The following is a 57671-nucleotide window of genomic DNA, read 5'->3' as shown; positions in this document are numbered from 1 at the left end:
GCTTTACTGTAACGCTTCATAAAAGGCATATCTAAAGCCCAGCACGCCATACCTAGAAAGGGCACTTTTTTTAGAGATTCTTTTAGAAAAAATTTTGGTTCTGGTGTGTGTTGGCGCGCTAATTCTGCAATAACTAAAATATCTAACCAACTCTGATGATTTGCCAGCATTAAATACCAAGCATCTTTACTTAAATGCTCCGCACCAATAACTTCCCATTGAACAGGATTAACCAGCTTGATTATTAATGTGTTGTTGTATGCCCAAAGACGATAAAAGGTATGCATAGGGCGATAAAGCATATGGTGAAATGCTTTAATAGGAATTAAAAATTTTAATAAACCGCCTAGAAATACAAAGGTTCCACTAAATGCCAAATTAAAGCAAAACAAAATAAAAGCGAATGGCATTAGAATAAAACTTGGTAAACCCGATAGCATTAAATTTCTATCCTTTTCCTGAGCAGTTGTTAACTAAATATAGCGAGTATTTTATCGTCATTTTTGTGCAAACAATACTATTATGTTTGTCACAAGTGTACGCTGAAACTAGTGATACCTATAAATAAGTTTAATGGTTACAGTTAGATAGAGGCCAGTTTTGTTAACCGTCGGAAATAAAAAAACCTGCGCTAGGCAGGTTTTTATTAATAACAATGTAGGGTTATGCTGCGTGTTCTTGTTTGTTACTCACTTGTTCAACCAATGCTTTATTAGCTGCTAAGTCCATTGGATCGAAGTCATCGACATCAATAACCGCTTTACGACCTGTTTCGGTACGACGAAGTAAATCAGCTTCTTCTTCTGTAATAGCGTTTATAGCAAGGCCTTGTTCAGCCACTTCATTTAGTCGATAAAATGGTAATTTCTTACCTACAGCGCGGCATACTTTGTCGAAAATAGGCTCTGCTGCCAAAATATCATCTAATGTTTGCTCTAACATACCTAAAGTGTTTTCAGATTCTCTCGTTAAGTACTGGCCTTGGCCGATACGATTACGAGCTTCACTTGGTGTTTGTAAAATGCGAGATACTTTATGGTCTAGTTTATCTGACGGTTTTGTTAACCAACAACCAAATGGCAAGATAATCGCACGAAGAGCTATTGCTACAGCTTTGTTAGGAAAGTTAGAAATTAACTCGTCAATTGCTACTTGTGTTTTGTATAGACTATCTTCTACCGCCCACTGCATGATTGGTAAATCTTCAGCTTGACGACCTTCATCATTAAAGCGTTTAAGTGTTGCTGAGGCTAAGTATAAGTAACTTAAAACATCACCTAAACGCGCAGAAATGCGCTCACGACGTTTTAAGTCACCGCCTAAGGTCAACATAGCAATGTCAGACAACATGGCTAAGTTAGAGCTAAAGCGAGTCATTAATTGATAGTATCGCTTAGTGTTGTCGTTATAAGGTGCATTTACAAAGCGTGAGCCTGATAATGAAGTCCAAAGACTACGGAAGATATTACTTGTAGCAAAGCCAATATGACCGAATAAGGCATGATCAAAATCATCAAGAGCTTGAGTGAAGTTATCATTTCCTGCGGCTTCTAACTCTGCCAAAACGTAAGGATGGCATCGAATCGCACCTTGCCCGTAAATGATCATATTACGTGTTAAGATATTCGCACCTTCAACGGTAATTGCTACTGGTGCACCTTGGTAACCACGAGCTAAATAGTTAGCTGGCCCCATACACACACCTTTACCACCATGAATATCCATTGCATCCGTTATTGACGAACGCATTTTCTCCGTTAAGTGGTATTTGGCAATTGCCGAAATTACTGATGGTTTTTCACCTAAGTCGATAGCTCCAGTTGACATAGTGGTCACTGCATCCATTAGGTAGGCATTACCCCCAATACGCGCTAATGCTTCTTCAATACCTTCCATTTTACCAATGGGTAATTTGAATTGGCGACGAATACGGCTATAAGCACCTGTAGCCATTGCTATTGATTTTATGCCACCCGCACTGTTTGACGGAAGCGTTATTGCACGTCCAACTGATAGACATTCAACTAGCATTCTCCAACCTTGGCCAGCCATTTTCGGGCCACCAATAATATAATCTAGTGGTACAAATACTTCATTTCCTTGCGTCGGGCCATTCTGGAATGGCACATTTAAAGGAAAGTGACGACGACCAGTTATAACACCTTCTAAATCTGTAGGGATAAGTGCACAGGTTATACCTAGGTCTTTTTCTTCACCTAATAGGCCATCAGGATCGTACATTTTAAATGCTAAACCTAACACCGTTGCGATAGGTGCTAATGTGATATAGCGTTTGTCCCAGGTAAGTTTCATACCTAATACTTCTTCGCCTTTAAACTCTCCTTTACAAACAATACCAAAGTCAGGAATTGCACCAGCATCGGAGCCAGCTTCTGGACTAGTTAAAGCGAAACACGGTATTTCTTCACCTTTAACTAGGCGAGGTAAGTAGTAATCTTGTTGCTCTTTCGTGCCATAGTGTTGTAACAATTCACCAGGACCTAAAGAGTTTGGTACACCAACTGTGCTTGAAAGTACGCCGCTAACACTTGTTAATTTTTGTAATACACGAGATTGAGCGTATGCACTAAATTCTAATCCACCATATTCTTTCTTGATGATCATGGCAAAAAACTTGTTATCTTTTAAGTATTGCCAAACTTCAGGGGATAAATCGGCACGATCATGTGTCGTGTCCCAGTCATCACACATGCGACAAACCTCTTCAACAGGGCCGTCTAAGAAAGCCTGTTCTTCTGCCGATAAGCGTGGTTTAGGAAAGTTATGTAATTTAGCCCAATCTGGATTGCCTCGGAAAAGATCCGCCTCAAACCAAGTAGTACCAGCATCAATCGCTTCTTTTTCTGTACGAGACATTTCGGGCATTATGCCCTTAAACATTTTTAATAACGGCTTACTGATGTATTCTTTTCTAAAGCTCGTAATATTAAGCGGTAGGGCGATTGCTGCAAATATTAGCCAACCAATAAAAGATACGACATTAAAAACAGAGCCAACGATCATTAGAATACCGAAGACTAATGTATAAGTTGTAAGAGCGGCTCTGGTATAAGCCATAAACCAGCTAAGAATTATAGCGCTGGTAAACCAAATTAAAGATTCCACTTGCATTCCTTACTTGTAAGAGGTCAGACCACATAGATTAGATCGATACAAGAACAATTTCAAATATTATTTGATGATCAAAATAGATAAACTTGATGATCAAAGGAGAAAAAACAGTTAGTTTTAGCTTGTATTAAGTATAGCTCTTAACGAGGAGAATAAATTAACGCTATGTGTGAGTTGTTAGCTATGAGTGCTAATGTCCCTACGGATATTTGCTTTAGTTTTACTGGGTTGATGCAGCGAGGAGGCAATACTGGTCCCCATAAGGATGGCTGGGGGATTACCTTTTATGAAGGGAAAGGCTGTAGAAGCTTTAAAGATCCACAACCAAGTGCTGAGTCGAAAATTGCTAAGCTAGTAACAGAGTACCCCATAAAAAGTGAGTCTGTTATTTGCCATATTAGACAAGCAAATTCCGGTGCAGTATGTTTAGAAAATACCCATCCATTTGTCAGGCAAATGTGGGGTAAGAACTGGACCTATGCCCACAATGGTCAGTTGAAAGACTTTAAAGCTCATTTACCAGTTAAAGCGCATGTACCGGTCGGTTCTACAGACAGCGAACATGCTTTTTGTTGGTTACTCGATAGATTGCATTACCAATTCGGTGAACACCAACCTAGCGCTCAAGACTTATTTCAATATATCGCCCGGAAAGCCGATGAAATAAATCAATTAGGCGTTTTTAATTTAATCCTATCCGACGGAGATTATTTATTTGCTTATTGCTCAAATAATTTACATTGGATAACGCGAAAAGCACCATTTGGTGAAGCCAAGCTTATTGATGCTGAGGTGGAAGTAGACTTTCAGCAGGAGACTACCGATAACGATATAGTGACGGTAATTGCTACTCAACCGCTAACTAATAATGAAGATTGGCATAAAATGACCGCTAAATCGTGGCATTTATTTAAACAAGGTATGTCGGTACTCGCTGGTTAGCGCGTTAAAAATTGAGTAGTAATTAGGTTAACTGATGTTTACTCAGTTGCTAGGTCGGTAAGTTGGGCTTCAAATTGCTCAACGCCACCTTTAATTTGATAAAGTTTAACGAGTAAATAATTTAATTCTGGAGCAAACCAAGCATATGTCACTCGTTTCTTATCAACAACTTCGCGTTTTAATCGAATTGTTTTTACTAAACCATAAGGAAGCATTAGTTCTTCTTCACCATCGTACTGGTATACGTAGTTCTTAATTTTACCTGACGTACTAATAACAGGGTAAACGAAATGCTGTTGTTTAGGATTGTTTATCAGGTTTAATCGATTTTGAAAGTGGTAACTTAGCTTATCTTGAATATTTTCTGGAAATTCAATGCTTTTTACACGCTTCTTTTTAATATCTTTGGCTGTTTTGCTATCAACGTCGTATTGCCACTCATAATACTTATCTTTACCTGTCCCTTCTCGTTTAAAAGTATAATGAGTAGGAGTTACCTTAGCACCGTCAACATTTACAATGGTGGTTTCAGAGCGCGTATCTGAAAAAATTAGCCATTCGATATTGGTATGATAGCTATACTTGGCAAGGCCACTGTCTAAATAAGAAAGTTCTCGAGTGCCCGTTCCAACAGGTTTGGATTTATGCAACACATTATATTTAGCGGAAAATGATTTGATTAAAGGAGGTGTTGAAGTGGTTTCTGCTGCAGCAATTGGAACTATTAACGCTAAAGACAAACACAAACATTTAAACATCAACACATTACCTTTACTAATTAATTATTCGCTAGCATAACCGCTATCGGGAAGAGTATTCCCATCCATGACAGCTTGTTCATGTTGCATTGTTAGCCGACCTTCACATAGCCACTTCACGACTAATGGGTAAATCTTATGCTCTTGCTCATGAACTCGTGCAGCTAGCTCGTCAGCACTATCATTTTTAAATATTGGCACTTTTGCTTGTAAAATAACAGGGCCGCCATCCAACTCTTCCGTAACAAAATGTACACTAACGCCGTGTTCTTCGTCACCTGCATCAATTGCTCTTTGATGCGTATTTAGGCCTTGGTATTTTGGCAATAACGATGGATGAATGTTAACCAGTCGTCCGAGATAGTGTTGAACAAATGCTGGTGTTAGTATTCTCATGAAGCCAGCTAGGACTACTATATCTGGCTGATAAGTATCAATGGCATCTATTAAAGCTAAATCATAGTCCTCTCGAGAATCAAATGATTTATGGGAAAGTGCTTGATGGGCAATATTAGCCTGTTCGGCTCTGGTTAAGCCATAAGCGTCTACTTTATTCGATATAACGCCAACAACTTCACCAGGGTATTCTGCACTATTGCAGGCGTCAATTATTGCCTGCAAATTAGTACCACTGCCAGATATTAAAACTACAATACGGCTAGACATCGAAAGCTATTCCTTTTCGATGATTACTTGCTCTTCACCTTCAGCTTTAGACTTTATTTCGCCTATATGCCATGCATTCTCACCGTTTGCTTTTAAAATGTCCAAACTTTGCTCTAATGCATTAGCAGGAACTGCGATAATCATTCCAACTCCACAGTTAAATGTACGATACATCTCGTGAGTAGTAATGTTACCGTTGTCTTGTAGCCAGTTAAAAATTTCAGGCCATTGCCAGCTGTTTCCATTGATAACTGCCTGTGCATTTTCAGGTAATACACGCGGGATATTTTCCCAGAAACCGCCACCAGTAATATGAGAAAGTGCATGGGCTTTAACTTCTTTAAGCATTGCTAAAGTCGACTTCACATAAATTTTTGTCGGCTCTAATAAGTGCTCAGCAATTGACTTATCACCTAGCATTTCTGATGTGTCAGTATTGTTTACTTCTAACACTTTGCGAATCAAAGAGAAACCATTTGAGTGCGGGCCAGAAGAGGCTAATGCAATTAACTGATCGCCAGCAGCTACTTTTGAACCATCAATTAACTCAGATTTTTCGGCAACGCCCGTACAAAAACCCGCGATGTCGTAATCACCTGCATGATACATACCTGGCATTTCTGCTGTTTCACCACCAACTAGCGCACAACCTGATTGCACACAACCTTCAGCGATACCTTTAACTACGTCTGAAGCAACGTCTACATCTAATTTACCCGTTGCGTAATAGTCTAAGAAGTAAAGTGGTTCTGCACCTAATACAAGTAGATCGTTTACACACATTGCTACCAAATCAATACCAACGGTGTCATGCTTTTTAAGATCAATGGCAAGACGTAATTTTGTCCCTACGCCATCTGTGCCAGATATTAATACTGGCTCTTTGTAGCCTGTAGGCAATTGACAAACTGCGCCAAATCCACCTAAGCCGCCCATAACTTCTGGGCGAGTTGTGCGTTTAACTGCCCCCTTAATGTTTTCAACTAAATCATTACCAGCATCAATATCAACACCAGCATCTTTATAGCTAAGGGACTGTTTTTGTTCGCTCACGTGCAACCTCAAAGTGTTCAAAGGAATTTTGAAAACGCATATTCTACCAGCGCAACGGCTTGGATAAAATCTTTATCAGAAATTATTTTTAATAATGAAAAAATTTGTGCTTATTGTGTTAGGATCTGTCTATGAATTTGATTCAATTACACAAAATGTTGAAGTTAATTACATTTTTGACGGCTTTATTGCTCCCAAGCCTTGTTTTTGCCGTTGAAGTTACCGATTTATATCAAGCAAAGGTCGCTGTTGATTCTCAAGCGAGCAATGCCCGAAACGTTGCCATTAAGCAAGCAATGGCTTCTGTTATGATAAAGGTAGGGGGAGACGAAAGCGTACTTTCCAATAATACCGTTAAGCAGCAATTAAAACGCTACAACCAATATTTAACGCAATATCGATATGAAAGAGATCAAAAACAACTGTTTTTGGTAGCGTTATTTGATGAAAATAAAATCAATGTCTTATTTCAGCAAGCCAACTTACCATTATGGGGGAGTTTAAGACCCCAGATATTGGTATGGCTACTTGAGGAAAATAAGCTTGAGCGAAATATTTTGTCAGAATCTGGCGTCTCTGAATTACCGCAACAAATTCGCGAATTTTCTCAACAACGCGGCTTGCCACTATTACTTCCATTAATGGATTTAGAAGATAGTTTATCAATAAATATCACCGATTTATGGGGACGTTTTGCAAGTGAAGCACAACAACAATCGTCACGCTATTTTGTTGATGCAACATTAATCATAAGAATATCAAACAGTAGCTTGTTATCAGAGCCTCCAGCTGATAACGAATGTGAAGGTGTTTTATGCCAAGAGCAAGTAAGGTATGCATTAGATTGGAGCTTGATTTCAGAACAGCAGCAATTTGGTCAGTTACTGGAAGGAACGTCGACTAAAGCACTGCTGAATAAAGCGCTGATTGATGTAGCACAAGTTATCTATCAAGGTTATGCCTCTTCCACTGATTTAAGTAATGAATTGGTGATCGATGTAGCGAATGTAACTTCCTTAAAAACGTATGTGGAAATTAGTCGATTTCTAAATGAGCTTTCAGCGGTAGAAGAAGTGACATTGGTTAGTGCTCAACAACAAGTTCGTCGGTTTAAATTAAAATTGTTAGGTTCTAAAAAAGCACTGCTGGCATCTTTAAAATTAAATGATCAATTACAGCAATATATTGACCCTTTGGTTGGCGAAGAGCCTGATGCAAACCCTGTTTTTTATTGGAGGCCCTAGTGAAGCAAGATGCCCAGCTAGCGCTTGCCGTTCAGCTTCCCGACGACGAAACATTTAATAGCTATATTGGTAAAACTAACGAAACGGTAGTCACCATTTTATCTGATTTTGTCGCCAAAGCTGGCGATAAAAGCGATATCAATAGTTTTTATCTTTTTGGTGGCGTAGGGGTAGGCAAATCGCATTTACTACACGCCGCAAGCAATTTAGCTGATGAACTTGGAAAAACATCGTTATGTATTTCGATGTCAGATCATTCTCTATTGTCTGTTGAGGCGCTTGATGGCCTAGAGCAAATAGACTTGATTTGTATCGATGATATACAACACATTGCAGGCAACCTGGTTTGGCAACAAGCAATTTTTGATTTATTTAATCGAGTTAAAGAGCAAGGTAGGCAACTAATTATTTCTGGTGAAACCACAATAAATGAGTTGGGAATCGAGTTACCAGATTTAAGGTCTCGCTTAAGTTGGGGATTCATTGAACAGTTAAAGTCTCTCAGTGAAGAAGAGAAAATGGCAGCAGTAGAGTTTCGTGCAGTTAAAAGAGGCTTATCTATTCAGCCAGAGGTTATTAAATATCTCTTTACCCACTATAGCCGAGATATGGCTAAGCTGATTCAATATTTAGATACGCTTGATAAATTGTCGATTAGAGAACAGCGAAAAATAACTATTCCCTTTGTTAAAGAAGCGCTTAATCACGAAGTTTAGCATCTAATTTATCTCGAAGCGTTCCCTATAACGTAAACAAAATTAGTGTTTAGGTAATGGCTTTGAATAATAAATATAAGGTTGTGGAACTTCTTTGTTTTGATTGATTTTATGATCTGCACTTGTTCGTTTTGATTTGCTATTTAGTAACAGGTTGTTGCTCCAGCTTAACCCCTTTATCATAGCTAAGCTCGCAGGTAACTGTTCGATTGCATGATTTACGTCAAATTCGGGCAATACATTTTCACTTGCAAACCTTAAACGATCAATGATTTGAGGTTCGGCTAATCTACCACGCTGCCCCCAATCAACAATATAGTCATTAATTTGATCTTCTTGATGCGCAGGGTTATTTGTTACGGCGACATCTCGGTATATACCAAAGCGAAATTGCATCATTAATTCTTCAAACAACATTGCATAGTCTTCTCGCTCCGTTCTAAAGCTGTAAAAGTGGACTCCGCCATCTGGCGCAAATAATAAGCTAATATCTTCAGGTAAATAAGACTTTTCAAGTGAAGTCGCTTCTGTACCAGCATATCTAACTTGTGCAAGGTCTTTTAAAATCTGACTATTAAGTGGGTGAATAATGCTCAGTTGCTCTGATATTGGTGCTTGTCTAAAGGCGGCATCTAAAATTCTGTCATTTTCATCAACATCAGCCCAATACTGTTGAGGAAAAAAGTCGTTTGCATGCGCCAGTTCATGATAAAGCAAATACCCTAATGGATAGGTGATAGCAGATAGAGGGCGCGTTTGTCGTTGATTAATTTCATAATAATCGAAAGCGTAATCATTGTTTCGTACATAACGCCAAGGAATAGTAAACCTTAAGTCTTTTCCAAAAGCACTGCGATAATCTGCTTCTTCATTGATCGAGTCACGTTGATGTGGCGTTAACCAAAAATTATTCGCGTCAAGGTATATAGCGCCAGTTGCTGCCCAATAAAAAGAGGGCCTAATATCGTATGAAATCACAACAGCGGTAGTCGCTCTTAATAGGCGTTTAAAGTCGTCGTGATTATCATGATTGATTAGAAATGCTTTAAAGTTGTCTCCCATCCAACGATGAGAAACAACGACTCGATTCATGATGTCGTCAACAGTTGGATTTAAGGTTTCGCTAGCAAGTAAAGGCAGTTGGCTTATTTTACAAGAGCTTGACAGTGTATTGCTATATACACAGTGGACTAAATCACTAGCATGAGGACTATCAGCGTTATATGGAAATACTTTTGCTACACGTTCATCGAAGTAGGCATTGTCAGGTATTTGTGTTGCGGATTCGACCAAAAGCGTAACGGTGTCTGTTGTTGTTTGGCCATTTGTTTTAGCGGTTGCTTCAAAGGTGACTACAGTGTCTTGATTTCTAACAACTGGGGCGTCAAATATTAGTAACGCTTGGTCAGTATTTTCAATACTAATGGTAGGACCGCTAGTTTGAGTCCATTCAATGCTCTCAATGCTACCACTAATCGCGTACGCTCTTAATGATACTTTACTTTCACTTAACACTGATTGACCATTAGGTATTGTAAAAAGAGCGTTTTCATCTGAAATGGTAACGCTGGCAGCTAGCTGTTGCGTATTGCCATTATCATTGAACGAAACCGAGAAAGTATAATCTCCTGCTTCATCAGCAATAACACTCAAAACTTTGTTAGCCGGGCTTGTTATTTCTAACGGTAGACCGTCTGTTTGCTGCCAGCTAATGTTGGTTATATTGGCAGATGGCGCATATAAAACTAATTCGATACTTTTACCAATCTTCAGGTGCTGATCATTAATAACAATACTATAAGCTTGGTCATCATCCGGTATATTTGAGTCATCTGAAGCGCCAGACGAGCCTCCACAAGCTTGTAATAAAGAAATTAACAATAATGTTGTTGAAAGCTTATGAAGATTGTTCATATTTTAATGCTCAAAGTTGATGAATGTTCTACTTATTTTTCTGTCTCTGCTTTGGGCTTTCTTATACTAAGACCCAATTCTTGTCCTCGGTATTTAGCATAATAACTTGCACCAAAAAACATCAAGCTTGCTAGCAATAGCTCGATTGTTGGATACACTTTATCAGAAGATACCCAGAGACTTGTTAGGCTATGAAGAAAATAAAGCATGACGATAAAATTTGACCAAGCATAGGTATAAGGGTTGCCTTTAATTAACCCTTTGAGTGGAAAAATTAGTGGTAAAATAAAAATAATAATTACTAGCCAAGGGCCAAGGCTACTAGGCTCCAGCAAAAGTAACCAAATAGGCATAAATGCTAACAGGCCAAAATAGCCCGTTAATGCTAGTTTCTTGTATGTGTTAGTTGCGATAGATTTCATGGCTATAGCAGAGAGTTCACATTTTCTGGTGGTCTACCGATAACAGCTTTTTCATTGTTTACTACAATAGGTCGCTCCATAAGTTTTGGCGTCGCTGCCATCGCGGCAAATAATGTATCTTCACTGGCACCTTTTAAATTTTGTTCTTTAAATTCCACTTCTTTTGTTCGCATCATCTCAATTGCATCAACACCTAGTTTTTGTGCTAGTTCACGAAGTGCCGACTCATCTAAAGGTGTTTTTAAATATTCAACGACGTTGCACTCAGCATTTGCTTGTTCAATTAACGCTAAGGTTTGTCTGCTCTTTGAGCATCGAGGGTTGTGGTAAATCGTTAACATAATACTCTCTGTTATAATCGTTTAAGTTTTTCTTGTTGATCTTCAAATTGAATAATTCGAGCTTTGATACGCTTGCGAATAAGTGGCTTATCGTCAGCAAAATTATAACCAGTTTGAAGTTCATCTATTGCTTTTGGATACGCACCTAATAACGCATATACTTCAGCTTTAGAAGTATGCATTAACGCTGTCTTTCCAGATTTTCTATAAACTTGATTAAGTAAGTCGTAAGCAATCAAGTGACCAGGCTTTACCAATAAAAAATCTTGTAGAACTTCTTCTGCTTTTGCGTACTTTTCAGCTTGTTGAAGTGCATTTGCATAATTTAACGCTACTACTTGGTTATTTGGCATTAAAAGGTTTAATTCACTTAACATTGTAATCGCGTTATCAAACAATTTTAACTCTAAATAAACATCAGTTAATGCGTCGACATAGAAAAGATTCTTAGTGTCGCTTTTTAATAGCGACTCCAAAATTCCTTTTGCTTTGGTTGTTTGCTTATTTGCAAAATAAGAGAGTGCCAAACCATATTCTGCCGCTGGTTTTAATACATATTGTTGTTTGTTTATCAAGTTCTGGTAATAGGTGACATTATCCTTGGCGTTGCTTTGATAGCGCGCCTTAATTCGAGATTTTGTTAATTCAAAGGCCAAACTAGGCGGTAATTGAATTCTTGGGTAATTTTGAGCGCGTAGCCTAGCATCAGAGATACGAGAATCTGGCAAAGGGTGAGTGAGTAACATTGCAGGGGGCTTAGATTTATAACGATATTTCTCCGACATTTTAACGAAGAAGCTAGGTGCGCCCATTGGGTCAAAATTACTATTAACTAAAAGTGCGATACCAACCCGGTCTGCTTCTTTTTCGTTACCTCGGGTGTAGTTAATGCCAGCTTGTTGGCTTGCAGCAATAGTCGTACTCAATGCAGCCATACCTACAGTAGGATTCACTAACGTTAATAAAACGCTACCAAGCATACCAGCCATTGTAATTGGTTGGCTTTTTGATTGCGCTTCTAATCGTCTTGCTAGGTGGCGTTGTGTAACGTGAGAAACTTCGTGCGCTAACACTGAGGCCAGTTCACTCTCATTATCTGCAGTAGTTATCAAGCCTGAATGAACACCAACATGACCACCAAAAAAAGCAAATGCATTTAATTCACTATTATTAATAATAAAAAATCGGAATTTATAATTAACATCTTGTGCGTTATTTACTAAGCGGTTACCTAAGTCGTTAATGTATTCATTCATGACAGGGTCGTTTAGCAGAGGTTGCGTAGCCCTTAATTGGCGCATCATAGCGTCGCCAACGACTCGCTCTTTATCTATAGAGAGGATACTAGAGCCTGCTGCACCAATCTCGGGTAACTCATTTTTATTATGTTGTTGGGCAGATGCATTTGCTGTAGTAAGCGTAAAGCTCAACGCCGCACTTACTAAAAAGGGTTTTACTTTTATCAAAAGTTATTCCGTCTCATTGTTCAATTGTGCAATTTCGATATTGCCATCTAATTCATCTTTTCGCTTATATGCTTCTTGATAGAATTCGGCAATGGTATATCCTCTGACATCAATCACATCAAAAGATTCAGCAAGTAGTTTAATTAACTCTTCGACTCTAAAGTATATGTGTTTTATTAGTGCTAAATCAGCTTCATCACCATTTTGAACTATGTACATTATAAAGTTTGATAAGGTATTTACTCTAAATAATCTGCGCATTGTTTCTGGAATCCATTGTTTAAATGGACAATGTGCATAGTCAATCATATTGCGATTAACCCTCTCACCATTAACGTTTGGATAGCAATGCAGTTCGTAACCCATTTCACTGTGAACATGTCTTAATGAAATCTTCGGTTTGTATTGCACGGTGATAACACCATTTTCGTCTTTATGGCCACCTAATTTAGGCAAATTCCAATTTTCTTTATTTAATAAATTTTTATAACCACTTTCAAAACCATGGGTTAAAATGCCGTCTAGATCGCCAGCAGAAGTTGCAACCATGTGATAAATTGCTGGTACTTCACCCCAGTTAAGCTTTTTTTTGTGCGAATTAATTTCTTTTAAACCGGGCATCTGAGAAGGTTCTGACATAGAGTTACTTACAATTTATAAACATTAAGTACGACAAATATTGTATTCGATTGTCGCAAATTAGATAATCAAACAAAAGAGTTTAAAGACAATTTATGGTGAATTATCAATATGACGCGACAAAAGAAGCTTGTCCGCTGCCTTTGGTGAAACTTCGAGTCATGCTTAAAAAAATGAAAACAGGGGAGAGTTGTCGATTGTTATTAAAGGATACGGGTTCTAAAAGTGATATCCCCAGATTACTCGATAAGCTCGGTCATAGTTATACGTCACAAGTAGGTGACGACAGCATTCAAGAATTTATTATTACAATTAGGTAGTTTATTTTTATGGTTAGATTTTTTAAGGAATGGTATCAACGTAAGTTTTCTGATCCACATGCAGTTACACTGGTCGTAATATTATTTACTGCATTTTTAGCTATCTATTTTCTTAGCGGATTATTAATGCCGGTATTCGTAGCGATTGCCATTGCTTTTTTACTAGATTTACCGGTAAACCGTTTAAAAAGTGTCGGTGTGGGTCATGGTTGGTCAGTTACTTTTGTTGTTTCTGCATTTGTTGGACTCTCTTTAGTAACCATATTGGGACTAATGCCTGTCGTTTGGCAACAAGGTACAAACTTATTGCAAGAAGTACCGCATATGTTCACTGAAGTAAAAAGCTACTTAATGACGCTGCCAGAGAAATATCCAGATATAGTTCAAGCTGAGCAAATTGAACATATTATTGGTTTAACAAATGATAAGTTACTTGAGTGGGGGCAAGTAGCGATTGAAGCCACGTTAAACTCTTTGTCAGACATGGTGGCATTAATAATTTATTTGATACTTGTACCGATAATGATTTTCTTTTTCTTAAAAGATAAACAGGAGTTAGTTGCCGGGTTCTCTCGATTCTTACCTAAAGAGCGAAGAATGGCATCGCAGGTAGGTAAAGAGATGAATCAGCAAATTCTTAATTATATCAGAGGTAAGCTGATTGAAATTTTAATTATAGGTGCAGCTAGCACTATTACCTTTATATTCTTAGATTTACGTTATTCAGTGTTACTGGGGGTATTAGTCGGTTTATCAGTGCTGGTGCCTTATGTTGGAGCAACGTTGGTAACGTTCCCAGTGTTGTTAGTGGCGTTATTTCAATTTGGCGTAAGCCCTGAACTTGGTTATGTCATGCTGGCCTACGGCATTATTCAAGCTCTTGACGGAAATTTATTGGTGCCACTATTGTTTTCTGAAGCCGTTAACTTACATCCTGTCACTATTATTATTGCGGTCATTTTATTTGGCGGTTTATGGGGCTTTTGGGGAGTTTTCTTTGCAATACCATTAGCAACATTGGTAAAGGCGGTAGTTAACGCATGGCCAACTACTCAAGATGAACAAACGGTTACCGCTACTTAATACAAAAAAGCGCTTTATAATTTATAAAGCGCTTTTCAATAGTTAAGAGGAAGTTTGGTATTATTTAGCTGAGTTTAAAACTTCTAAAACAACTTCATGATGGTTTTTCGTTTTAAATTTATTAAATACATGGCTAATTTTGCCATCTAGGCCGACCAAAAAGCTCAATCTGTGAATACCATCGTATTCTCTTCCCATAAACTTTTTAAGTCCCCATACGCCAAACTCATCAGCTACTTTGTGGTCTACATCAGAAAGTAGGGTGAAATTTAATTCGTCTCGTTGACAAAATTTATCAAGACGTTTGCTTTCATCAGGACTAATACCAAAGACAACTGTGTTTAACACTTCAAGCTCACTTTTAATGTCTCTGAGGTTTTGCGCTTGAACCGTACAACCTGGTGTCATCGCTTTTGGATAAAAGTATACAAGCACTTGTTTTTTACCTACGTAGTCAGCTAACGAAACTGGTTTGCTATTTTGATCAGGTAAAGTAAACAGTGGGGCTTGGTCGCCAACTTGAAGCGTATTCATTAATATTTCCTATGATTTATTGTTTTGTAATGCAACCTTGAACATCTATTTGCTGACAAAGTTGAATGAAGTCGTTTTCAATATCTTCTATGTTAGCATCGTTATTCACCGTAAATAATACATTAGCGCTCATATTATTTGTTATCGGGTCAATATCTGACTTCAGTGAAGAGATGTCGATGTTGCGGTGTGCAAAAAATGCAGTCACAGACTTCAAAATACCTGGTTGGTCTATGCCTGTATATTCAGCAAGGTATTCTTGCTGCCCTTCAATAGTTGTATAACCTGATGTGCGTTTCATCATGGTAATTAATTCGAGTTCAACTGCAATTTTCGGTAATTTAGCTTCTATCGAGTTTATAGCGCGAGCTTCGCCTTGCAAAAGCATAATAAAGGTGAATTCTTTACCGAAAATAGCCATTCTGCTATCTAAGATGTTACACCCGCACTCACTTGCTAAATTAGTTAGTTCACTAACGCAGCCCGTTCTGTCTGAGCCCATTGCTGTTAGTACTAAGTATTGAGACATTCTGCTGGAATTCCAGTGAAATAAAAAGCGCGCATTGTACCGTAAATGTAGGTTAAATTTTAGCTTAATTAATTAAAATTGAAATTTGTGTTCTTTATCTAGCTCAGTTGCTTGTGTTTAACCCATAGGGTAAGTACCATGTGGCGCAATTTTAATAGTGAATAAATACTGATGATTAAAGGTAGTTCGGTTGCGTTGGTAACACCTTTTACGATTAATGAAAGCATAGATTATTCAGCAGTAGCACAATTAATTGATTGGCATGTTGAACAAGGTACTAAAGCAATTGTAGTTGCTGGTACAACAGGAGAAAGTGCAACATTAGCTAAAGAAGAGGTTATTGAATTAGCAACGTTTTCTGCAAAGCACAGTAATGGTCGCATAAAAATCATTGCAGGTAATGGCACTAACTGCACTAAAAGTGCAGTAGCGCTAACACAGGCATTAAATAATACAGGTATCGATGGTTTACTAACGGTAACGCCTTATTATAATAAGCCCACTGAACAAGGGTTATATGATCACTATAAAGCTATTCACGATGCGAGTCGTTTGCCTATTACCCTATATAATGTGCCTAGTAGAACGGCATGTGATATGTCTGTTGAATTAGTTGCTAGATTATCGGAACTTAAGCAGGTCGTTGCCATCAAAGATGCAACAGGGGAGCTTAAGCGAGTGAGAGAACTTCGTGATAATTGCCCTGAAGATTTTATATTGCTTAGTGGTGATGATGTTTCAGGCACTGAGTTTTGTAAACTTGGCGGGGACGGTGTAATATCAGTGACCGCAAATGTTGTGCCCAAGCAAATGGCACAAATTCAAAAATTAATTAATAAAAAAGAATTTCAGCAAGCACAATTATTAGATGAAACGCTTGCTCAGTTACATAAAGATTTATTTGTTGAGTCTAATCCTATACCGGTAAAGTGGGCTTTGAAGTACGTAAAGCGCATTAGTAATGCGAAGTTACGGTTACCATTAACCGAACTATCAAGTGTAGGACAAAGTAAAATAACAAAAGCCTTAAATGACTTAACACACAATTTCCAGGAGTATTAATGAGTCGTCGTAGTTTATATTTATCGATTTTAGCACTTTCAATAGTAGGGTGTAGTAGTGGGAAAAATAATCGAGCATCGGGCGATTTTGAGTACACAGAGGTTAAAGAGCAATCCGCGTTAAGCGTTCCTGACAACCTTTCAAAGCCTGTACAAAGTGATGATTTTTCGGTTGTTGCTGAGGATAAGGTACAAGGGCCAATTGGTGCTAAAGTTGACGTGAGAGCGCCGTCATTAGTATTACCTGTAGCTGCATCTTCAAGAGTTATACCTGAAAGTAGTGAAGCAATAATTTGGTTCGATAAAGTATTAGAGGATAGGGATTTACTTACTTTTATAAAAACTGCTGTAAAAGATCAGTTAATTGAAAGTGAAGTCGCTATTCGAAATGAAGACGCGAACGGTTTATCAATTGAGTCTGATTGGTTTCATAGTGAGAAGGAATCGGGTGTTGTATTTAAGGATACTGACGTAGCAGAAAGTAAAAGATTCAGGTTTGATTTTACTGCAAAACCTCATGGACGTAGCGTATCACTGCAAGTTACTTTAGTTGATTACATGAAAACTGATCAGTCTGGGAGTACTAAAAAAGCGGATATTATTGATAAACATCGCTCTGAGATGGCGTTGCTTAATGAAATTACTTCTACAGTTGATTATAAGTATCGATTACAACAAAGAGAAAATCGTTTAATGAGAGCTAATCAGAAGCTCGTAACGATTGGTGAGAATCCTGTGGGAGAACCGGCTTATATTGTTGAAATGGAAGCAGATTTACTTTGGTCAAACTTACCTATCTTTTTCGAAAATTATGGGTTTGATATTGCAGACTTAAATGAAAGTAAAAAGATTTATTATGTCGACTTTACTAAGCCTAGCATAAGTTTATGGGATAAAATTTGGGGTGACGATGTCCCTGTTATTGAATTAGGTGACGAACGTTATCAATTTGTCTTAGCTGATATTGAAGATAGTACGGCATTAACTATTTATAATAGCGAAGGTAAACCTGTAACTGCTGAAGTGTTAGAAGCAATTTTCCCTGTTATGGAACCTGCACTTTCATTTAGAGATTTCTAATACTAAGACTTAGTGTTGAAAATTTATCAAAAAAAGCTCCTTTAATCGGAGCTTTTTTCTTTATCAGCAATAAATGAATTGGCCGTTTTAGTGTAGCTTTGGTGATTTTTTCTCGATTCGTTTTTGTCTTTACGAGGTAGCGTCTCTTTTAAATCATTGAGCCCTTTTTTACGAAGCGGCTTATTTGAGGTTTTATGAACTGTGCTAAAGTTTCCAATAATAAATAGTATCACTGAAATTATTATTAATAATACCAACCACTTGTCATCCATGCTCAAAAGCTCCTATGTTAATAATGTACTGTTTATATAACTCAGGCAACATTCTCAAAATTGTTTTTTTTCCTTCAATATCAGTGTTGTTTAGTGTTTGTTCTAACACGTCTAAGGTAAATGATTTTTGGTACTGATTTGCAGTAGGGGCAAATGATATATGCCATGGTTCTATTGATACTCCATCTCGATAAGTATCATAAGGCCTGAAGAATCCATACCGACCAGCGTTTAGCTGTAACCAAGTACTTAATTTAGCCATGGGCCCTTGGTCTTGATATTCCCATACTTGTAATTGCAGTTCTTGACCTTCTTTAAGTAGGTTCGGGGCATAGACATCGATATCTGTCCCCCAATGATGACGACTTGCACCAGGAAGTGCAGAAAAAAGCATTATTGCTTTTACTTTATTGCTTTCTGACAGCTGAGTGATATCGACTACTTGCTCGTTTATGTCAAAGACAGGTAGTTGGCCTGTGAATTTTCTGTTCCATATACTAAGCTGACGCTCAAAAGAGCGAAAACTACTTGCTAACGCTAAGCTTAGCCCGTCTGATTGGGCATCTTGTTGCATTTTTTGCCATGCACTGGTAACCGTGGTGTGAAGCTTATGTTGACTTGATAATGATATTAAATGCTTTTCAGTATGCCCTGTTAGGACTTCAGCATCGATTGTTAGTGGTGAAGTTATTTGCACAATACATTAACCAATGTTTGATAATATATCTCTGCCAAATCAATTAGATCGTCGCAAGATACACATTCATTCACTTGATGGATAGTCGCATTACATGGACCTAACTCAATTACTTCAGCACCTGTTGGCGCGATGAATCGGCCATCAGAAGTCCCACCTGACGTTGATAGTATAGTCTTTCTTTCAGTAACCTTTTCAATCGCTAATTTTACACTATCGAGTAAAACACCAGGCTCGGTAATAAATGGTTTCCCATTGTAGGTCCATTTTATTTCGTAATCTAACTCGTGTTTGTTCAATATTTCAGTTACTTTGCTTACGATACATTGATCCGTTAATTCGGTGCTATATCGTAAATTAAAAAAGGCCGTTAAATTAGGTGGCACAACATTGGTGGCTCCTGTACCTGAATGTATATTAGTCAGTTGAAAACTTGTTTCTGGGAAGTACTGATTACCATTATCCCAATGTAATTGTGACAATTCAGACAAGGCTGGAGCTGCTAGGTGAATAGGGTTACTCACATGCTCAGGGTAGGCTACATGGCCTTGTTTACCTTTTATTAATAACTCACCTGAAATAGAACCACGACGACCATTTTTAACTACGTCACCAATAAGGTGAGAGCTTGATGGCTCTCCGACAATACAGTGATCTATTTTTTCATTTCTTGCTTCTAGGGTATCGATAACACGCGTTGTGCCATTGATAAATGGACCTTCTTCGTCGCTAGTAATTAAGTAGGCGATAGAGCCACTATGTTGTGGGTGATTAGTGACAAATTTTTCTGTAGCAACAAGCATTGCTGCTAGGGAGCCTTTCATGTCTGCAGCGCCACGACCATATAGCATACCGTTATGGATTACCGGTTCAAATGGCGGCGTATTCCAATGGCTTACATCGCCGGGTGGAACAACATCAGTGTGGCCAGCAAAGCAAAATACAGGCTTTTCACTACCGCGTCGAGCCCACATGTTAGTGGTATCTTCAAACACCATAGATTCAACTGAAAAACCATGCTTCTCCAATCTTTCTGCCATTAAGTTTTGGCAACCAGCATCTTCAGGGGTTACAGATTCTCGGGCTATAAGTGCTTTAGCAAGCTCGATAACTTCTTGATTCATATTAGCTCGTTACTTTTTCAAAATTATCGGCTTTAAATCCAACAATGACTTGAGCATTAATGCACAAAACAGGGCGCTTAATTAATGTCGGTTCATCCAACATTGCTTGCTTAGCGGTTTCTGATGTTAAGTTATTCTTTATATTATCGGGCAAATTTCTATAACTGGTACTGCGTTTGTTTAATAAAGTTTCCCAAGATGTCTTGGTAATAAACTCTGTTAAAGTGGCTTCACTTAATCCGTCTTTTCGAAAATCATGAAATTGATAAGGTACTTGGTTTTCGTCTAGCCATTTTCTAGCTTTTTTTACTGTGTCGCAGTTAGGGATGCCATAAATTGTAGTCATATTACTCTCTGATAATTCGGTAGTTATTAAGCTTAAGTGCTTCTATTGCTTCTTCTATTTTATTATTTTTTACTAATACATAGTCAGTATCAAATGTAGATATGGCAAAAATACTGATTTTTTCATTGGCTAACACTGTTGAAATTCGAGATAAAATACCAGTCAAGCTAAAGCCCAAAGGGCCTACTACTTCAAGTGCACGCCAATCTGATTCAACATCTTCACTTTCTATTGTAAAAGATTCAGGAAGTACTAAAGAGACTTCTTCATATGTCTTAGCGATAAAATATATAGGCGCCCGAAATACTTCAGGTGGTATAGTACTTTCTGGTGATAAAGAATGAATAGCAAAGGTTTTATTGAGTAATTGCAGCGTTAGACTTTTTTGATTCATTAGTTAAGTATTCGCTAGCGAAAAGATACTTTTATATTAGCAATTTTTGCTGAGTAACTCTAATGACAAATTACCACATAGATAATGTACAACGTCATGTTTCAGCCACTTTAATACTGTTTTTAGAAAAGACTGACAAAAAAAACAGTTAATCGAACGATATTTTACCTGACTTTTTAGCAAACTATTATAAAGACTCAAAAAATGATATCCACAGAAGCTGTGGGTAAGTTTGTTAACAACATCATGGTGGACATCTATTTGATTGATATATTAGGAAAATATATTTGGCTCGTTTTTTGACTAGTTGGTCTAAAGGCAATTTACGGCGTAAGGGTTAGAAAAGAGACAACTTCTCGATAGATAGAGCATAAAGAAATTAAAGCGCAACATTAATAAGCCAATTTGCGCTTTAATTAGACAAGTAAGTTAAGAATTAGCTTGAATGGCGGTAAGTGCTATTGTGTATACAATATCGTCGACTAAGGCGCCACGGGATAAATCATTGACTGGCTTAGCCATTCCTTGAAGCATTGGCCCAATGCTGATTAAATCCGCTGAACGTTGCACTGCTTTGTATGTTGTATTCCCTGTATTTAAATCGGGGAATATAAAGACAGTCGCTTTACCTGCTACAGGACTGTTCGGCGCTTTTTTCTTTGCGACATTTTCCATTATAGCTGCATCATATTGCAGTGGACCATCTATTACTAAATCTGGCCTTTTTGCTTTTGCAAGTTCTGTTGCTTGAGCCACTTTTTCAACATCAGCGCCATGACCTGAAGAGCCGGTACTGTAACTTATCATCGCCACTTTTGCATCGATACCAAATTGAAGAGCAGAATCAGCTGATTGAATCGCTATGTCTGCTAATTGATCGGCAGTAGGATCTGGGTTAATTGCACAATCGCCATAAACTAAAACTTGATCAGGCAATAACATAAAGAATACAGACGATACTAAGCTAGTATCTGGTGCTGTTTTAACTAGCTGTAAAGCAGGGCGAATGGTGTTCGCTGTCGTGTTGACCGCACCTGATACTAGCCCGTCTACTTGTCCAAGCTGTAACATCATAGTACCCAGAACCACATTGTCTTTTAGCTCTTCTCGCGCTACGACTTCAGTTAGTCCTTTATGCTTGCGTAAATCGACCATAGGCCTAACATAGTTTTCTTTGATTTCCCTCGGGTCGGTAATCATTAGACCCGCAGGTAAGTTAATACCTTGTTGTTCGGCAATACGTAAGATTTCCTCTTTATCTCCAAGCAATTGACAGCGAGCTATTTTACGTTCTGCACAAATAGACGCGGCTTTGATAGTTCTTATGTCATTGCCTTCCGGTAAAACTATTAGCTTGTCAGCATTACGAGCAAGGGCGGTTAGTTTATGCCTAAACGCTGGTGGGGAAAGTAAGTTGTTTTTAGATGCATTGTCAGAGAAATGCTGCACCCAAGTTGGTTCTAGGTGATCTGCGACAAATTGTTTGACCTTTTCTTGACGTTGTACATCGTCATCAGGAATTTCAGGGTTAAAATTCATGATATGACGTGATGTTTGCCAAGTATCAGATTTTACCGACAGTACGGGTAAACCTGCATCCAATGCTTGTTTACATAGTGTCAGCACTTGATCATTTGGTTTATAACCATTGGTCAGCAATAGGGCGCCGACCTTAGTACCATTTAGAGCTGATAAACATGTCGCGATAATAATATCTACGCGATCGCCTGGTGTGACGATAAGCCTGCCAGGAGCAAGGTGACTTACAAGGTTTGCCACAGAACGGGCGCAAAAAGTAACGCTTCTAATACGTCGATGTTCAAAATCACCAGCATTAATTATTTCAGCGTCTAAATACTCCGCTATATCTTTAATTCTTGGAGCTATTAAGTCGTGCTCCCAAGGAATAGAGCCTAAGAGTTTAAAGCTTGAATGGTTAAAAATACTTAAAGACTGCCAAGTTTGATTATCTAAAGGGGGAGCAATTTCATTTTCTCGAGGTAATAATCCGTATTCGTCTTTATCTGGTGAGTTGACCTTATTAATGATGCAACCAATGACACGTTTACTTTTTAGGCCACCGTAGGTTTCTGCGGAGACTTCAATACGGTCTTCGAATTCTGTCAATGTATCGCTATCTGGTGATGCAACTAATGCAATATCTACAGATAATGCTTGAGCCACGTCTCGATTTATACGCCCAGCATATGGTTGTCTCGTAGTTGGAATTAAACCTTCAACAATGACAATATCGTGTTTGTCAGCTAATTCAGCATAGTTTTCAACAATTTGTTCTAGTACAACCTCTAAATCTCCGTCGCCCATTTTTTCTTCAACATAACTTAGCGGTATCGACTTGCTATCTTTACTAAAGTAATTGTCAGTCTGGTTGGTTTTTCTCTTGTTTCGTGCGGGTTGAGAAATAGGCTTGTAGTGAACCACGTCTAAACCCTTTTGCTGGCAAGCGTGAACTAGGCCAAGTACCACACTGGTTAAACCTACGCCAAAACCAACCGGTACTAGCATAATTTGATGAGACATAATTTATCCTTGGATAAGTTGATAAGTTTGCTCAGCAATGACACCTTCTTCATCGGTAGGGATGACCAAAATGGCAGGTGAGTTCTGCTGAGCAATATTTAATTGCTGACCGAATCTGGCTTGGATATTCAAATTTTCTTCTATACTTAAGCCAAGTAACTTCAAGTGCTTAGTAACACAAGTCCTTACATAGCTAGAGTTTTCGCCTATTCCGCCTGTAAAAACAACAGCGTCAAGCTTTGTTAGGCTTGCAGTCATTGCTAAAATGGATTTAGCAATCGTAAAGCTAAATACGTCTAATGCTAACCTTGCTTGTGTATTGTTATTTTCAAGCGCTTCTTGTTCTAGTGTTCGACAGTCATTACTTATTTTTGAAAGCCCCATTAAGCCGCTTTCTTTATTAAGCAATTTATCAATAGTTTGTGGTGAATAACCTAATTGATTAATTAAATGTAATATAACACCTGGATCTAAATCGCCACTGCGTGTCCCCATAGCAACGCCACTAAGCGGCGTAAAACCCATGCTAGTATCGACACTTTTGCCCTGACTAACAGAGGTGACACTGCATCCATTGCCAAGATGTGCAGTAATGACATCAGTGCATTCAATAGGCTTATTTAACATTTTGGCCGCTTGGCGACTAACAAAATAGTGGCTTGTTCCATGAAAACCATATTTTCTAATACCATGTTGCTCGTATAAAGATGCTGGAAGAGGGTAACGGTACGCCATTTCTGACATAGACTGATGAAAAGCTGTGTCAAAAACTGCAACTTGTGGTAATTGCTCAAATGCCGAAAGCGAAGCTTCTATACCGACGATATTGGCAGGGTTATGAATAGGGGCCAATGAACATAAATCTTTTAGCGTGGTCATAACTTCATCATCGATTTTTGTTGGTAGATGATACTTTTCACCACCATGGACGACACGGTGCCCAATTGCAGCAATACTTTTAGCTAAACTTTCTGTATGTAAGAATTGAATTAGTGCATGTAATGCTTGGCTATGCTGATATGGAGCCGGTAAAGGTGATGAGTTCTTCTTGCTATTGTACTTAATGGTAATGTTAGCGTCATTGTCGCCAAGGCATTGTGCTAATCCACTTAAAATAAGTTTACTACTAGAAGGGCAAATAAGCGCAAATTTAAGTGATGAACTGCCACAGTTGATAACGAGAATATATTGGTTTTTTGTCATGATGGTTTAAGTATTTTCTTTTAATTGTATAAAAGTAAAAAGCAAGAATCTTTGTTTTAGTTCAAAATGTTAATCAGTAAATGTTTTTTAATAATAACAAGTTAATAACAACTTACATGTTTTTACTGTTTTTTTTTGCTACTTTGGTTTAAATTTAACAGTATGAAGTTAAGTGTAGTAGCTCTTATTAAACTCGGGTATCGGTATATTAAGCTTTGGCCTAATAGAGCCGAGTTAGTCCAATATTTTCCAGAATATCGAATTATTCGATTTGCCCGCATGGTGTTAAATGTAGCACCAGGTTTAGCGTTTTTGTCGCTAGCGCTCCAGATAAGCCTTCAACCGATAAATGGCTTAGTGATTGGGCTGTTTTATTTTATTTTATTGTTGTCTATGCCTTTGCAGGCACTAGTCATGTTAGGGGTTAAGGCCGATAAAGTTTTACCGCCATCGTTAGCATCTTGGTATAAAGAGGGAGTAGCAAGGTATAATCAACAAGGCGGCAAAGAGAAGCTATCTGTGCATAAACCTAGATATATAGATTTAGCACAACTATTAAATATGACGTACCAACAGTCGCTTAAATAGGTTTTTGATATAGCTTTAGTATAAAGTCTGTTTGACAATTAAAATTAGATTGCTGTCCTAGCCATTGCCGTGCTTCTTCACTTGCTTTAAAGGCAAATGGGGTCATTGATAATAAATTGAGAATATCTTCCCCAGTAGCTAGATTCATAGTGTAATTAAGCTGCTTTTCTTCAATCAATACCATGTCTTTTATTAGCTCTCTCTCTTCATTATGGGGTAAGGCGTTGTCGTAAATTCTTTGCTTTAGTTCTTGTAGGTGGTCACTTCCAGGGTAAACTACAGCAAGGTAACTGCCAGGTTTTAACACTCTAGTGAATTCGTTTTCTAATACAGGCGCATAAACCGAGATCATCCAATCAAAAAAACTGGTAGAAAATGGAAGTTTAGAAAGTGTGCCTACACTAAAGTGGCATTGTTTGTACTTCTTGCCTGCTTTTTTGATGGCTTCTTTCGCTATGTCTACCCCATATACTTTATTTGAACTATTTTTAAATTGGTGAGTGTAAAAACCTTCGCCGCAACCTGCGTCAAATACGTTACCTTCATGGTTTCCGTAATATTGATACCAATTTAGTAACTCGTTGATCAGTGGCTGGTAATAACCTTGCTCTAAAAAGGCGCGTCTTGCATTAACCATAGCTTTATTGTCGCCAGGGTTCTTTGAATGCTTAAACTGCACTGGAAGCAGATTGACATAGTTTTCTTTTGCCAAATCAAAACTATGGTTTTTCTGACAGCGATAAATATTCGCTGTCAGAGAAAGTTCATTTTGGCAAATGGGGCAAATATAAGTTGCAGTCATAGGTGATAGTTAACTGAAAGTAGACCAGATAGGCGCATGATCTGAGGGTTTCTCTATGCCCCGCAGTTCATAATCTACATCGGATTCTTGACAAGTTTTAGCTAAAGCTTCTGTTGCTAATACAACATCTATTCGTAATCCGCGATTATCGTCAAAGCCACGAGAGCGGTAATCAAACCAAGAATAACGTTCAGTACGAGACGGGTGAAGCTCTCTAAATGTATCTTTAAAGCCCCAGTCCATTAGTGCTTTAAGCCATTCTCGCTCTTCAGGTTGGAAACTACATTTACCGGTTTTTAACCAGCGCTTTCTGTTTACTTCACCGATGCCAATATCAAGATCGATCGGAGAAATATTTATGTCCCCCATAATTACTATGTTTTCATCTGGTTGATGATGATCATTTAAATAGGTCATTAAATCTTTATAGAATTGACGCTTATATGGAAACTTAGTTTCATGAGCAATATTGTCACCTTGTGGGAAATAACCATTTAAAACTGTTACTTTTTCGCCAGCTTCATTAGTTGTTTCAACCATAATCATACGGCGTTGCGCTTCTTCTGTATCGGTTGGAAACCCTTTCATTATTTTATCAGCAGGCTTTTTACATAACATCGCTACACCGTAGTGCGCTTTTTGACCATGAAAGTATACGTGATAACCCATCGCTTCAACGTCTTCTATGGGAAAAGCTTCATCGTGAACTTTGATTTCTTGTAAGCCGATAATATCCGGTTGATGTTTGTCTATTATAGCTTGAAGTTGATGTAATCTTGCACGCAGGCCGTTGATGTTAAAAGAGATGATTTTCATTATTTGTTTACTCTGAACAATTTATATCGCGATATCTTATCATTGGTAAAGCGAGTGCTAAATACGTAAAGCTAAACAATTTATCGATTAATTAAGAAAGTTAATTAAATGTGTAGCTATATAAAGAGTCACGTTCAAAAAAACTTAAAAAGGTAATTAATTTAAGAATTTAAAGTAATTGTAACTGAGTGTAGCTTTTACGTAACACCTTGTAGTATCAGTTGTTAATTCTTTGTAACTTATCTAAGCTAAGCATCAGATTGTAACGCAAATGAAAATTTGTAACTAACTTGGCTAGTTAGCTTCCTTTTTGGTTAGGTCTTTAGCCACGGGATATTTATATATGTGGAGTAAGAAATGTCAGAGAACATGTCATCGGTGAAGAAAATATTGTTGGTAGAAGACGATCGCCAATTATCTGATTTGGTTACAGACTTTTTAACAAATGAAGGCTTTCATGTTAAGCAGGAATTTCGTGGTGATACGGTAGCTAAAAGAGTAGAGAAGTTTACGCCGGATCTTATTATTTTAGACATAATGTTACCTGGCAAAGATGGCTTCGCAGTTTGTCGTGATATTCGTCCTACTTTTAAAGGACCAATATTGATGCTAACCGCCAAAGGCACAGATTTTGATCAAGTGTTAGGTTTAGAAATTGGTGCAGACGATTACGTGATTAAGCCAGTAGAACCAAGAGTATTACTGGCTCGTGTTAGTGCGTTATTACGTCGCGGTGAATTACCCAAAGAAGGTAATGAAAAAGCAGAGTTAAACATAGGTTCGCTTTATGTTAATCGTAGCTCTCGTCAAGTAACGTTACAAAATGAAAATATAGAGCTTACAAGTCAAGAATTTGATCTGCTATGGTTACTCGCCAGCCGTGCAGGAGAAGTGCAAAATCGTGATTACATATATAAAGCTGTAGTTGGTCGTGAATATGACGGAATGGATAGAAGTGTTGATGTAAGAATTTCACGATTACGTAAAAAATTACATGATAGCAATGAAACGCCATTTCGTATTAAAACAATTTGGGGACAAGGTTATCTATTTGTGCCAGATGCCTGGAGTTAATCATAAATATAAGCTGTTGGTAAGATAATCAATCAACAGCTTACTAAATCTGCCCTTATAAACTAGAAGCCATGCATGAATAAATTTGCCAGAGTTGGTCGCTCTTTTCTAAGCCTATATTTTATTATTACTTTTACTTTTATCGTCGCCTCATGGTTGCTTGACGAAGTGTGGAGATCTTATTTAGAGCAAGATATTGAATCCTATACTGGCTACAAAACTATGCTTCACGCAATTGAAGACTATATTGTTAAAAACCCTGAACTAGAGTGGGAGCAGGTGGTATCAGGAGCTGCAGAACGATATGAGTTGCCTTTAAAATTAGAGTCAATTGCCAATATTAAAGATATTACAGACAAAGCTGATCGTCGTTCACTTCGAAAAGGTAATACATATGTCTATTACGATGATGATAAGGTTGAATTGCATCATCTAATTCAAGGTAGTAACACGGTTATAACGTTAGGTCCAACTAAGATGCCGACTCGACCTAGAGCGGAGGCTTTGGTGCGAGTAGTGCTGCTGTTAATCTTAGCGATTATTATTCTTTTTTGGCTATGGCCTGTATCGCGAGATTTAGATCGTTTAAAGGAAGCGGCACACAGGTTTGGCTACGGCGACTTTTCTACTCAAGCTCCAAAAGCACAGTCAAGTATGATGACAGGGCTTGTCGTAGGTTTTAATGCGATGACAATACGAATTAAAAACCTTATCGAATCGAATAAGGAACTTACTAATGCCGTATCACATGAACTTCGAACCCCGTTAGCTCGGAGCAAATTCGCGCTGCAAATGTTGCAAAACATAGATGACAAAACTAAACAGCAAAAGTATATAGAACAAATTCATGGTGATATTTACGAATTAGAAGCTTTAGTTAACGAACTGTTAGCTTACGCAGCGCTAGATAGTGATAAGCCGGAACTACAATTTAAACAACATAAGTTAAATGACATAATTGCCAGGCAAATATCGTTAGTTAAAGATCTTTGTCCAGATATTAGCTTTGAAAGCGCGGAAAATGATTTAGTCGCGTTATGTGATAATCATTTTATAGAAAGGGCACTTAGTAACTACTTAACCAACGCCATAAAGTATGGTGACGGTAAAGTATTGGTTACCCTAACTGAGCAAAATGACTACTGTATTATTACCGTCGAAGACAATGGCTCTGGAATCGACAGTTCGTTAGAAGCAACTGTTTTTGAAGCCTTTACTCGTGGTGAACAAAGTAGAAATAAAGAAACAGGAGGATTTGGCTTAGGGCTAGCTATCGTCAAAAGAATTATGGATTGGCACCATGGTACTGTATATGTAGAGAATAGCTCATTAGGCGGAGCACGATTTATATTAAAGTGGCCAATTAAATTTTAGTTAAAGACTTTTATTTAATTGTCGATAACTCTACTAAGTAGTTAATAATATCGGCGACAGTCTTTTGGTTGAATATGATGTGCTCACCCATGAGTTACAATTAGGTGAACAATTAAATCACTGTGTTCATCAGTCTAGACGTGCTGATTTTGCTTTGATGCTTGCGATGTTGACTGATGATGTTAGAGCACAAAGCCAGTTTCTCTTACCAAAAACTGAACTTCAGAAAAAAACAACGTCTGACGAACAACTGCGAACAGAATTTGACTTACCAAACCCGCAATCAATGGCATTAGATTCGCTTGACGCCATTGATTGTTTTAATCAGTCTTCACATGTCAATCAAGCATTAATGGCAACGATTCAATTAGAAAATGCAATTGCCCCACGGCCTTTAAGCTTTAGGAATGATAAAAAGCATATCCCGGCGGTTGTAAAATCAAATACTAGTTTGTCATGTCAATTAAGACAGGAAGAAGGGAATGAAAGGGAAAAGCTATCGCTTGATGCTAAAGGCTGGCTTAAATCTATTAAGAATAGTTTGCTAAATGAAGAGGTCAAACAAGCAAACCTACAGCTTGCTTAGTGTTAATATTTCAACAAAATTAATTGCTACAACATTTTTTAAATTTCTTACCACTGTTGCAGGGACAGCTATCATTGCGTTTGATTTTTGATATTTCCTCATGTTTAACGATATCACCATTCAAGTAACGCCACTGTTCATCTTCTTTAATAAACCGAGATATTTCTCTCATCTCAAAAAGCCCTGACTTGTGTATATAAAAGGCTGAAAATTCAACCGTAGCAGGGTGAAAGAGTTCGCTAGCATGATGTATAGATAATTTTATCCAAGTATTTTCGTCAATACCTTCTTCTATGTCGGTTAGCGTTAGCTCTTGCTGTTTTTCATTAGCGTAAGTTTTTAAAATATATTGCGCGTAACCAGTTGCATAAGCAGAAAATCTAGCACGCATTAACTCTTCTGGCTTTAGAGGCTGCTTTTTTGATTCAATAATCGGTAAACAACATTGGCTAAAAAGTTCATTTGAACAACAAGGACAATTCATCAATATTTAAATAATTAGTGTTGACGCAATCTAGTGTAATGCTTTTGCCTGATTTAATACAACGCAATGCGTTTGACCTTTGGTTGCACATTCTTCTATATGTCTTAATTGATCATTTGATAATTGTGCATTACAAAGTACTACTGCTGCGCAGTTACCTCGCATTAATGTTTGTTCAATCTTTATTTGTGCAACGTTAACCTTATTAGCGTGTACCCATAACATTTGTTCATTATTGCTCTTGGACAACTGGTGTACTTTACTTAGTGCCTGTTTATCTGAAGAAACGACTAAAACCCATTTTTTATTGTGTAGATAACGTTGGTTCACTAAATTTATTTCACGGTAAATGTCAGTTTCAGCACTAAGTGTTTTCTGATCTAACCAAGGTTTCAATTGATATACGCTTGTTGTATTTCTTTCTAATCCATTGATGTTTAACGTTTTTAAATTACCCATAAGTCACCTGTATAAATTAATCTAGATACTGTATGGATGTACAGTATTATTGTTTTGTATCAAAAGCAAGTAAAAAATGGATAAAAATGAATCAGTAAATATCGTAAAGATTTTTAAGTTGGTATTTACTTTATTGAGTAGGGTGATCTATAAAACTTTTAAATAAGTCTTTTATCTTGTCTTAGAATCTTTTATTGTTGCCCAATGCAAATGTTAAGGAAATGTTAATGAAAAAATTTATGTTAGCTGCAATATCAGCTGCAATTGTTATATCTTCACCTGTAGCGGCAAAAAATAATAATGAATTAATTAAGCCGAAAATTGTTGGTGGTGAGCAAGCTGAAAGTGATGCATGGCCATGGATGTCAGCATTGGTTTATACAGGAGAAGCGTTAACTACTTCTTTGTCAGTTGGTGGTGTTAATTATGAATCTGAGCCATTCACGAATGGACCATCTGGCGATGCTTCCGGCGAATTAATGGATTGTGGTATTGGCGATCAATCTTGTAGTGATGCGCAAAATAAAATTTGTTTGATTGAACGTGGTGAAATCAACTTTTCAGTAAAGGCTGAAAACTGTGAATCTGGCGGTGGTGTTGGTGTTGTTATATACAATAATGTAGAAGGAACGATCAACGGTACGTTAGGAGATGATTTTTCAGGCACTATTCCAGTAGTTTCTATTACGCAAGAAGATGGTTTGCACCTAAAAGAAAATAGTTTAGGTGAGATTGCAGACATTTCCATTTCAAGTGAAGCATCAACAGTACAAAACTCTACCTGTGGTGCTAGCTTCTTAGGTGGCAAGTGGGTCTTAACCGCAGCGCATTGTGTCGATGGAGCTTCGTCTCAATTCTTAAAAGTTAATGTAGGTGAGTACGATCTTTCTAATGGTGCTGAAAATGCAGTATCGATAACGCAAATCTATATGCACCCGGATTATGATGATGTAAATTTAGATAATGATGTTGCTTTAATTGAACTAGTCGAAGAAGTTGATGCACCAGCAGTTTCTCTAGCGTCAGATGAAACGACAGATGTAGCAGCAGCTGATGCGAATACAGTTACAGTTATAGGTTGGGGCGGAAGAACTGGTTATGCACCAGGAGCTGGCCCAACAGGGAACTTTCCTGATATTTTGCATCAGGTCGATTTACAGTTAATGACCAACCAACAATGTAAAGAGATATTAGCCAATTCATTATTTGGTGGAAGTGGTGATCCTGAAAGTACAGGCATTTCAGAAATGATGATCTGTGCAGCAGTTGCTGGTGGTGGTAAGAGCTCCTGTCAAGGCGATAGCGGTGGTCCTTTAGTGTTAAATACAAATGAAGGTTGGCAACAAGTAGGCGTTGTTAGCTGGGGCTATGGTTGTGCAGCTGAAGGTTTTCCAGGTGTTTTTGCTCGCATCGGTGAATTTGATGACTGGTTAACTGGCATTTATCAAGGTATAGCGATTACTCAGCGCCTTGATTTTCACGTTGTGGCCACTGAGCAAACACAGTCAACAAGTATTCGTGTTTCAAATAACAGCGAAGTTGATGCGTCCGTTAGTTATGAAATTGATGAAGAGAATGGCTTTAGCTTAGTGGATGGTGAATGTAGTAGCATCAATGCAGGTGAAAGCTGTCAGTTAACGGTTAATTTCTCAAATTCAGATATTGGTTCCTTTGATGCTAAATTAGAAATTGAAACAGACAATAGTGACGTAGAGACAAGTGAATCTAAGTTGATGGCACAAACCATTGCAGGTTCGAGCGATATTGAAACAGTACTAGGTGCTGATGAAAATGTTAATTGGTACAGTGGTGGAGAACAAGCTTGGGTAAGCCATGCCAATGGTGGCATTGAAAGTGGCACTATTACCCACTTGCAAGATAGTATAGCGATGGCTGTTGTTACAGGCGAAGGTGAACTTAGCTTTGAATGGGCCGTTTCATCTGAAGAGAATACTGAAGATCCTTCATCGCCTTATGATGCGCTATTTATTTATATTAATGGAGAAGAGGCCGGCTTTATTTCTGGGGAAGTAGAATATGAAGCTCAATCAATCACATTAACCGGCGAAGAAAACCGCATTACTTGGGTGTATAATAAAGATCCAGCTGCCACTGAAGGTGATGATAAAGGCTATTTACGCAATGTAAGCTTCACGCCTACGGAAGTACCTGTAACGCCAACGCCTACACCAACTCCTACGCCAGTTGAACCGAACAAGAGTTCTTCAGGTGGCGGTAGCTTTGGTTGGTTATTAGCACTTTCTACGCTAATCCTATTTAGACGTAAGTAATTATTGTAGATAGAATTAAAAGCCAGCTTATAGCTGGCTTTTTTATGCGCATTTGTCGGTTGCTTGTACGTTAAGTTATTTTATTTCTTTGGCTTCTCGCTCGATTATTGTTCACCAAAATAAAGCAAACTCGCCTTATTATTGTTCATTCTAAACTATTAGGAAATCAGTACGTCATGTAACCTATTGTTTATTATATTAAATATATTTGGTACGTATTTTGTTTATTTATATTTTCAGCCATAAGCGTTACGGCATATAGAAAGAGAATATGGATATAGCAGCAACCCAAGAACTCAATGTATTGTTAGTTGAAGACGATAAACAAAAAGCACAGTCGTTGATTGGTGCCTTAGACCGTTCACAATATTGTATTCGACATATCACCACAACGGGTATGCCGTTATTAAAACAAGTTGAAGCACTTCAACCAGATGTTATTGTCATTGATGTAGAGTCACCAAGTCGAGATGTGCTTGAAAGTTTAAGCATAATCTCATTAGCAAACCCTAAACCTATCGTTATGTTTTCAGAGCAAAACGATACTGAAACCATTAGTCAATCCGTTAAATCAGGTGTTAGTGCTTATATCGCAGGTGATATTGCCTTTGAACGCGTGCGTTCAATTTTAGATACTGCGGTAGCACGCTTTAGTGAATATCAATTGCTTAAAAAAGAGTTGGTGCATACCAAACAAAAGCTTTCAAGTCAGCGTGTAGTAGAGCAGGCAAAGATATGGTTAATGGAAACAAAAAATCTAACAGAGAAAGAGGCTTATCATCGTATTCGTAAAATGGCGATGGATAATAGCCAAAAACTAGAAGAGGTAGCTAGAAGTATTCTCTCGTTAGCAAAAATGTTGGAGAAGTCCTCATGATCAAAGAAAGTCAGCCACGTTACTTAGTTGAGAAAAGTGATATTAATATAGGGTTTATGCCATTAGCTGATTGTGCACCGTTAGCTGTCGCTTTAGAACAAGGCTATTTTAAAGAGCAAGGCTTAAACGTAACGTTAAAAAAACAATACTCGTGGGCAACCATGCGGGATAAATTGCATGCTGGTGTATTAGATGCAGCCCAATTGTTAGCTCCAATGCCGTTAGCTAGTAGTTTAGGAATAAATGGAGAAAAGCATCAAGTCATTGCACCTATGGTTCTTAGCCAAAACGGAAATGCGATTACACTATCAATGGCATTATATGAAGAAGTAAAGGCGTTCAATAAACTGACAACGCTAGATATACCACTTAGCGCAGGTTTACTAAAGCCAATCATCAAAGCGCGTAAATCGGTAGGACAAAAGCTGACCTTTGCTACTGTTTATCCGCATAGCTGTCACTACTATCAGCTTTGTAGTTGGTTTGAACATAATAATATTGCCATTGATGATGTTGAGATTTTAATTATTACGCCGGTTAATATGGTTGAAGCATTACGCAGTGAAGATATTGATGGTTTTTGTGTTGGCGGTCCATGGAATGCAAAAGCTGTTAGAGACGGTGTAGGCGTAACTTGTGTAACTTCTTGTGATATTTGGCCAAACATCCCAGAAAAGGTGCTCGGTATGTTAGCTGATTGGCAAAAGTCCTACCCAGAAACGACTAAAGCGTTAATTTATGCATTAAGAAAAGCATGCAACTGGTTAAGTAATGTCGCTAATAGATTTGAAGCTGCTCGCTTGCTTAGTCAACATCAATATTTAGATTTACATTTGTCGGTAATTGCTCCGTCTTTAATTGGCAGCTGCCTAGTACATCATCAACAATCGCCAAGACATGTGCCAAGTTATAATCAGTTTTCATCTGAAGGGGCTGAATGCATTAACCGTCCCGATCACTTTAAAGGTGAATGGTTATTAAGCCACATGTGTAAAGTCGGACAGGTAAGCAGTGATAAACTTTCGAAAAATATAGTGGCAGAAGTATTCAGACAAGATATTTATCAACAAACATTCGCTCCAAAATTCTTAGTGTCAGATATAGACGAAACAACTACCGACATAGCGGAGCAAGCATAAAAGCACAATTAAGGCGCAAAACTGCCCAAATTCAATGCAAAATATTGGTATTGTATAAGTTAATTAGTTGCGCAAATGTATATAAAAACCAATAAATACAATGGCTAAGGTGGTTTTTAGAATATTGGCACTAAATATGAGTAGTATTGGTTAAGTAATAGATTCAGTGAATCTGTCCGTTTCTGTTAGTGAACGTAAAATGCTAACCCTGCAATGGCTGTAGGAAATTGAATAGCAAAATTGCTATCGCCCAAAGAGCATAAGCATTCTTTGAGGAATAATAACAAAACTTAATTTAACTAATTTCCCACAAGGGCGTGGTAAGAATTAGTTTGGCATTGTGGCCCGCATGTGACTGTATTTTGCAGTTCACAGCGGGCTTTTTTATTTGGAGGAAAAAATGTTGAATTTAACGCTAACCAAGAGCAAGCATTTCTGCCGTAGAATAATCGGCCAAGCCTTAATAGCTGGCATGTGTATTTCAAGCAGCTTGGTCACTTTGCACGCTAATGCAGAAGAATTGGGTTACCCTGAAAAGGAAGAATTAAAGTTTGGTTTTATTAAATTAACAGATATGGCTCCTATTGCCATTGCTTATGAAAAAGGTTTTTTTGAAGACGAAGGGTTATACGTAACCATTGAAGCTCAAGCAAACTGGAAAGTGTTACTAGACGGTGTTATAGACGGCCGCCTCGATGGCGCTCATATGCTTGCAGGTCAGCCAATTGCTGCAACGATTGGTTATGGTACAAAAGCAGAAATTATTACGCCATTTTCTATGGACTTAAATGGTAATGGTATTACTGTTTCCAATGAAATATGGCAACAAATGAAGGTTAACATTCCTAAGCGTCCTGACGGAAAACCTGTTCATCCAATTAAAGCTGATGCCTTAAAGCCAGTTGTTGAAAAGTATTCAGCGTCAGGTAAGCCGTTTAATATGGGAATGGTATTCCCAGTATCTACGCACAACTATGAACTTCGCTATTGGCTAGCCGCTGGCGGTATTCACCCTGGTTTTTATGCACCGCATAAAGGTGATACTTCTGGACAGATAGACGCTCAAGCATTGTTATCTGTTACGCCACCACCCCAAATGCCTGCAACGTTAGAAGCGGGAACAATTTATGGATACTGTGTAGGTGAACCTTGGAACCAACAAGCAGTATTCAAGGGGATTGGTGTACCTGTCGTCACAGACTATGAAATCTGGAAAGACAATCCTGAAAAAGTATTTGGCATCACGAAAGCGTTTTCTGAAAAGTATCCAAACACGACAATTCGTTTAACTCGTGCTTTGATACGTGCTGCTAAGTGGTTAGATGAGAACAACAATGCCAATCGTCCGGAAGCTGTAAAAATATTATCGCAATCTAACTACGTTGGCGCTGATTACGATGTTATTGCAAATAGCATGACGGGCACGTTTGAATACGAGAAAGGTGATAAGCGTGACGTACCAGACTTTAATGTGTTCTTTCGATATAACGCAACATACCCGTATTACTCTGATGCTATCTGGTATCTAACTCAAATGCGTCGCTGGGGCCAAATTAGCGAAGATAAACCTGATACTTGGTATAAGGAAGTCGCCAATAAAGTCTATCGCCCTGATATATACATGAAAGCTGCACAAAGCTTGGTTGATGAAAAGCTAATGGCGGCGTCTGATTTTGCTGAGCTTGCCAATGAAGATGGCTTTAGAAACCCACAAACGCACTTTATCGACAATATCGTTTACGACGGTACTAAACCAAATGAATACATTAACAAATTTAGTATTGGTTTAAAGGCTGGCGACAAAATCTAGCCGATAAAAATTCGTTATTCGCGCAACATATAACGGTTGCGCGTATGGAGTTATGTAATGACAACATTAATTAATAAATTTATTTCGTTAGAGCAAGGTTCTTCGTTATTGCTCGAGCTCAAGCGGCTACTAATGACTCGGTTACAAGCCATTGTATTACCAACAGTTGGTGTTGCATGTTTTCTAATTATTTGGTCGCTAGCGGCAAACGCAATCGATACCTCACTGGGTAAGTTTCCTGGGCCAAAAGCGGTAGGTACGCAAATCGTGAATTTGTATCAGGAGCATGTAGCTGAACGTGAAAAAGAAGCGGCCTTTTACCAACGACAAGAAGTGAGAAATGCTAAACGCTTAGCTAAAGATCCTAGTTATCAACCTAAGATAAGGGCGTATACCGGTAAGGAAACTTTTATTGACCAAATTGGCACTAGCTTAGTTACTGTACTAAGTGGTTTTATTGTTGCTGCAATAATAGCGATACCACTAGGTATAGCGGTTGGTTTAAGTAAGGCATTAAATACGGCAATTAATCCGATAATCCAAATATTTAAACCAGTCTCACCGTTAGCATGGTTACCACTGGTGACAATGGTGGTAAGTGCAGTATATGTTTCTCCAGAACCATTATTGGCCAAATCTTTTGTTAACTCGATGATCACCGTAACTTTATGTTGTATCTGGCCTATGGTCATTAATACCTCTGTAGGGGTTGCTGCAATTAACCAAGACTGGGTCAATGTCAGTCGAGTACTGCGTTTACCAAGTTTGGTGCATGTACAGAAAATTGTATTACCTGCGTCTATTCCTGCCATTTTTACTGGCATGCGTTTATCACTGGGTATTGCATGGATGGTACTGATTGCTGCTGAAATGTTGGCTCAAAACCCTGGACTTGGAAAATTTGTTTGGGATGAGTTTCAAAACGGTAGCTCTCAAAGCCTAAGCCGTATTATGACCGCGGTATTTGTAATTGGTTTTATCGGCTTTCTTCTAGATAGAGGTATGTTGCAATTACAACGTATTCTATCGTGGGACAAAGATAGCGCTAAGCGTTAGAGGAGATGAATATGGATTTGTTATTAGATATCAGCAAAATTGATATGGTGTTTCCAACACCTAAAGGTGACTTTACTGCGCTTAAGGAAGTTGATTTAAAGATTCATAAAGGAGAGTTTATTTCGCTTATTGGTCACTCTGGGTGCGGTAAATCAACAGTGTTAAATGTCGTTGCTGGTTTATATCAAGCAACTAAAGGTGGCGTATTGCTTAATAACAAATATGTTACTGAACCTGGGCCTGAAAGGGCGGTAGTCTTTCAAAACCATTCCTTGTTGCCATGGTTAACTGCGTATCAAAATGTCGAACTTGCTGTAAAGCAAGTGTTTAAGAAGACAATGAATAGCAGAGAAATGAAAGAATGGATAGAACATAACCTTAAACTTGTTCATATGGATCATGCCATACATAAGCGACCCGATGAGATATCAGGCGGTATGAAACAACGTGTAGGAATTGCTAGAGCGCTTGCTATGCAACCAGAAGTGCTGTTAATGGATGAGCCGTTTGGAGCACTCGATGCATTAACACGTGCCCACATGCAGGACTCTCTTATGGAAATTCAAGAAGAGCTAAATAATACCGTAATTATGATAACTCATGATGTCGATGAAGCGGTTTTGTTATCAGATCGAATCGTAATGATGACAAATGGACCTGCAGCGACTGTAGGTGAAATATTGGATGTAAACTTGCCTCGGCCGAGAGATCGTATTTCTTTGGCTCAAGATGCCGAATATAACCGCTTACGCTCGGCAGTATTAACATTTCTTTATGAAAAACAACGGAAAGTAGAAACGATTTCATCAAGGGAAAAAGTTGCATCATCGTCTACTCAGAAGGTAGACGTAGCCTAAAACTAAATTATAACAACAAAATGCTTCGTATGAATTTATCAATTTACGTTAGCTATTGTGCGCACAATCACTAACCTTTCTAGATTTGCTAGTGTTCCGCACTATTTTGATGCAACAAATATTGATTGAAATCATACTTTTGACATTTTAATACTGAAATTAACAAACAAACTACAAAATTTGATATGGCTTAATAAACCTTAAAAGGAAACTGCCTATCATCTCGCCATAACCAATGTAGTTATAAAACTTATAAATCCTAATAAGGAAAAAACATGAAAATTAACAAAGTCTCTCAAGCAATATTAAGCACCTTAACTCTCAGCTTATTATCACCGATTGCTTTAGCCGGTGATGAAGGTAAGGCGACATTGGATTTTCGATTGCGTTATGAAAGCGTTGAACAAGATAACGCTGCAAAAGACGCAGATGCTTTAACGCTAAGAACAAGGTTAAATTATAAAACAGCAACCTATAACAATTTCTCTGCATTCGTTGAATTTGAAGATTCACGAGCTGTAGGTGTTGACGATTACAACGACACCAACGGAAATGGTACTGAATATTCGGTAATTGCTGATCCAGAGCATACAGAAGTTGATCAAGCTTATGTGCAATACAAGGCAAACGGCTTAACAGCTAAAGTCGGTCGTCAAGTGATTACTCTTGATAATCATCGCTTTGTTGGTCATGTTGGCTGGCGCCAAGACAAGCAAACTTTTGATGCAGCATCTTTTAGCTACAAAGCAAGTGACAAGTTTGATATGACTTATGCTTATATTTCTAAGCGTAATCGTATTTTCGGTGAAGAAAAAGATTTAGATGCTAAAGATCACTTAATCAATTTAAGTTATAAAACTGCTTACGGTAAATTAACTGGTTACAGTTATATGTTGGAAGTTGATGAAGGTGCAGACAACTCGTTAGATACTTACGGTATACGCTTTGCCGGTGCTAAAAAGTCTGGCAAAAACAAATGGGTTTATGCGGCAGAGTTTGCGACACAAGAATCTGACAATGGCTCTACAGAGTACGATGCAGACTACATGTTGGCCGAGCTAGGTTATGTTTATAATGGCATCACTATCAAAGGTGGTTATGAAGTATTAGGTAGTGACAACGGTAACTACGGTTTCTCTACTCCTTTAGCGACGCTTCATAAATTTAACGGTTGGGCTGACCAGTTCTTGGGCACACCTTCTCAAGGTTTAGCAGATATGTACGCGTCAGTTTCAGGCAAAGCATATGGTGGTAAATGGGCAGTTGTGTTCCATAACTACGAAGCTGACGAAGATAAGGGAGGCGTAGATGACCTAGGCGATGAAATTAATATTTCATACGGTAAGAGCTTTAACAAAACATTTTCTGGTGGTATCAAGTACGCTTCATATTCAGCGGGAGATATAAAAGTTGATGCTGACAAACTATGGGTTTGGGTTGGCGCTAAGTTTTAAATAATCGTTACTCTTCGAATATAAAGCCTGAACCCTATGTTCAGGCTTTTTTATCTAAATTGTTATAAATTCACCTTTAAATTTGCACTTTGCTAGTGCAAATACTCCACTTCTAGTGCAGCTCCACAGTTACTAATAAAGACGCTTGGTTTTAACCTGTTGTAAAATAAAGTAATAAAGTAGATTGTTACACTGGTATTAGCTTTGCTTTGTAAAAGGTAGTTTATCTATTTTAAGGCAAAGGAAATTACTATGAGCTCGGATGTCGGCATTAAAATCATGTCATTTACCGGCAAAATGAAAGTTTTGCACCTAAGTTGGATGGCGTTTTTTATTACGTTTTTCGTTTGGTTTAACCATGCACCATTATTGTCAGTAATCGGTGATAGTTTAGGGCTTAGTGGCAGTGAAATAAAAACACTCCTTATTTTAAACGTAGCACTCACTATCCCAGCTCGGATAGTCATAGGTATGCTTACCGATAAATACGGTCCTCGTATTACTTACGCAGCTCTATTAGCGTTTTGTAGTATCCCATGTTTTATGTTCGCATTAGCTGACACCTTTGAACAAGCAGCTATAGCAAGGTTTCTATTGGGCTTTATTGGTGCAGGTTTTGTTATTGGCATTCGCATGGTTAGTGAATGGTTTCCGGCTAACCAATTAGGTACGGCTGAAGGTATTTACGGCGGTTGGGGTAACTTTGGTTCAGCGGCAGGTGCTATGTTATTACCGACGTTAGCTTTATTGTTTGGTGGTGAAGATGGCTGGCGTTACGCGGTAGGAATTACTGGTTTAATGAGTTTAGCGTTTAGTTTTGTTTGGTATTTTAATGTGACAGATACGCCTAAAGGCTCTACATATTTTAAACCAAAGCAAACTAGTGCAATGGAAGTCACTAGTGTGAGTGACTTTTACTTTTTGCTAATTATGAAGTTGCCAATGTATGGTGCACTTGCCTTACTTACCTGGAAGTTGTCACCAAATGGTGTAAGCCTTTTATCTGAAACTTTTGCTCTAATTGTTTATGTGGCATTGGTAGCACTATATATTGTTGAAGTTAAACAAACTTATAAAGTAAATGGCCACTTATTTAAGCAACCTGTTGATGAAGTTCATCAGTACAAATTCAAACAAGTTGCTGTACTAAACGTACTTTATTTTGCAACGTTTGGTTCAGAATTGGCGGTTGTTTCTATGTTGCCATTGTTCTTTTCAGAAGTTTTTGCATTAGATATGGTATACGCAGGCTTGTTAGCTTCGTTATATGCTTTTATGAATTTAATGTCACGTCCTGGTGGAGGGTGGTTAAGTGATAAGTTTGGCCGTAAGAAAACATTGCTTATTTTAACCGCGGGCTTGGCTGCAGGTTATTTTGTAATGGCATCAATCGATAGTGCTTGGCCTCTGGCGTTAGCGGTTGTCGCAGCTATGGCTTGCTCTTTCTTTGTGCAAGCAGGCGAAGGTGCGGTATTTGCTGCGGTACCGCTAATTAAACGACGTCTAACTGGCCAAATTGCAGGTATGACAGGTGCTTATGGTAATGTAGGTGCAGTAGTGTATTTAACAGTACTCTCTATGGTGAGTTACCAAACCTTCTTTTTAGTTATTGCAGGTACTGCAGTGTTAGGTTTTGTAGCTTTGCTGTTTATGGAAGAGCCTAAAGGCACCATCACGGAAGTAAAAGAAGATGGTTCAATTGAGTTAATTCATGTCACTTAATGAAAATGATGTAAATCAATCAAAGCCACTACCTAATTTGGTAGTGCGCTTTGGTGGTTATAGTTGTGCAGGTGAAAAAGCAGAAAACCAAGATGCGTTTTCTGCTTTTTCACCTGATAATTATGAATTAAATGCTAAAGGTTTTGTTGCGACACTTGCTGATGGTGTTTCTAGTGCGAACAAAGCTAAAGAAGCAGCGCAGCTCGCAGTAACTCAATTTATTCAAGACTACTATTCAACTCCCGAAACTTGGTCAACACAAAAATCAGCTGCGAAAGTAATGACTAGTTTAAATGAATGGATGTTTTCCAAATCAGAAGCATTTCATAGCAATAACCAGCAATGGTTAACGACACTTTCTAGTTTAATTATCAAATCAACTACTGGTTACATTTTTCATGTTGGTGATTCTAGGATAAGCCAATTTAGAAATGGGCAATATTCCGCGTTAACAAGAGACCACAATCGTAAACACGGTGGACAACACCTTGTGTTAACAAGGGCGCTTGGTGCAGATTATCGATTGAAGGTGGATGCCCATCAAATAGCCTTAAAAGTAGGGGATATCTATTTATTAAGTTGTGATGGCTTTCATGACTTTTTATCAGAACAAGATATTTGTCAGGCCTTAGCGGAAATTGGTGACAAACCAAGCAATAATAGACTAGAGGCGCTAAGTAAAAACTTAGTTGAAACAGCGTTAAATAACGGTAGTGATGATAATGTTAGTTGTTTGCTTGTCGCGGTAGAGTCGCTTCCTGTAAGACAGTTTTCTGAATTAGAAAGAGATTTATTAAACAAGCGCGTGCTACCAGCTTTAGATGTAGGTATGAAGTTAGATGGCTACGAAGTTTTAAAGAAGATTCATGAGAGTACCCGCTCTCATTTATATTTAGTTCAGCATAAAGAGGAAGAGACGCCATTAGTACTAAAAGTACCTTCGTTAAATTTTTCTGAAGATGTTATATATCTTCAGGGATTTATGCGTGAAGCTTGGTTAGGAGAACGCGTAAATCATAAAAATATTATGAAAATTAAACGCGGTATTGAAAATAGTCAGTACTTGTATCATTTCTGTGAATATATACCAGGTCAAACGCTTAGCGAGTGGGTATTTGATAACCCGAAGCCGTCTATTTCTCAGATTCGAGATATTATAAAGCAAATCATAACGGCGCTTCGTGTTTTTCAACGGTTAGATGTGGTTCATCGAGATCTTAAGCCTGAAAATATTATGATTGATGAGTTTGGAAAAATAACTCTCATTGACTATGGCACAGCGCTAATCGCTTCTTTAGAAGAAAATGCCGACAGTATTGATGAAGAGATCCCTCAAGGCTCACTTAACTATATTGCCCCTGAAACGCTTATTTCTATGAAGGCCGATCATCATAGTGATCTATTTTCTTTAGGAGTTATTGCTTATCAATTACTTACCGGCGAGTTACCGTTTAAGCCAATGACCCGTAATGAAGCACTTAGTGCTGATTATGAAAACTGGTTATACAGGCCAATAAAGCAGTACAGAGACGATATTCCTTTATGGTTAGATTTTGCTTTAAAGAAAGCAACAGAACCAAATCCAAGAGCTAGGTATCAAGCTTATTCTGAATTTGAAGCTGATATTTGCAAACCAAACGTAAGTGCTGTTGAAGAGTATAAAAGCCTACCAATTTTACAACGAGATCCTGTGCTGTTTTGGCAGGGGATGTCTTTTATATTCTTTATTTTGTTCCTTGTTGCGCTGGCCAATTAATCAGCATTCTTTAGCTTCATTGACCTGACATTTTACTTATAAATTCACTTTTTAGAATACTTCACCAAAAGCGGTTTTCGATTAAGCCGATTCCTTTTTAATCTAGTTATTGGTGCATCTCCAATTTGGCATAGCTTCTGCCAGCGCACTTTAGTTGTGCGTTGTTAATGTCAATCTAGTGCAAAAGCTTTAATTGAAAAACACTCTTTTAGTTAACCTGTTGTTTTTGTAGAAATAAAAATGTGGCATTACTGTTGCAATTTAACCACTACTAAAGAGTGGTTTTTATGTTTAACGCATATAACGACTAGAAAACAACTGAATATAACTAGTGAAGCAGGATCAAAACATGAGTGCGAGTAATCAATTAAACACTGCACAAAAAATTGTAGTAGTTGGAAATGGCATGGTTGGCCATCATTTTGTTGAACAAGTAGCAAATTTACGCGAATCAGCAACAGCAGCGGAAATTACGGTGCTTTCGGCTGAGAATAGATTAGCTTATGACCGCGTGCACTTGTCTGAATTTTTTGGTGGAAAAACAGCTCAAGATTTAGCTTTAACTGATGAAGCTACTTATTCAGATTGGCAGGTTGATTTTAGAACTAACGCCAAAGTGTCGAAAATTGATCGTGTTAATAAGCTAGTAATAACAGAAACTGGCGAAACCTTTAGTTATGACAAACTCGTTCTAGCTACAGGTTCATATCCATTTGTACCGCCAATTCCTGGTGGCGACCAACCTCATTGTTTAGTTTACCGTACGATTGAAGATTTAGAAGCGATTCAACGTACTGCTGAAAGTTCAAAAGTTGGCGTTGTTATTGGTGGTGGTTTACTAGGACTAGAAGCTGCTAATGCATTGAAACAATTAGGATTGCAAACGCATGTTGTTGAATTTGCACCACAATTAATGGCGGTACAGGTTGATGCCGGCGGTGGCCGACTATTAAAAGACAAGATTGAAGAATTAGGTGTGAAAGTTCACACATCTAAAGCAACTAAGGTTATCGAACAAGGTGAAGTGTGCCGTTACAAATTAGTATTCAGTGATGGAACCGAATTAGAAACTGATATGGTACTGTTCTCTGCTGGTATTCGTCCATACGATAATCTAGGTCGAGAAAATGGCCTCGAAGTAGGAGAGCGTGGCGGTATTGTTGTAAACAGTCAGTGCCAAACATCAGACAACGAAATTTATGCCATAGGCGAATGTGCTTTATATAAAAATTTCATCTATGGCTTAGTGGCGCCAGGCTATACCATGGCTAAAGTTGCGGCAAATCAAATATTAGCAACAGATGAACAAGCTAGTTTTAACGGTGCAGATATGAGTACCAAATTAAAACTAATGGGTGTGGATGTTGGTTCTATTGGCGATGCTCATGGTAAAACAGAAGGCTCGCTTTCTTACACTTATGAAAACCAACCAGAAGGTGTTTACAAGAAAATAGTCGTTTCAGCCGATAAGAAACTCATGCTTGGCGCAGTGCTTGTTGGAGATACTAGCGAATATGATAGCCTTCTCCAATACATGTTAAATGCCATTGAACTACCAGAAGCTCCAGAAGCGTTAATATTACCTATGGCAGGCGATAAGCCAACATTAGGTGCAGATGCGCTGCCAGATACCGCTACTATATGTTCATGTTTAAATGTAACGAAAGGCGACATAATTGAAGCAATTGATCTAGGCGCAACATCTGTAGGTGATATCAAGTCTTGTACTAAAGCAAGCACAGGCTGTGGCGGTTGTTCAGCATTACTTAAGAATGTAGTGGATAAAGAACTTGAGAACCGTGGTGTAGAAGTTAAGAAAGATATTTGTGAACATTTTGCTTATTCACGCCAGGAATTATTCGACATTGTTAAGGTCGAAAAAATCTCAAGTTTCGAACAGCTTGTTGACAAACATGGTACAGGCTCAGGCTGCGAAATATGTAAGCCTACCGTGGGTTCTATTTTAGCTTCTGTTTGGAACGACTACATTCTTGATAAAGCACAAGTACCACTTCAAGACACCAATGATAACTTTTTAGCCAATATGCAAAAAGATGGTACTTACTCAATTGTGCCACGTATACCAGGCGGTGAAATTACGCCAGAAAAGCTTATCGTCATTGGTGAGGTCGCTAAAAAATATAATCTATATACCAAAATTACAGGTGGCCAGCGCATTGATTTATTCGGTGCCCGTGTTGACCAATTGCCTGACATTTGGGCTGAGCTAATCAATGCAGGCCTTGAAACAGGTCATGCCTACGGTAAAGCCGTTCGTACGGTAAAATCATGTGTTGGTAGCACATGGTGTCGTTATGGTGTGCAAGACAGTGTAGGCATGGCTATTCAAATAGAAGATCGTTACAAGGGTATTCGAGCGCCACATAAAATAAAGTTCGCGGTTTCAGGTTGTACACGCGAATGTGCTGAAGCACAAAGTAAAGATTTTGGTGTTATAGCAACCGATAAAGGTTGGAACCTATACGTGTGTGGTAACGGCGGCATGAAGCCTCGCCATGGCGACTTATTTGCCACTGACTTAGACGATGAAACATTGATTAAATACATTGATCGCATTTTCGCTTTCTACATTCAAACAGGTGATCGCTTGCAGCGTACATCAGTGTGGATGGATAACATGGAAGGTGGTTTAGCGTATTTACAGAAAGTCGTCATTGATGACCATTTAGGTGTTTGCGATGAACTTGAAGCACAAATGGCAAATGTTATAGGGAAGTATCAATGTGAATGGAAAACTACGCTTGAAAACCCTGAGGCACTGAAACGTTTCCGTCAGTTTGTTAACTCCGATAAAACCGATAGCAATATTCAATTTGTTACTGAACGTGAGCAAATAAGACCTGCACGAGAAGAAGAAAAAATTAACATCATTGATGTTACCCATGTTTCAAAAGCTGTAGCACTAGAGGAAGAGTAAGATGAGTGATTCAAAACAATGGTACACAGTTTGTAGTGTAAATGATTTAGTCGAAAATTCTGGTATATGCGCCTTACTTGAAAAAGATGATGAGAAGCAAATAGCAATATTTAGCTTACCTCAGCAGCCTGAAAAAGTATTTGCTGTAGACAACTTTGATCCAATAGGTAAAGCCAACGTGCTTTATCGAGGTATTACTGGCAGTACTCAAGGTGAACCGATTGTAGCGTCTCCGCTTTACAAGCAGCAATTTTCACTTAAAACAGGGCTATGTATTCAAGAAGAAGCGGCTATTACTGCTTATCAAGCTCGTATAGCAGAACAAGAAGTACAAATTTTACTATAAGAAGTGATTCGCCGTATGACCATGCAAAGTCAGTTAATCAATCGACAGTCAAGCGTAAAAGATCAGGGGATCGTTCAGTCAACTTGTGCCTATTGTGGTGTGGGTTGTGGTGTTGACATTACCTTATCACAAGGTAAGGCATCTACCTTAAAAGGCACACCTGAACATCCTGCTAATTTTGGACGTTTGTGTGTAAAAGGTACGCATTTATTAGAGACAATTGACCTAACCGATCGACTTCTTGTACCGCTAGTTAACGACAATGAAGTATGCTGGCAGGATGCCATTGATACTGTTGCAACAAAATTTAAAGGCATCATTAATGAGCATGGCCCTGATGCAGTAGCATTTTATGTATCGGGTCAAATGTTGACAGAAGACTACTATGTCGCCAATAAATTAATGAAGGGCTTTATCGGTAGCGGTAATATTGATACAAACTCACGTCTTTGTATGTCTTCAGCGGTTTCTGCTTATAAAAGAGCATTTGGCGAAGACATTGTGCCATGTAGCTATACTGATTTAGAAAACACAGATTTATTAGTGCTGACTGGCTCAAATGCCGCTTGGACACACCCTGTTTTATTTCAACGTATTGAACGAGCAAAACAGATAAATCCTAACTTTAAGGTCGTTGTAGTTGATCCTCGGGTGTCAGCGACAGCAGCTACCGCTGATCTTCACTTGCCCATTAAACCGGGAACAGATACTGCATTATTCAATGGCTTATTAAATTACCTATTAGAACATGATGGATTAGACAATGAATATATTCGTCAATCCACAGAAGGATTTACTAATTGTATGTCAGAGTGTTCTGCATGGACGTTAGATAAAGTCAGTAATTTTTGTGCCATTGAAACAAAGATCTTAATACAGTTTTATCAATGCTTTTTAGCCAGTGATAAAGTTGTCACTATGTATTCAATGGGCATAAACCAATCGACTTCCGGTGTAGATAAATGTCAATCGATTATCAATGTGCACTTAGCGACTGGAAAAATCGGGAAAGAGGGTTGTGGGCCTTTTTCTATTACTGGCCAACCTAACGCTATGGGTGGCAGAGAAGTTGGTGGCCTAGCTAATCAATTAGCAGCTCATATGGAAATTGAAAATGAACAACATCGTGATTTAGTTCAAACGTTTTGGCAATCTCCTTGTATCGCAGAAAAACAAGGAGCGAAGGCGGTTGATTTATTTGATCAAATACATTCCGGCAAAATAAAAGCGATTTGGATCATGGCAACGAACCCACTAGTAAGCTTGCCTGATAATGCAAAAATAATACAAGCAATGGAGCAGTGTGAATTTGTTGTAGTTTCAGATTGTGTTAGTAGTAACGATACGCTTGAATTTGCTGACGTCAAATTGCCAGCAACTCCTTGGATCGAAAAAAATGGTACGGTAACAAATTCTGAGCGTCGTATTTCTCGTCAACGAAATAGCTTAATGCCAGCAGGGCAAGCAAAGCATGATTGGGAAATTATTAGTTTAGTAGCGCAAGCGATGGGCTATAAAGGATTTGATTATAATCATCCTCAACAAGTGTTCACTGAGTTTGCTTCTTTATCTGGTTATAAAAATGAAGGTGATAATTCACGTATCTTTGATATTTCAGGTTTATCAGCTTTAACTGAAAATCAATACGACTTAATGCAACCAGTGCAGTGGCCTATAAATGAAAAATATCCATTAGGTTGTAAGCAATTATTTGCAAATGGTGAATATGCCACATCTTCCGCTAAAGCTAGTTTCATTGCGGTGACACCAAAGTTACCTGAACAGCAAATTAACGATACATACCCTTTAAGCTTAAACAGCGGTCGCTATCGTGATCAATGGCACACCATGACTAGAACGGGAAAGGCAGCTAAATTAACGCAACATTTAGCAAAGCCATTTTTATCCATTAACCCATTAGATGCCAAGAAAGCTAACATTGAAAACGGTGATATAGTGACGGTTCGTTCTAAAGTGGGAGAGATAATTGCACCTGCTAACATTACCGACGAACAAACTTCCGGCCAATGTTTTATGCCTATACACTGGAATAAAAAGTTTGCGAGTAATGCTACCATTAGCGCGCTTTATCAAAGTAACGTAGATCCGATTAGTGGCCAGCCTGAAGCAAAATATACGGGTATATCAGTAGAGAAATTAAGCTTAGCTCAGTACGGTGATATTTTTGTTAGTGATGAATTTGCTGTTAACGCTGATTATTGGCTAAAAACAAAAACAACTTTTGGTTGGCATTATCAAATGGCACATGCTGAGGAAAAAACGGTTAGTCAATGGACAGCTTTGTTTGGTCTAAATGGTGAATGGTTGAGTTTTGAAAACGGCAACACCAAGCAGCTTATTTGTTTAGTCAATAATAAATTAGTGTGTGCAATTTATCTTTCAGCTGAACGATTTAGCGAGCCATTATGGATAAGTGAATACTTTTCTAAAGAAACGGTAAGTTTTGCTGACATTCAACTGCTACTAAGTGGTGCTGCTCCATCAAGAGAGCAAACTAGCCGGAAGGTTTGTAGTTGTTTTAATGTTTCTGAGTATCAAATAGAACAAGCCATAGAGCAAGGTTGCAGCAGTGTTACAGAACTGGGTGAGCAATTAAAGTGCGGTACTAATTGTGGTTCGTGTAAGCCGGAATTACAGTCTATTATCAATAGCTTCGATGCTGAAGCTAACGATATAATTCCTATTGTCGAAGTTGTTAACGGGTAGGGTGAATAATGTTTTCTGTACTTAAACTACCTTTTCTTCAATTTAAAAAGCCTTTATCACAGTCTTTTAGATGGCAAAGCAAATTGCCAACAAAAACAAAAGGGAAAGGTCAGCAACAAGGTCAGGTTATTTTTGTTGGCGCAGGTGCAGGAGATTCCGAACTGCTAACTGTTAAGGCTGTTAACGCGCTAAAGCAAGCGGATGTTGTGTTAATCGATTGGTTAGTAAATCCGGAAATCAATCAACTTATTCCTGGGCATATTGAGCGTATTTTTGTTGGTAAAAAATGCGGTCAACATTCAATGAAGCAGGCCGACATTAACAAACTACTATTGAAAAAAGCACGAGAAAACAAAACTGTGGTTAGGCTAAAAGGAGGCGATCCCAGTATATTTGCTCGCCTTCCAGAAGAAACCGGTATCTTAGCTCATAACAATATACCATTTCAGATAGTGCCTGGTGTGACTGCTGCTAGTGGTTGTGCAGCGTATACTGGCATCCCCTTAACTCATAGAGATTGCTCTCAGTCTGTTAAGTTTGTAACGGCACATCTAAAAAATGAAGATAGCCAATGTGATTGGCAACATCTAGCGAGTGACAAAGGTACACTTGTATTTTATATGGGCTTAAGTAGAGTCGATACGATCGCCAGTCAGCTTATAAAATTTGGTATGAATGAAACTACTCCTATAGCTGTAATTGACCAAGGCACAAGTGAACAGCAACAGTTATGTCGCAAAACGTTAGCGACAATTAATGCAGGCCAAGATTTGAAAAATTTCAAGGGCCCAGCATTGATAATAGTAGGTGAAGTAGTCGATATGCGAGTATTAGTAGACTTAACATTGACTACTAAACAGGACCTATTAGGTGCTAATTTAACGTACAAATCAAATTAGGCATTATAGAATAGGTAAGTACTGAAGAGCTTTCAAAATCAGGTATATTTAATACGTAAAACGAAAAAAGCCGCACTAAGTGCGGCTTTTTAGAATGTGGTACGTCCGAGTGAATTCGAATCACCGACCTCGTCCATGTCAAGGACGCGCTCTAACCAACTGAGCTACGGACGTATAAATGTTGTTAATCAACAACGGTGCGCTATGTTAGCGATGCTGTTTTATAGTTGCAAGTAGTTTTAGCGAAAAATCATCTGATTTAGGTTTGTTCGATTAAAATCCAATCAAATCATCATGAAATACTCAAAAATTTAATATAAAGCAGGCAATATTTTGTAAAAAAAATGTAACGAGCAATGCTATAATAGAGCCAATAATAAAATAAGGGAATTCTAATGAAATTTAATAAAGTCTCGTTGGCATTAATCGCCGTTACTCTAGGGGTTTCATCATATGCTGCCGAACAACCAGAGGCTTCAGTTTTGGTTGGGCAAACTTATGGTGGTATTCACTACTCATTGTTTGAGGCCGATAGTGATCGTGTGAAGTATGAGGATATAGGTGCTTCTAGTTTAGATGATGGAGATGGTTTTGGTGGAGAGTTAGGGTACAGATTTTCTGAATCTAATGAATTAAGAATCAAATATACAGATTTGAGTATTGATACACATAAAAACTATGGCGAACAAGACGGTTCCGCTACAGCATTAGACTTATTATATTTCCCAGATAAAAAAAACTTATACTTGCTTGGTGGTTTTAACCGAATTGACCTGCGAGAAGCAGAATTGTCAGCTAATGTAGGGCTAGGCTACCGTTACTATTTCTCAAATCGCTTTGCAGCCTATGTTGAAGCAAAAGGTAACTACCAAATCGAAGATCATTTCAAAGATTTTTCCTCCTCTATCGGTGTTATGTATTTCTTTGGTGAAAATAAACCAGCGCCAATTAAAACTACAACGCCGCAGTCTGTAGTAGAAAAGGTTGAAAAAGACTTGGATCAAGATAAGGATGGCGTTTTAGATGACAAAGACAACTGTGCTGATACCCCGTTAACTCATTTAGTTGATATTCATGGCTGTACATTGTTTAGTGAAAAAGTGAAGACGATGGAGCTGGTAATTAATTTTGATAATGCGAGCTCAAAAATTCACAACGATTATTTGCCACAGCTAGAAAAAGTAGTGAGCTTTTTAACGTCATATCCTGCTATTAACTTAACTATTGAAGGTCATACGTCAGCATTAGGTTCTAAAGCGTATAATCAGCAGTTATCATTAGAGCGCTCACAAGCAGTAGTTGACAAGTTGGTTAACGATTTTGGTATTGATAGTGCACGCTTAAATGCTGTTGGTTATGGTGAAGAGCGACTAATTAACCAAGAAACTAGTGAAATTGCGCATGCTCAAAACCGTCGAATTATGGCGACAATGCAGGTAGTAAATAAAGTCGCAGTTAAAAAGTAGCTGTATTTAGTCGCTATACTGATAATCTCAGTAAATATCGAAAGAGTGGTAAGCTAATGATGGCTTTCCACTCTTTTTTGTATAACGTTCAATCTAATGGCTAATAATATCGCTGCAGTTGTTAATCCAGAAATAAACCCTATCCAAAATCCATACGGGCCAATAGGTTCAATTATCCAGTTTGTTAAGCCTAATACTAAGCCTATGGAAAGGCCTATCACCCAATAAGAGAAAAAGGTGATGACAAGAATTGATGTTGTATCTTTGTATCCCCTTAGCGCACCTGCTGAAATAACTTGTATCGCATCAGAAAACTGAAATAGTGCTGCTAAAAACATTAAACTTGCTGCAAGTTCTATTACTTCTATTTCATTGGTATAAATTGCTGCAATATCAGATTTGAACGTGAGTGTAATTACAGCAGTCGCGACGGCAATAACTAAGCCTAGCATGATAGAATAAAAGCATATATTTTTTGCTTCTTGATATTCCTTGTTACCTACTGCGAATCCAACTTTTATAGTTACCGCCATAGCAAGGCTCAGCGGGATCATAAAAATGAGTCCGGAAAAGTTGAGTACGATTTGATGACTTGCAACTATTTCTGCACCGAAAGGTACTAAAATAATAGCTACAACTGCAAAGAGACTGACTTCAAATAACAAGGAAAAGGCGATAGGAACACCAAGCAACAATATGCCCTTCATTTCCTGCCAATTAGGCCAATAAAACTTCTCAAATAAATGTGCAACCTTTAGGTGTTTTGATACATAGGTATAGATTAACATGCTAAGGAACATGCCCCAGTATACGATTGCTGTTGCTAAACCACATCCAGCTCCACCTAAGGCAGGCATTCCAAATTCACCGTAAATAAAAATATAGTTAGCCGGAATATTAATCAGCAGGCCAATAACGCTAATGATCATTGTTGGTCTTGTATGGGAGAGTCCTTCTGAGTAATTCCTCAATACAAAATACAAGCAAAATGCAGGACCACCCCATACGATATAATCCAAGTAGCTAAACATTAGTGACTTTAGCTGTGGTTCTAACGTTACTGACGCACTTACGGTAGGTGATATAAAAGCGTTGAGTAATATAAGGATAATACCTAGTGATAAGCCTATCCATGCTGTTTGATAGGTTGCACTAGCTACTTTGTCATACTGTTTAGCACCAGAATATTGAGAAACGATGGCAGCCAATGCCATCATAATACCTGAGATGGTTAAAATTGCAGGTAACCAAACACTACTCGCCACTGCGACCGCCGCCATATCGGTAGCGCTTACTCGACCGGCCATCACAGTATCAGCAAAGCCCATTAAATTTTGAATAAGCTGCGCGATCAATATTGGATAAGCAAGCTTCATTAAGCTTTTGCTTTGAGAAATAAACTGAGTTAATTGCATGAAATTACAAATGTATCTTTGTTATGATGACGACAAGTAATAAGATTCGGATCATATAGGTTTACTGGCGACAAGCAACACCTTTCTTCATGCTGTTGTGGGTAAGTTTTATATGCACGATTAGGAGTAAGAATATAAATGTTCACTGGTATAGTCCAATGCAAAGCAAAAGTTAATCATGTGCAGACAACGAATGGCATATGTCGGTTGATTATAGAGGTACAAAATCAATATGCGCAGGCGATAGAACTAGGGGTGAGTATAGCTATTAACGGTGTTTGTTTAACTGTTGTTAAACAAGTGGTAAGTGATATGAAAAATCAACTTATTTACTTTGATATTATCGATGAAACGTTACGCGTAACCAATCTTTCCTCTATAAATACAAATGATTACGTTAATTTTGAACGTTCATTAAAAGTAGGTGATGAAATAGGTGGTCATCAAGTTTCTGGACATATTCACGCTAAAGCTTGTGTGAATGAAGTTACACATAATGAAGATAATTGTGCAATAACTTTTGAACTGATTAGTGGAGAAGGTAAGTATATTTTTGAAAAAGGCTTTATCACTATTAATGGAGTTAGCCTTACCGTAGGTCAGGTAAAAGCTAACCAATTTAGTGTTCATCTCATACCTGAAACTTTAGCGAGAACTAATATAGGCGAAATTGGTAAAGAAAGTGTCGTTAATATTGAGTTTGACCAGCAAACTATCACCATTGTTAATACGTTAGAGCGTATGAAGTTAACTCTGAATTAAAAGACTTGTTCGTCGTCAGCGTCTACTTGTAAATCTATTTTTTGCCGGACTTCATCTATGTGCATGTCTAAATGAATGTCGCAACAACAAGCTGGGCACTCATCATAGTAATTTTGATCGCCCGCTGTTGGGTCTAAAACTATATGTAGATGATGTCCGCAATGTGGACACTCAATGCGTTTTTCTTCAAGTGATTCGAGCATAAGTTTCCTCTCGAATAAAGCTACTATATTTACACTTAAGTATGGCTAAAAATTGTCGTAACGCGAGCTTTGTGTAAGTGGTTGATTTAACGTTTTTATTAATGCACCGTAGACAAAATTCTATGCAAACTCGCTTTTGCTTGATCTATATAAACACCACCAAACATGTTTGCATGGTTAAGTACATGATAAAAATTATACAAAGGTTTTCTTTGTTCATAGTTTTTTTGTAACGGGAATGTGGTTTGATAACCTTGATAAAAATCACTAGGAAATTGACCAAACAATTCCGTCATTGCTATATCTGTCTCCCGATCACCGTAATAACAAGCTGGGTCGAAAATTACTCCTGTATTATTGGAAAAACTCACATTACCTTGCCATAAATCGCCATGTAACAAGCTAGGGCGAGGGTGGTGAGAAACTAATAAATCATGACAGTGTTGGCAGATGTGATTGATATTGCCGAGTTTTATTGATTTTTCTTCAAGTAGCTGTAACTGCCAACCTATACGCTGCTCAGCAAAAAACATACTCCAATTTTTTTGCCATGGATTTGGTTGCAGGTTTTGACCTATGTAATTATCTTCTTGCCAACCATACTCACCGTGGGTGACTTTTTGGTGCATTTGCGCCAACTGTTGTCCAAATTGAAACCAATGTTGTGGTGTTCCATTATTGAAATTAAGATACTCGATCACTAAAAAGCTTTTATCAATAGATGTACCACTAACGAGTGGAAGTGGACATTTAATATCAATCAAATTAGACAGTTGCTTTAAACTGTATGCCTCTTGTTCAAAATTATCGAGCGTTTGCTTTTGATTGATTTTAACAAAATAGCTGTGCGAACCATTGGTTATTTTATAGGCGAGGTTGATATCACCGCCAGTTATGGCGTGCTTATCTCTTATTACAAACTCTTGCCCAGTAACCTCGCTGATTGCATTCGCTATTGTCTGCCACATAGGGGGATTTCGTTAGTTGAAATATTAACCTAATTATAGGTTATTTTAGCAACATGGTTATTTAGGTTCCTCGATGTGGGTAATGTGAAAGTTCTGCCAAGGAGAATTAGGTAACAACTGTTCTATTTTTTGCATGGTGTTCCATACCGAAGAGATGGTCATTTTATTAACTAGCCAGCTTGGTGCAGAGCCCTTAGGGTCTACGTTAAACTGATAGTTAATCTTAATTAAACCTTGCTCTTGTTGTGGGGCGATATGCCAATGAGCATGTTGTACCTTAATTCTTATAGAGTTTTGAAATTGTTCTGTTTTATCTGAGGCATCCTGAACGTAGATATCAATACTTAAATTAGGTTGTTGAATATATTCTGTTTCAATAACCATGTTACGTGGTTTTACTGGCCATATCCCGTCAAAATGCGTAACAAATAAATTTCGTGAAGGAGTAATTTGGCGAATTAATAACGCATTATTGGCGTTATCTAACCAGTTAGGTATATTTTTATAGTCCTGTAAAAATAGTAAAAAGCCTGATAGGGACGAGTAGGTCGTCAATTCAGCCCTAACATGAGCAAAATTACTGTCTTTAGTTTGAGCTTTGTATATTTTTATCGTGTCACTTGAACGAGCCAATTGCCAATCATATTGTGCACTGTTTGCTATGCTACTGACGGTAATTAATAAGAATAAAATGCTTTTTATTCGAATTTGTCCCAAATCCTTTAAAAATCTATTGATAGCCATTGAAATATCTGTTGAATTTACCTATTCTTCCGTGCTTATTTGTATTAGAACACATTTATCCACTTAAAAAGTATAAATGTGGGTTTTATTGAACAAGTGGCATTACGTAGGTGTCACCACTGTATTAAAGGAAATTTCATGCCTGTAATTACTCTCCCTGACGGAAGTCAACGTTCATTCGACAACGCAGTATCTGTAATGGATGTTGCAAAAGATATCGGTCCTGGTTTAGCAAAAGCGACCATTGCTGGCCGAGTCAATGGTGAACGAGTAGATGCTTGTGAGTTGATCACTGAAGACGCACAATTGCAATTAATCACCAATAAAGATGACGACGGGCTTGAAATTATACGTCACTCTTGCGCGCATTTATTAGGTCATGCGATTAAACAATTATGGCCAAATGTGAAAATGGCAATCGGTCCTACTATCGACAATGGTTTTTATTACGATATTGATCTTGATGAAGCATTAAATGACGAAGATCTAGCGAAGCTTGAAAAACGTATGTTAGAGCTAGCTAAAACTAATTATGAAGTTGTGAAGAAAACAGTTTCTTGGCAAGAAGCTCGCGATGCATTTGAAGCGCGTGGCGAAAGTTATAAAATTGAAATACTAGACGAAAATATAGATAAAGAAGACCGTCCAGGCCTTTATCATCATGAAGAGTACATTGACATGTGTCGTGGCCCTCATGTGCCAAGTATGCGTCATTGTCAACACTTTAAGCTAATGAATGTTGCTGGTGCCTACTGGCGAGGTGATTCAGACAACAAAATGCTACAGCGCATATACGGCACAGCATGGGCTGATAAAAAGCAGCTTAAAGCTTATTTACAACGTTTAGCTGAAGCTGAAAAGCGTGATCACCGTAAAATTGGTAAAAACTTAGATTTATTCCATTGGCAATCTGAAGCGCCAGGTATGGTGTTTTGGCATAACGATGGCTGGACAATTTACACTGAGCTAGAAAAATTCGTACGTGAAAAGTTACATGAATATGATTATGACGAAGTAAAAGGCCCATTAATGATGGACCGTGTACTTTGGGAAAAATCAGGGCACTGGGACAAATACGCAGAAAACATGTTCACCACAGAATCTGAAAAACGTGAATATGCTATTAAACCGATGAACTGTCCGGGTCATGTACAAATTTTTAACCAAGGTCTTAAGTCTTACCGTGATTTACCATTGCGTATGGCTGAGTTTGGTTGTTGTCACCGTAACGAGCCTTCAGGGGCGCTTCACGGTTTAATGCGCGTTCGTGGTTTTACTCAAGACGATGCACACATTTTCTGTACTGAAGATCAAGTGCAAAGTGAAGTAACTAAATGTATTGAAATGGTATACGATGTATACAAGACATTTGGTTTTGAAGACATCTTAGTAAAACTATCTACACGCCCTGAAAAACGTATTGGTAGTGACGAAGTGTGGGACAAAGCTGAGGAAGGCTTAGCAAATGCACTTAAAAGCTTAGATATTCCATTTGAATACTTACCAGGTGAAGGTGCATTCTACGGTCCGAAGATTGAATTTACTTTACTAGATTGCTTAGGACGTAATTGGCAATGTGGT

54 protein-coding genes and 1 tRNA gene (2 of these 55 running past the window's edge) are annotated in these 57671 nt (G+C 38.1%); 27 read left to right on the top strand and 28 right to left on the bottom strand.

The features are described from left to right. Together HII17_RS13060 and fadE are read right to left on the bottom strand one after the other, a co-directional pair. Positions 1–440 carry the 5' end (the start) of an acyltransferase gene (locus HII17_RS13060; protein WP_169075822.1) on the bottom strand. It extends 505 nt beyond the left edge of the window, so only the first 440 of its 945 coding nucleotides appear in the window; its start codon is at positions 438–440; its stop codon lies beyond the left edge, outside the window. Between the two features lie 223 nt (positions 441–663). Then, the gene (gene fadE, locus HII17_RS13055; RefSeq protein ID WP_328824538.1) at positions 664–3126 is read right to left on the bottom strand and encodes an acyl-CoA dehydrogenase FadE; all 2463 of its coding nucleotides are present in this window, start codon (positions 3124–3126) and stop codon (positions 664–666) included. A 171-nt stretch (positions 3127–3297) separates the two neighbouring features. Here fadE and HII17_RS13050 point away from each other — a divergent pair, with 171 nt between their 5' ends. Further along, positions 3298–4074, top strand: coding sequence for a class II glutamine amidotransferase (locus HII17_RS13050; protein ID WP_169075820.1), 777 nt, complete (start codon positions 3298–3300; stop codon positions 4072–4074). A 38-nt stretch (positions 4075–4112) separates the two neighbouring features. Here the strand turns inward: HII17_RS13050 and HII17_RS13045 are convergent, their stop codons facing one another. The 3 genes from HII17_RS13045 to purM are packed head-to-tail and all read right to left on the bottom strand — an operon-like array spanning position 4113 to position 6551. Next, positions 4113–4832: a DUF3108 domain-containing protein gene (locus HII17_RS13045; protein ID WP_169075819.1), complete on the bottom strand. Its 720-nt coding sequence runs from the start codon at positions 4830–4832 to the stop codon at positions 4113–4115. A gap of 24 nt (positions 4833–4856) precedes the next feature. After that, complete coding sequence (purN, locus tag HII17_RS13040; RefSeq protein ID WP_169075818.1) at positions 4857–5498, bottom strand: phosphoribosylglycinamide formyltransferase; 642 nt, start codon at positions 5496–5498, stop codon at positions 4857–4859. Between the two features lie 6 nt (positions 5499–5504). After that, positions 5505–6551: a phosphoribosylformylglycinamidine cyclo-ligase gene (gene purM / locus HII17_RS13035; RefSeq protein WP_169075817.1), complete on the bottom strand. Its 1047-nt coding sequence runs from the start codon at positions 6549–6551 to the stop codon at positions 5505–5507. Positions 6552–6682: 131 nt separating this feature from the next. Between purM and HII17_RS13030 the strand changes: the two genes are divergently transcribed. Then, positions 6683–7795, top strand: coding sequence for a DUF2066 domain-containing protein (locus HII17_RS13030; RefSeq protein ID WP_169075816.1), 1113 nt, complete (start codon positions 6683–6685; stop codon positions 7793–7795). Beyond that, positions 7795–8511 carry a DnaA regulatory inactivator Hda gene (hda, locus tag HII17_RS13025; RefSeq protein WP_169075815.1) on the top strand — a complete coding sequence of 239 codons (717 nt, stop codon included), beginning with the start codon at positions 7795–7797 and terminating at the stop codon, positions 8509–8511. Before HII17_RS13030 ends, hda begins: the two co-directional genes overlap by 1 nt. Before the next feature lie 42 nt (positions 8512–8553). Here the strand turns inward: hda and HII17_RS13020 are convergent, their stop codons facing one another. Genes HII17_RS13020 through HII17_RS13000 form a run of 5 tightly spaced genes read right to left on the bottom strand, consistent with a single transcriptional unit; the run spans position 8554 to position 13293 of the window. Further along, a complete protein-coding gene (locus tag HII17_RS13020; protein ID WP_169075814.1) occupies positions 8554–10425 on the bottom strand; it encodes a PKD domain-containing protein in 1872 nt (623 codons plus the stop codon). A 32-nt stretch (positions 10426–10457) separates the two neighbouring features. After that, positions 10458–10847, bottom strand: coding sequence for a DUF2069 domain-containing protein (locus tag HII17_RS13015; protein WP_169075813.1), 390 nt, complete (start codon positions 10845–10847; stop codon positions 10458–10460). A gap of 2 nt (positions 10848–10849) precedes the next feature. Continuing rightward, on the bottom strand, positions 10850–11188 hold the full coding sequence (arsC, locus tag HII17_RS13010; protein WP_169075812.1) for an arsenate reductase (glutaredoxin): 339 nt from the start codon (positions 11186–11188) through the stop codon (positions 10850–10852). An 11-nt stretch (positions 11189–11199) separates the two neighbouring features. Continuing rightward, complete coding sequence (gene bepA, locus HII17_RS13005) at positions 11200–12654, bottom strand: beta-barrel assembly-enhancing protease (RefSeq protein ID WP_211185358.1); 1455 nt, start codon at positions 12652–12654, stop codon at positions 11200–11202. Between the two features lie 3 nt (positions 12655–12657). Then, positions 12658–13293, bottom strand: a complete 636-nt coding sequence (locus HII17_RS13000; protein ID WP_169075811.1) for a hypothetical protein — start codon at positions 13291–13293, stop codon at positions 12658–12660. 95 nt (positions 13294–13388) lie between these two features. On the opposite strand from HII17_RS13000, the gene HII17_RS12995 reads away from it, so the two are divergent. Together HII17_RS12995 and HII17_RS12990 are read left to right on the top strand one after the other, a co-directional pair. Then, entirely contained in the window at positions 13389–13613 is a 225-nt protein-coding gene (locus HII17_RS12995; protein ID WP_169075810.1) for a sulfurtransferase TusA family protein, read from the top strand. A 9-nt stretch (positions 13614–13622) separates the two neighbouring features. After that, a complete protein-coding gene (locus HII17_RS12990; RefSeq protein WP_169075809.1) occupies positions 13623–14696 on the top strand; it encodes an AI-2E family transporter in 1074 nt (357 codons plus the stop codon). A 60-nt stretch (positions 14697–14756) separates the two neighbouring features. Here HII17_RS12990 and bcp read toward each other — a convergent pair whose 3' ends face one another. Both bcp and HII17_RS12980 read right to left on the bottom strand, forming a co-directional pair. Further along, positions 14757–15230, bottom strand: a complete 474-nt coding sequence (gene bcp / locus HII17_RS12985; RefSeq protein ID WP_169075808.1) for a thioredoxin-dependent thiol peroxidase — start codon at positions 15228–15230, stop codon at positions 14757–14759. Positions 15231–15246: 16 nt separating this feature from the next. Continuing rightward, positions 15247–15759 carry a glycine cleavage system protein R gene (locus tag HII17_RS12980; RefSeq protein WP_169075807.1) on the bottom strand — a complete coding sequence of 171 codons (513 nt, stop codon included), beginning with the start codon at positions 15757–15759 and terminating at the stop codon, positions 15247–15249. 171 nt (positions 15760–15930) lie between these two features. Here HII17_RS12980 and dapA point away from each other — a divergent pair, with 171 nt between their 5' ends. Both dapA and bamC read left to right on the top strand, forming a co-directional pair. Continuing rightward, on the top strand, positions 15931–16821 hold the full coding sequence (dapA, locus tag HII17_RS12975) for a 4-hydroxy-tetrahydrodipicolinate synthase (RefSeq protein ID WP_169075806.1): 891 nt from the start codon (positions 15931–15933) through the stop codon (positions 16819–16821). Then, positions 16821–17900 carry an outer membrane protein assembly factor BamC gene (gene bamC, locus HII17_RS12970; protein WP_169075805.1) on the top strand — a complete coding sequence of 360 codons (1080 nt, stop codon included), beginning with the start codon at positions 16821–16823 and terminating at the stop codon, positions 17898–17900. The genes dapA and bamC overlap by 1 nt, the downstream gene beginning before the upstream one ends. 41 nt (positions 17901–17941) lie before the next feature. On the opposite strand, the gene HII17_RS12965 is transcribed toward bamC, so the two are convergent. The 7 genes from HII17_RS12965 to HII17_RS12935 all read right to left on the bottom strand — a co-directional run bounded on the left by HII17_RS12965 (position 17942) and on the right by HII17_RS12935 (position 24477). Further along, on the bottom strand, positions 17942–18172 hold the full coding sequence (locus HII17_RS12965) for a hypothetical protein (RefSeq protein ID WP_169075628.1): 231 nt from the start codon (positions 18170–18172) through the stop codon (positions 17942–17944). Further along, the gene (locus tag HII17_RS12960) at positions 18165–18869 is read right to left on the bottom strand and encodes a M15 family metallopeptidase (RefSeq protein ID WP_328824537.1); all 705 of its coding nucleotides are present in this window, start codon (positions 18867–18869) and stop codon (positions 18165–18167) included. Before HII17_RS12960 ends, HII17_RS12965 begins: the two co-directional genes overlap by 8 nt. Then, positions 18860–19993 carry a succinyl-diaminopimelate desuccinylase gene (gene dapE / locus HII17_RS12955; RefSeq protein ID WP_169075804.1) on the bottom strand — a complete coding sequence of 378 codons (1134 nt, stop codon included), beginning with the start codon at positions 19991–19993 and terminating at the stop codon, positions 18860–18862. Before dapE ends, HII17_RS12960 begins: the two co-directional genes overlap by 10 nt. 1 nt (position 19994) lies before the next feature. Beyond that, the gene (locus HII17_RS12950) at positions 19995–20339 is read right to left on the bottom strand and encodes an ArsC family reductase (RefSeq protein WP_169075803.1); all 345 of its coding nucleotides are present in this window, start codon (positions 20337–20339) and stop codon (positions 19995–19997) included. 1 nt (position 20340) lies between these two features. Next, positions 20341–20733, bottom strand: a complete 393-nt coding sequence (locus HII17_RS12945; protein ID WP_169075802.1) for an ACT domain-containing protein — start codon at positions 20731–20733, stop codon at positions 20341–20343. 429 nt (positions 20734–21162) lie between these two features. After that, positions 21163–23274 carry a phosphate acetyltransferase gene (gene pta, locus HII17_RS12940; protein ID WP_169075801.1) on the bottom strand — a complete coding sequence of 704 codons (2112 nt, stop codon included), beginning with the start codon at positions 23272–23274 and terminating at the stop codon, positions 21163–21165. A gap of 3 nt (positions 23275–23277) precedes the next feature. Next, a complete protein-coding gene (locus HII17_RS12935; RefSeq protein WP_169075800.1) occupies positions 23278–24477 on the bottom strand; it encodes an acetate/propionate family kinase in 1200 nt (399 codons plus the stop codon). Positions 24478–24639: 162 nt separating this feature from the next. On the opposite strand from HII17_RS12935, the gene yfbV reads away from it, so the two are divergent. Next, the gene (gene yfbV, locus HII17_RS12930) at positions 24640–25065 is read left to right on the top strand and encodes a terminus macrodomain insulation protein YfbV (RefSeq protein WP_169075799.1); all 426 of its coding nucleotides are present in this window, start codon (positions 24640–24642) and stop codon (positions 25063–25065) included. Here yfbV and rlmA read toward each other — a convergent pair. Further along, the gene (gene rlmA / locus HII17_RS12925) at positions 25058–25867 is read right to left on the bottom strand and encodes a 23S rRNA (guanine(745)-N(1))-methyltransferase (protein WP_169075798.1); all 810 of its coding nucleotides are present in this window, start codon (positions 25865–25867) and stop codon (positions 25058–25060) included. The two genes, yfbV and rlmA, sit on opposite strands and share 8 nt — an antisense overlap. A 9-nt stretch (positions 25868–25876) precedes the next feature. Further along, positions 25877–26683 (bottom strand): exodeoxyribonuclease III, encoded by an 807-nt coding sequence (gene xthA, locus HII17_RS12920; RefSeq protein ID WP_169075797.1) that lies wholly within the window; start codon positions 26681–26683, stop codon positions 25877–25879. Positions 26684–27061: 378 nt separating this feature from the next. Here xthA and HII17_RS12915 point away from each other — a divergent pair, with 378 nt between their 5' ends. The 3 genes from HII17_RS12915 (at position 27062) to HII17_RS12905 (ending at position 29717) form a co-directional block, all read left to right on the top strand. After that, a complete protein-coding gene (locus tag HII17_RS12915) occupies positions 27062–27757 on the top strand; it encodes a response regulator (RefSeq protein ID WP_328824546.1) in 696 nt (231 codons plus the stop codon). 75 nt (positions 27758–27832) lie between these two features. Then, positions 27833–29131 carry an ATP-binding protein gene (locus tag HII17_RS12910; RefSeq protein ID WP_169075795.1) on the top strand — a complete coding sequence of 433 codons (1299 nt, stop codon included), beginning with the start codon at positions 27833–27835 and terminating at the stop codon, positions 29129–29131. Between the two features lie 64 nt (positions 29132–29195). Then, complete coding sequence (locus tag HII17_RS12905) at positions 29196–29717, top strand: VC2046/SO_2500 family protein (protein WP_211185357.1); 522 nt, start codon at positions 29196–29198, stop codon at positions 29715–29717. A 19-nt stretch (positions 29718–29736) separates the two neighbouring features. On the opposite strand, the gene HII17_RS12900 is transcribed toward HII17_RS12905, so the two are convergent. Both HII17_RS12900 and HII17_RS12895 read right to left on the bottom strand, forming a co-directional pair. Next, the gene (locus HII17_RS12900) at positions 29737–30201 is read right to left on the bottom strand and encodes a YchJ family protein (protein WP_268969167.1); all 465 of its coding nucleotides are present in this window, start codon (positions 30199–30201) and stop codon (positions 29737–29739) included. 30 nt (positions 30202–30231) lie between these two features. Then, positions 30232–30660: a hypothetical protein gene (locus HII17_RS12895; protein WP_169075793.1), complete on the bottom strand. Its 429-nt coding sequence runs from the start codon at positions 30658–30660 to the stop codon at positions 30232–30234. Between the two features lie 227 nt (positions 30661–30887). On the opposite strand from HII17_RS12895, the gene HII17_RS12890 reads away from it, so the two are divergent. From HII17_RS12890 to cobA, 13 genes are all read left to right on the top strand, one after another. Beyond that, positions 30888–32951, top strand: a complete 2064-nt coding sequence (locus HII17_RS12890; protein ID WP_169075792.1) for a trypsin-like serine protease — start codon at positions 30888–30890, stop codon at positions 32949–32951. Between the two features lie 271 nt (positions 32952–33222). After that, entirely contained in the window at positions 33223–33828 is a 606-nt protein-coding gene (locus HII17_RS12885) for an ANTAR domain-containing response regulator (protein ID WP_169075791.1), read from the top strand. Next, entirely contained in the window at positions 33825–34967 is a 1143-nt protein-coding gene (locus tag HII17_RS12880; RefSeq protein WP_169075790.1) for a CmpA/NrtA family ABC transporter substrate-binding protein, read from the top strand. The genes HII17_RS12885 and HII17_RS12880 overlap by 4 nt, the downstream gene beginning before the upstream one ends. 472 nt (positions 34968–35439) lie before the next feature. Next, on the top strand, positions 35440–36777 hold the full coding sequence (locus tag HII17_RS12875; RefSeq protein ID WP_235938813.1) for a CmpA/NrtA family ABC transporter substrate-binding protein: 1338 nt from the start codon (positions 35440–35442) through the stop codon (positions 36775–36777). 132 nt (positions 36778–36909) lie between these two features. Then, a complete protein-coding gene (locus HII17_RS12870; protein WP_235938812.1) occupies positions 36910–37833 on the top strand; it encodes an ABC transporter permease in 924 nt (307 codons plus the stop codon). Positions 37834–37838: 5 nt separating this feature from the next. Continuing rightward, complete coding sequence (locus HII17_RS12865; RefSeq protein ID WP_408033889.1) at positions 37839–38690, top strand: ABC transporter ATP-binding protein; 852 nt, start codon at positions 37839–37841, stop codon at positions 38688–38690. Between the two features lie 275 nt (positions 38691–38965). Beyond that, positions 38966–40144 carry an alginate export family protein gene (locus tag HII17_RS12860; RefSeq protein ID WP_169075786.1) on the top strand — a complete coding sequence of 393 codons (1179 nt, stop codon included), beginning with the start codon at positions 38966–38968 and terminating at the stop codon, positions 40142–40144. Positions 40145–40396: 252 nt separating this feature from the next. After that, positions 40397–41866 carry a NarK family nitrate/nitrite MFS transporter gene (locus HII17_RS12855; RefSeq protein WP_169075785.1) on the top strand — a complete coding sequence of 490 codons (1470 nt, stop codon included), beginning with the start codon at positions 40397–40399 and terminating at the stop codon, positions 41864–41866. Beyond that, positions 41856–43622: a bifunctional protein-serine/threonine kinase/phosphatase gene (locus HII17_RS12850; RefSeq protein WP_169075784.1), complete on the top strand. Its 1767-nt coding sequence runs from the start codon at positions 41856–41858 to the stop codon at positions 43620–43622. Before HII17_RS12855 ends, HII17_RS12850 begins: the two co-directional genes overlap by 11 nt. A gap of 349 nt (positions 43623–43971) precedes the next feature. After that, positions 43972–46560: a nitrite reductase large subunit NirB gene (gene nirB, locus HII17_RS12845; RefSeq protein ID WP_169075783.1), complete on the top strand. Its 2589-nt coding sequence runs from the start codon at positions 43972–43974 to the stop codon at positions 46558–46560. A 1-nt stretch (position 46561) separates the two neighbouring features. Beyond that, entirely contained in the window at positions 46562–46906 is a 345-nt protein-coding gene (gene nirD, locus HII17_RS12840; protein ID WP_169075782.1) for a nitrite reductase small subunit NirD, read from the top strand. Between the two features lie 15 nt (positions 46907–46921). Beyond that, a complete protein-coding gene (locus tag HII17_RS12835; protein WP_235938772.1) occupies positions 46922–49633 on the top strand; it encodes a nitrate reductase in 2712 nt (903 codons plus the stop codon). Positions 49634–49641: 8 nt separating this feature from the next. Beyond that, entirely contained in the window at positions 49642–50532 is an 891-nt protein-coding gene (cobA, locus tag HII17_RS12830) for a uroporphyrinogen-III C-methyltransferase (protein WP_169075781.1), read from the top strand. A gap of 97 nt (positions 50533–50629) precedes the next feature. Here the strand turns inward: cobA and HII17_RS12825 are convergent. Beyond that, positions 50630–50706 (bottom strand) — tRNA-Val (locus HII17_RS12825). Between the two features lie 221 nt (positions 50707–50927). On the opposite strand from HII17_RS12825, the gene HII17_RS12820 reads away from it, so the two are divergent. Continuing rightward, the gene (locus HII17_RS12820; protein ID WP_169075780.1) at positions 50928–51998 is read left to right on the top strand and encodes an OmpA family protein; all 1071 of its coding nucleotides are present in this window, start codon (positions 50928–50930) and stop codon (positions 51996–51998) included. A gap of 53 nt (positions 51999–52051) precedes the next feature. Here the strand turns inward: HII17_RS12820 and HII17_RS12815 are convergent, their stop codons facing one another. Further along, a complete protein-coding gene (locus HII17_RS12815; protein WP_235938770.1) occupies positions 52052–53374 on the bottom strand; it encodes an MATE family efflux transporter in 1323 nt (440 codons plus the stop codon). A gap of 177 nt (positions 53375–53551) precedes the next feature. On the opposite strand from HII17_RS12815, the gene HII17_RS12810 reads away from it, so the two are divergent. Next, a complete protein-coding gene (locus HII17_RS12810; RefSeq protein ID WP_169075778.1) occupies positions 53552–54175 on the top strand; it encodes a riboflavin synthase subunit alpha in 624 nt (207 codons plus the stop codon). On the opposite strand, the gene HII17_RS12805 is transcribed toward HII17_RS12810, so the two are convergent. From HII17_RS12805 to HII17_RS12795, 3 genes are all read right to left on the bottom strand, one after another. Next, entirely contained in the window at positions 54172–54378 is a 207-nt protein-coding gene (locus HII17_RS12805) for a CPXCG motif-containing cysteine-rich protein (RefSeq protein WP_169075777.1), read from the bottom strand. The two genes, HII17_RS12810 and HII17_RS12805, sit on opposite strands and share 4 nt — an antisense overlap. Positions 54379–54476: 98 nt before the next feature. Next, complete coding sequence (locus tag HII17_RS12800; RefSeq protein WP_169075776.1) at positions 54477–55346, bottom strand: fructosamine kinase family protein; 870 nt, start codon at positions 55344–55346, stop codon at positions 54477–54479. 57 nt (positions 55347–55403) lie between these two features. Beyond that, entirely contained in the window at positions 55404–56090 is a 687-nt protein-coding gene (locus HII17_RS12795) for an START domain-containing protein (RefSeq protein WP_169075775.1), read from the bottom strand. Between the two features lie 138 nt (positions 56091–56228). Here HII17_RS12795 and thrS point away from each other — a divergent pair, with 138 nt between their 5' ends. Then, on the top strand, positions 56229–57671 hold the 5' portion of the coding sequence (thrS, locus tag HII17_RS12790) for a threonine--tRNA ligase (RefSeq protein ID WP_169075774.1). It continues 468 nt past the right edge of the window; the window shows 1443 of its 1911 coding nt (coding positions 1–1443); its start codon is at positions 56229–56231; the stop codon falls past the right edge of the window.

This window comes from Thalassotalea algicola (assembly GCF_012932965.1).
Lineage (GTDB): Bacteria > Pseudomonadota > Gammaproteobacteria > Enterobacterales > Alteromonadaceae > Thalassotalea_F > Thalassotalea_F algicola.
This window is presented reverse-complemented; position numbering and strand designations above follow the sequence as displayed.

What these genes read in the sequence shown, in the direction of transcription:
- HII17_RS12990 (WP_169075809.1), top strand. Translation starts at nt 13,623, where the DNA reads ATGGTTAGATTTTTTAAGGAATGGTATCAACGTAAGTTTTCTGATCCA.
- HII17_RS12980 (WP_169075807.1), bottom strand. Translation starts at nt 15,759, where the DNA reads ATGTCTCAATACTTAGTACTAACAGCAATGGGCTCAGACAGAACGGGC.
- HII17_RS12950 (WP_169075803.1), bottom strand. Translation starts at nt 20,339, where the DNA reads ATGACTACAATTTATGGCATCCCTAACTGCGACACAGTAAAAAAAGCT.
- HII17_RS13000 (WP_169075811.1), bottom strand. Translation starts at nt 13,293, where the DNA reads ATGTCAGAACCTTCTCAGATGCCCGGTTTAAAAGAAATTAATTCGCAC.
- HII17_RS13045 (WP_169075819.1), bottom strand. Translation starts at nt 4,832, where the DNA reads ATGTTTAAATGTTTGTGTTTGTCTTTAGCGTTAATAGTTCCAATTGCT.
- HII17_RS12895 (WP_169075793.1), bottom strand. Translation starts at nt 30,660, where the DNA reads ATGGGTAATTTAAAAACGTTAAACATCAATGGATTAGAAAGAAATACA.
- HII17_RS12885 (WP_169075791.1), top strand. Translation starts at nt 33,223, where the DNA reads ATGGATATAGCAGCAACCCAAGAACTCAATGTATTGTTAGTTGAAGAC.
- pta (WP_169075801.1), bottom strand. Translation starts at nt 23,274, where the DNA reads ATGTCTCATCAAATTATGCTAGTACCGGTTGGTTTTGGCGTAGGTTTA.
- bamC (WP_169075805.1), top strand. Translation starts at nt 16,821, where the DNA reads ATGAGTCGTCGTAGTTTATATTTATCGATTTTAGCACTTTCAATAGTA.
- HII17_RS12870 (WP_235938812.1), top strand. Translation starts at nt 36,910, where the DNA reads ATGACTCGGTTACAAGCCATTGTATTACCAACAGTTGGTGTTGCATGT.
- dapA (WP_169075806.1), top strand. Translation starts at nt 15,931, where the DNA reads ATGATTAAAGGTAGTTCGGTTGCGTTGGTAACACCTTTTACGATTAAT.
- bcp (WP_169075808.1), bottom strand. Translation starts at nt 15,230, where the DNA reads ATGAATACGCTTCAAGTTGGCGACCAAGCCCCACTGTTTACTTTACCT.
- HII17_RS12850 (WP_169075784.1), top strand. Translation starts at nt 41,856, where the DNA reads ATGTCACTTAATGAAAATGATGTAAATCAATCAAAGCCACTACCTAAT.
- nirB (WP_169075783.1), top strand. Translation starts at nt 43,972, where the DNA reads ATGAGTGCGAGTAATCAATTAAACACTGCACAAAAAATTGTAGTAGTT.
- HII17_RS12945 (WP_169075802.1), bottom strand. Translation starts at nt 20,733, where the DNA reads ATGAATCAAAAAAGTCTAACGCTGCAATTACTCAATAAAACCTTTGCT.
- arsC (WP_169075812.1), bottom strand. Translation starts at nt 11,188, where the DNA reads ATGTTAACGATTTACCACAACCCTCGATGCTCAAAGAGCAGACAAACC.
- HII17_RS12805 (WP_169075777.1), bottom strand. Translation starts at nt 54,378, where the DNA reads ATGCTCGAATCACTTGAAGAAAAACGCATTGAGTGTCCACATTGCGGA.
- HII17_RS12820 (WP_169075780.1), top strand. Translation starts at nt 50,928, where the DNA reads ATGAAATTTAATAAAGTCTCGTTGGCATTAATCGCCGTTACTCTAGGG.
- HII17_RS12875 (WP_235938813.1), top strand. Translation starts at nt 35,440, where the DNA reads ATGTGTATTTCAAGCAGCTTGGTCACTTTGCACGCTAATGCAGAAGAA.
- HII17_RS13030 (WP_169075816.1), top strand. Translation starts at nt 6,683, where the DNA reads ATGAATTTGATTCAATTACACAAAATGTTGAAGTTAATTACATTTTTG.
- HII17_RS13020 (WP_169075814.1), bottom strand. Translation starts at nt 10,425, where the DNA reads ATGAACAATCTTCATAAGCTTTCAACAACATTATTGTTAATTTCTTTA.
- HII17_RS12910 (WP_169075795.1), top strand. Translation starts at nt 27,833, where the DNA reads ATGAATAAATTTGCCAGAGTTGGTCGCTCTTTTCTAAGCCTATATTTT.
- HII17_RS12935 (WP_169075800.1), bottom strand. Translation starts at nt 24,477, where the DNA reads ATGACAAAAAACCAATATATTCTCGTTATCAACTGTGGCAGTTCATCA.
- HII17_RS12800 (WP_169075776.1), bottom strand. Translation starts at nt 55,346, where the DNA reads ATGTGGCAGACAATAGCGAATGCAATCAGCGAGGTTACTGGGCAAGAG.
- HII17_RS12880 (WP_169075790.1), top strand. Translation starts at nt 33,825, where the DNA reads ATGATCAAAGAAAGTCAGCCACGTTACTTAGTTGAGAAAAGTGATATT.
- purN (WP_169075818.1), bottom strand. Translation starts at nt 5,498, where the DNA reads ATGTCTAGCCGTATTGTAGTTTTAATATCTGGCAGTGGTACTAATTTG.
- HII17_RS12890 (WP_169075792.1), top strand. Translation starts at nt 30,888, where the DNA reads ATGAAAAAATTTATGTTAGCTGCAATATCAGCTGCAATTGTTATATCT.
- HII17_RS12795 (WP_169075775.1), bottom strand. Translation starts at nt 56,090, where the DNA reads ATGGCTATCAATAGATTTTTAAAGGATTTGGGACAAATTCGAATAAAA.
- HII17_RS12965 (WP_169075628.1), bottom strand. Translation starts at nt 18,172, where the DNA reads ATGGATGACAAGTGGTTGGTATTATTAATAATAATTTCAGTGATACTA.
- HII17_RS12995 (WP_169075810.1), top strand. Translation starts at nt 13,389, where the DNA reads ATGGTGAATTATCAATATGACGCGACAAAAGAAGCTTGTCCGCTGCCT.
- HII17_RS12900 (WP_268969167.1), bottom strand. Translation starts at nt 30,201, where the DNA reads ATGAATTGTCCTTGTTGTTCAAATGAACTTTTTAGCCAATGTTGTTTA.
- cobA (WP_169075781.1), top strand. Translation starts at nt 49,642, where the DNA reads ATGTTTTCTGTACTTAAACTACCTTTTCTTCAATTTAAAAAGCCTTTA.
- HII17_RS12835 (WP_235938772.1), top strand. Translation starts at nt 46,922, where the DNA reads ATGACCATGCAAAGTCAGTTAATCAATCGACAGTCAAGCGTAAAAGAT.
- HII17_RS12865 (WP_408033889.1), top strand. Translation starts at nt 37,839, where the DNA reads ATGAATATGGATTTGTTATTAGATATCAGCAAAATTGATATGGTGTTT.
- HII17_RS12810 (WP_169075778.1), top strand. Translation starts at nt 53,552, where the DNA reads ATGTTCACTGGTATAGTCCAATGCAAAGCAAAAGTTAATCATGTGCAG.
- HII17_RS13050 (WP_169075820.1), top strand. Translation starts at nt 3,298, where the DNA reads ATGTGTGAGTTGTTAGCTATGAGTGCTAATGTCCCTACGGATATTTGC.
- HII17_RS13015 (WP_169075813.1), bottom strand. Translation starts at nt 10,847, where the DNA reads ATGAAATCTATCGCAACTAACACATACAAGAAACTAGCATTAACGGGC.
- dapE (WP_169075804.1), bottom strand. Translation starts at nt 19,993, where the DNA reads ATGAATCAAGAAGTTATCGAGCTTGCTAAAGCACTTATAGCCCGAGAA.
- xthA (WP_169075797.1), bottom strand. Translation starts at nt 26,683, where the DNA reads ATGAAAATCATCTCTTTTAACATCAACGGCCTGCGTGCAAGATTACAT.
- yfbV (WP_169075799.1), top strand. Translation starts at nt 24,640, where the DNA reads ATGAAGTTAAGTGTAGTAGCTCTTATTAAACTCGGGTATCGGTATATT.
- HII17_RS12860 (WP_169075786.1), top strand. Translation starts at nt 38,966, where the DNA reads ATGAAAATTAACAAAGTCTCTCAAGCAATATTAAGCACCTTAACTCTC.
- HII17_RS12815 (WP_235938770.1), bottom strand. Translation starts at nt 53,374, where the DNA reads ATGAAGCTTGCTTATCCAATATTGATCGCGCAGCTTATTCAAAATTTA.
- rlmA (WP_169075798.1), bottom strand. Translation starts at nt 25,867, where the DNA reads ATGACTGCAACTTATATTTGCCCCATTTGCCAAAATGAACTTTCTCTG.
- nirD (WP_169075782.1), top strand. Translation starts at nt 46,562, where the DNA reads ATGAGTGATTCAAAACAATGGTACACAGTTTGTAGTGTAAATGATTTA.
- HII17_RS12855 (WP_169075785.1), top strand. Translation starts at nt 40,397, where the DNA reads ATGAGCTCGGATGTCGGCATTAAAATCATGTCATTTACCGGCAAAATG.